This is a genomic window from Mariniphaga sp. (assembly GCF_041687215.1).
Classification (GTDB): Bacteria; Bacteroidota; Bacteroidia; order Bacteroidales; family Prolixibacteraceae; genus Mariniphaga.
The window spans coordinates 1-57,671 of sequence record NZ_JAWLCI010000027.1 but is presented as its reverse complement, the minus strand read 5'-3'; the positions used below and the strand labels follow the sequence as shown (position 1 = coordinate 57,671).

Genomic DNA, 57,671 nt, shown 5'->3' with positions numbered 1-57,671 from the left:
GTTCCTGTTTATTTTATACACTACTGTATATCCTTTGTAAATCAAATCGCGAATGTCATCCCTGTCAAAATAAATTGATTTCCTGTTTTTGTAAGGCATTTGAGGTATTTCCTTTATTCGCTGTAAAATATCCGTTTTGAATTTTCGGGCTGCACCAGGTTTATCCCGGGCAATGTAATCAATTTGATGATTTAGTTTCTCTTTAAAAAATTTGAGTACTTTAATCTTCATATTTCCGGATGGTGGCTTCAAGTTCCTGGTCGAGTTCATTGAAACTTATAAATTCTGCTTTTCCGTTTTCAATGTTTTCAAGTTCTTTTTTGAGGTATTCCTGAACTGAAAGGTACTCCTCATTTTCGTTAATGACTTCAATTTCATTTTTGCCGAAACGTTTGAGAAACCACATTAACGGCTGAAAAATACTATCATTTACCCTTAACCGAATTGTTTGCATGACAATTTTTTTTCAAATATAGGCATATTTGAATTCATTTTAAAACCGTTGTTGGGAACAAGTCATGCCATCGCCCAAAGCGTTAGCATGACGGAGAATTCAGTCAAATTTTTCGTTTTGAACATTGTTTTAAAAAGAATAAAACTTTACTTTTGTCGCTCTAAAAAAACTGAAAATTAACAATTTAAACATCATGAGTGACGAAAACAAATCCATCCATGAATTCGATTTCAATTTAATCTGCGAATATTTTTCTGCTATTGAAAGACAAGGCCCGGGGAGTCCGGAAGTTACCTTAAAAGCACTAAGTTTTATAGAAAATCTTACTTCTGAATCGCGCATTGCCGACATTGGCTGCGGTACCGGTGGGCAGACCATGGTGCTGGCACAACATGCACCGGGACAAATTACCGGGATTGACCTGTTTCCCAAATTCATCGATCTTTTTAACCAAAATGCAGCCAGACTGAACCTGCAGCATCGGGTGAAAGGCATTACGGGCTCGATGGAGAACCTTCCTTTTCCGGAAAACGAACTGGATGTAATCTGGTCGGAAGGCGCCATTTACAACATCGGTTTTGAACGTGGCCTGAACGAGTGGCGGAAATTCTTGAAAACCGGCGGCTACATTGCCGTTTCAGAAGCTTCGTGGTTTACCGAAAAACGACCGGACGAAATCCATAATTTCTGGATGGAAGCTTATCCGGAGATGGATACAATTCCCAACAAGGTAGCTCAATTGCAAAAAGCAGGTTACGTTCCGGTTGCCACGTTTATTTTACCCGAAAATTGCTGGACGGATCATTTTTATGTTCCGCAGGTGGCAGCGCAGGAAACCTTCCTGAAAAAATATCCCGGGAAGAAAACTGCCGAAGAACTGGTAACCAACATGCGCCGGGAAGCAGAGTTGTATGCCAGGTTTAAAGCCCACTACGGGTATGTTTTTTACATTGGGAAAAAGATATAAGAATTTATTCCGCAATCATTTCTGTTCTATTCCCACTCCGGAAACTGGGTAGTGTTCAAATCCAGTTTTGAGATGGTTTGCATATCCGATGCGCTCAGTTCAAAATCAAAAACATTCAGGTTCTCCGTCATGTGATCTTTTTGCGAAGTGCGCGGTATGGTTACAATGCCTCGTTGGTAATGCCACCGCAGGCTCACCTGCGCATTGGTTTTATTGTATTTTTTTCCTATTTCTGCCAGTGTTTCGTTTACAAACATTCCGTTGCGCCCCTGGGCAAACGGCGACCAGGCTTCCATTTGAATGCCGTTTTCTTTCAAAAATTTGTGATCTCCGGGTTGCTGGAAAAAAGCGTGTGCTTCAATCTGGTTTACAGCCGGTTTCACACTGAAATTATCCATTAAATCTTTAATCTGAGCCGGAGTGAAATTGCTCACACCAATGGCCTTGATTTTGCCTTCTTTGTAAAGTTCTTCCATGGCTTTCCACGAACCGTTTACATCGCCCCGCGGACGGTGAATGAGGTACAAGTCCAGGTAATCAAGTTGTAGTTTGTTCAGCGACGTTTCAAAGGCTTTTTTCGCATTTTCATAGCCCGAATCGTCCACCCACACTTTTGAAGTAACAAAAAGCTCTTTGCGGTCTATTCCGCTGCGTTTTATTCCGGCGCCAACTGCCTCTTCGTTTCCGTAAATTGTGGCCGTGTCGATGAGCCGGTAACCCAGAGAAATGGCGTCGGCAACACATCGTTCGCCCAGGTCGTCAGTAAGGTATAACGTACCAAAACCCAAAACCGGCATTTGAACGCCGTTGTTGAGAATAATTCGTTCAACAGGTGTTCCAAACGAATTGTTAAATGGAGCACCAAACAATTTTGATGTTCCCAGGCCAGCAAACATTGCTGCAGCTGTTACTTTTGCACCGGTTTGCAAAAATTCACGACGGTTTATTCCTTTTTTGTTCTTTTTTTCCATTTCGGTGATGTCTTTATTTGTTTTTCCTTATTATCCTTTCAAACAATTCTTCAGTTGAAATAAATCTGGACCAATTTTTCTTAATTAAACCTTTATGCAGTTCCTTATCTCCGCTCCACAATTTACCTTTAATCTGCTCTGTTAAGGCTACGAACTCTGTATCATCAATATCAACATCAAAAGTTAAAGATTCAGCAAATTCGTAAAATTCCCTTGAAATAAGTTTGACGTTAATAAACCTTATTCTACTGGTTATTAGAAGTAATACTCTGTTAAGTTCATAGTCCGAATAATTTGAAATATTTTGGATTTTGTCTTTATGTTCTTGAATCTCTCTCAATAATTGTTCAGTAGAATAAAAATTAAGGTTGCTTTTTGGCTGTAGCAATATCCTCGCTATTTTGCTTTTTGAATTTAAAATTGCACTAAAAACAATATTTGTGTCAACAACTATTCTCATTTATCCAGTTGTTGCTTTGTTCTCTCCCAGCGACCTTTTTTTATAGTTTTCACCAAATCATCAACATCTTTCTGAGCAACTTTTGTTTTTCGGGTTAACTCTTTATATTCAAACAAATCAGTAAGATCCTGCAGATCATCCAAACTGATATTTTTTGGAAACCTGAATATAATTTCGTCTGGTGTTCTTTCGATAATCATAACTCTTTTTCTTCAAATATACGCATTTCTGTCCAATCCGTTATTTTGAATAATGAAATGATGAGAGACTGTCTAAAAATTAAGGCAACAATCAATTTTGTCATGTTGAGCGAAGTCTAAACATCTGTTCTTCATACGTATAGATTCTTCGACTACGCTCAGAATGACAGGAACAATAACTTTTGAGACAGCCTCAGTTTTTAAACGAAATCTAAACATCCTTTGTCAGCTCCTCCAAAAATCCAAACAACTCTTTCCTTATCAGCGGCTTTAATTGCTGCCGGACCAAATTGTGATAACTGTTCAGCCATTCCCTCTCTTTTTCTGAAAGAATGCTGAAATCAATTAACCGGGTGTCGATGGGACAAAGTGTAAGCGTTTCGAAACCAAAAAAATGGCCAAACGTGGTAGTTTCTTTTTCCACACAAACGATCATATTTTCGGTGCGGATGCCGTATTCGCCTTCGCGGTACAACCCGGGTTCATTGGACATAACCATGCCTGGTAAAATTGAAATTTCGCTATATTCCTTACGGATGGACATGGGCCCTTCGTGCACATTCAAAAAATGCCCAACCCCGTGCCCTGTTCCGTGACCGTAATTCAGTCCGTTTTCCCACAAAGCTTTGCGTGCCAGAATATCCAAATGGCAACCTTTTGTTCCGGCAGGAAATTTTGTTATTGTCAGGGCAATCATTCCTTTCAGCACCAGGGTAAAATCGGTTTTCTGCTGTTGTGTAACTTCACCCAACGCCACCGTGCGGGTAATATCGGTTGTTCCCTGCAAATATTGCCCGCCCGAATCGAACAACAAAATTCCATCTGCTTCAAGTGGCAGCGCATTTTCGGCACCAACATTCAGGTGAACAATGGCTCCGTGCTCTTTGTACCCCACAATGGGAGCAAAGCTTTCGCCTTTAAAATCGTTCTGCCGCGAACGGAATTCAGCCAGTTTGCGGCCGGCAGTGTATTCGGTAACTGTACCTTTTCCCACATTTTCCCTGAGCCAGAAAAGAAACTCCAGCAAGGCCACCCCGTCTTTTTTCATGGCGTCGCGGAAACCGGCAAGCTCAGTTTTGTTTTTTTGGGCTTTCAGCAACGCAACCAACGATGTTCCCTCAACCAGTTTATTTTCAGAATGAAGCGCACCGTAAACAGCAAAACCGGCAGAACCTGAATCGATAAAAATTCTCTTTCCGCGCACAGATTTTAACCAAACCGGGAAATTACTGTAAGGTATCAGGGTAATTTTTTCCTTTTCAAAATGGGTTTTCAAATCGTGAGGAACTTTGGCTTCGTCAACAAACAAAATCCAGTCATTTTTCCCAACTATGCCATAGCCGGCAAATACCGGGTTGTAGGGAATGTCGGAACCTCTGAGGTTAAAAACCCAGGCTAGTTCGTCGAGGGTAGTGATTACCTGAAAATCAGCATCGTATTTTTTCAGTTCGGCAGTTAGCAAATCCTTTTTATCTTTTCTTGAAAGTCCAACATAATGATGTTTCAATTCGAAAACCAAATCAGTTGGCATTTCGGGGCGGTTTTCCCAGATTTTTTCAAACAAATCGGGTGTTTCCACCATGCTGATGCCGGCCTTGTTCAGGCAATTATCCAGATTTCTGAATGCTGAAACCGACAGGGTTTGCGGATCGAAACCCACTTTGCTTCCTGCCTGCAGCTTTTTAGCCAGCCATTTTTCCGGTGGAACAGCCTCCGCAATGCGCAGTTTATACATTTTTATTCCTGCACCTTTCAGTTGTTCTTCAGCCTGCAAAAAATAGCGCGAATCGGTCCAAAGCCCGGCTTCTTCCTGGGTTACCACCACCACGCCATAAGAACCGGTGAACCCGGAAATATAAGCGCGGGTTTGCCAGCGGTCGGGCAAATATTCACTGGCATGCGGGTCGGTGCCCGAAATGTACCAGGCATCGAGGTTGAGCCTGAGCAACTCCATTCGAAGGGCTTTTATTCTGTGGCGGATTTCATTCATTTTCTGAAAAATTGTTTTACAAAATAGTTTATTGACGGGGCCGGAATCTGGTTGAAATCAATTTCATTTTCAGCATAAAACCGGAAATCCAGAATATCGTCCTGGGCTTTTAACCCGGAAACAGTTTCGGGAATTACACGAAAAGCCATGTCGAGCGTAAACACGCTAATGCCTGAAAAAATATATTCATTGGGCGCTGAAGTAAAGTATTCCATTGATTTTACTTTCATTCCCAGCTCCTCAAAAAGTTCGCGTTCAACAGCTTCCTCGGCTGATTCACCCGGGTCGATAAATCCGCCGGGTAAATCCAGTTTTCCGTAATCCGGTTCCACAGCGCGCGTGGTGAGCAGCAATTTTCCTTCAGGATTAACCACCAAAGCAGCCACGGCAGCAGCCGAATTCACATAAAAATGAAACCCGCAATTGGTGCATTTTAACGACAAATCAGCATGAGAATTTAATTCAGGTGAACCACATTTCGGGCAAAATTTCAGCACATTCAGCGGATGGGTAGATTGCATCAGTTTATTACTTTAAAAGCTTTCAGCCAGTTGTAAAACAGTTCGGGCCAGTTATCAACGGGAAGGGTTTTTTTGTTCATTCCAAAACCGTGTCCTCCTTCGGCAAAAATGTGCATTTCGGCGGGCACATTATTTTTTTTCAGCGCCAGGTAAAATTCGACTGAATTTCGCGGAACCACACTTTTGTCATCGTCGGCCAGAACAAGAAAGGTGGGTGGCGTTTCGGGCGAAACATGCAGTTCGTTGGAATATTTTTCAACCAGTTCCCAGTTGTTGCCTTCGCCAATAAGGTTTTTACGCGAACCCATGTGGCCAAACTCTTCGCGGAACGTGATTACCGGATAAAGCAGCAACATAAAATCGGGGCGGCTACTTATTTTTTCAAGTGGCTCGCTGCTTTCCTTATTTCCATAATCGAAACGGGTTCCAACAGTTGAAGCCAGATGGCCGCCTGCCGAAGAACCGGCAATTCCTATTTTTTCAGGATGAATTCCCCACTCTTCGGCATTGCTGCGCACAATGCGCATGGCCTGCCGTGCATCGCCCGAAGGAATTTCGTGGTGACCATAAGGCAGCCGGTATTTCAGCACAATTCCGGCCACGCCTTTTTCCTGCAGCCATTCTGCCATTTGGTAGCCTTCGTGGTCCATGGCTTCAATCCAATAGCCGCCACCGGGACAAATGACCACAGCCGCGCCGGTATTTTTTTCCTTTTCCGGCAGGTAAACATACATTTCGGCTTCCGAAACATTACGTACCCGGACACCTTCGAACTTTTCTTCCGGTTCGTCCATACCATTGTGGTTTGGCGCTCCGTTGGGCCAAACTTTTAAGGTTATATCCTGTGCATTCAAACTAAAAGTGATTAAAAAAAGGGTTACAAAAAAAGCTATTTGTCTCATTTTATTTCGATTTAGCGCCAACAAAAAAGTGTTCCTTTTCGGCAAACAGTACGTTAAACGTTGTAAGTGAACCGTAAATTCGGGTAATATATTGCTGAAGGTTCACCTTTTCCTCGTCGGTGAGCACACTGTTGCTGTTTATGTTTTGCTCGAGTACACGGAGGCGGTCGCGCAACATTACTATTTTATGGAAAAATGCTTCGACGGGAATTTCCTTGGGTTTCAGTTCAGGATTTGCCGGCTGCAAAAGCAGTGTTCCGCCTTTCCATTTATCGCCCAAAGGCACAATTGCATTCAACGCTCCGTATTGATCGAGAACGTATTTGATGGCACTTTCCACTTCGGTGATGGTAATTCCTTTGTGTGGAGGCGCATCCACATTTTTTTCCAAAACAGTTAAATCGGTATTTCGTTTGGTCATTTCAATTTTACCACCTTTTTCGAAAAAAATTTCGTAAGCAGTAAGTTTGTTTTTACTTATGATTCCTTCTCCGTAGCGGGGATGTTCCACGCGGGTACCAACTGATAGTTCTTCCATTTTTTAATCTTCTCATTAAGTTAACGCAAAGGTAAAAGTAAAAATATTTTATTGCGGAACGGCGGGCAATTTTAAAAATCGATATTGTATTCAAAAAAAACTATTTTTGCCGCATGTTAATGTATCTTTTAGTTGAAGGAATTCTAATCGGTTTTTTGGCTTCAATACCACTCGGACCGGTGAATATTTTAGTTATACAGCGCACCATAAGCAACAGCCGGAAGGAAGGTTTTTATTCCGGGTTGGGCGTTGCTTTGTCTGATACTTTGTATGCCAGTTTTGCGGCATTCAGCGTGGGATTCATTCTTCAATTCATAAAAGAATATGACCTGGTTTTCAGAATCACTGTTTCGCTTTTACTGCTTTTGCTGGGCTTTTTCATTTTTTTTACCAACCCTGGAAAAAACAGAAGCACCGGCGAAACCGGAAAAGGCAACTACCTTAAACGGTTCGCTTCCACCTTTTTACTCACGGTATCAAATCCGCTGATTATTTTTCTGCACCTGGCTTTGTTTACCAGTTTTGGAATTGCCCTGAACGTGAATCATCCCTCAGAGGCGTTTGTCGTTTTACTGGGTTTTTTGGCGGGTGCCGTAACCTGGTGGTTTTCCATTACCGGAATTGTAAGCCGGTTCAGGAATTTTTTCAGCCTGAAAATATGCCTCTGGTTTAACCGGATTGCCGGAAGCTTAATCATTCTCCTGATTACCGGTTCGCTTATCTTTTTTTTCTTGCCATAAATAGCAACCTTAAGCTTTATTTAAAAGGCGAATCAGGCTCTCTGGCAAAAATTTTATACGACATTTTATCGATAAAACGTGGGAAAAATTTGGAAAGGAATACGGTCAGTTTTCCTTCGGCAAAAGTGAGTACCAATTCTCTTTTTTGTTTCTGAACAGCATTAAAAATATGGACTGCACATTCTTCTGCCGACATCATTTTATTTTCGTTCCGGGGAGTTTCGCCTTGTTGTTTCCCTTCACCGTTAAGGGCAGATTTTCGGATTTCGGAGGTAGTAAATCCCGGAGCAGCAATGAGCACATGCAGTCCGGTTTTCAGATTTTCAACCCTGACAGTTTCCAAAAAACCACGAACGGCAAATTTTGAGGCAGAATATCCGGTCCGCCCGGGTAATCCAATATAACCGCCAACAGAAATAACTCCTACCAGCGAACCTTTTGTTTTCAACAAATGCGGCAATGCAAACCTGGTACAATAAACTGTTCCCCAGTAGTTCACATCCATAACTTTACGCATCACCTCCATTTCGGTCTGGTTAAAAAGCGCGCGCATGGAAATGCCGGCATTGTTTATCAGCACATCAATCCTGCCAAATTTTTCTATCGTTCTATTTATTAGATTTTCGCAATCAGATTCTACAGTCACATCGGTTCTTACCGGGAAAATTTCAGTATTTTCAATGCGCTTCTGCAATTCTTTTAACCTGTCTTCGCGGCGGGCAGCCAGAACCACACTCCAGCCTTCTGCAGCATATTTTTCGGCCAGCGCCTTTCCAATTCCGGATGATGCTCCGGTGATTATGACTACTTTTTTTTGCATAAATAAACCCTTAACGGGTAATTCCACATTAGAAAATTTGATTGACGAAAGTATAAAATTTTAAGCTACTCAGGCAGAAAATCGACATCATTAAAATAAAAATATAAGTGTTAAACAGCAAGCCCGTTAAATTCTGACTGGAACAAATCGCATTTTTCAGCCTTTATTCGGCTGAATTGCAGAACGATTTTTTTAAAACTTCACGTAAACAAAACTTTCAGACAGGAAAATTTCGGCAGATATTTCCAATGCATTTTCAATATTTTTACAGGAAAAGTTATTGTTTAACCGAAAGTTTATAGATAGTGGTTGATTTATAAACTTCGCCCGCATTTAAAAGCGTTGAAGGGAAACCGGGTTGATTCGGACTGTCGGGAAAATGCTGGGTTTCCAAACAAAAACCGGTGCGGGCACCATACGGTTTTCCACTATTTCCAATTTCGGTTCCTTTCAGGTGATTTCCGGTGTAAAGCTGAACTCCGGGTTCGGTGGTAAAAACTTCCATATACCGTCCACTTTCGGGTTCAAAAGCACTTGCTGCAAAAGCCAGTTCGTCAGCCTCTTTATTAATAACATAATTGAAGTCGTAACCCGATGCAAATTTAAGTTGTGGATGGTCAGCATCAATTCTTTCACCAACGGAATGAGGCGAAGTAAAATCGAGCGCTGTTCCCCTGATGTCCACAATTTCTCCGGTCGGAATCATGCTGTTATCCACAACCGGAGTTGCTTTATCAGCATTAATTACCAGCACATGGTCCAGAATATCACCGTTTCCTTCACCCCTCAAATTAAAATAGCTGTGATTGGTCAGGTTAATATGTGTGGGTTTGTCGGTAGTAACTTCGTAATCAATTTTCAGCTCATTATCATCGGTAAGTGTGTAAGTTACTTTTGCTTTTTTGTTTCCCGGAAAACCATATTCCCCGTCTGCACTTTCGAGCATAAATGTGGTTACATTTCCGTTTTTTTCAAAATCCCAAACTTTTCGGTACCAACTGTCCGGACCGGAATGCAAACAGGCATCGCCATTATTCACCGGCAATTGAAAAGTTTCTTCGCCAATGGTAAATTGTGCATTGGCAATGCGGTTGGCAAACGGCCCAACAACAGCTCCATGACTTGCGCCATATTGCTGATATTCAGCCAATGAGTTGAATCCAAGCAAAATATCGGCTAAGTTCCTGTTTTTATCGGGTGCATAAATGGAAATTATTTTTGCACCATAATTGGTAAGGGTAACTACCATTCCATTTTCGTTTTCCATGGTAAACATCCGGGTGGTTTTCCCATCAATTAATCCCTCGAAATCTGATTTTGAGTAAGGCATTTCTATTTCATTTTTAGTTGTGGAAGTGCATGCTGCAAAAACAGCAATAAGCAGTAACAGGCTAATTCTTTTTTTCATTGTGAGTATTTTTTTCATCTCATTATAATTGTTAATTTTCAACTGTATTCGATGGAACTCCCATGAAAATTACAATGTCACTCGTTTGTTAATAATTTTATTCATGATCGTTTCATACAGAAATTTCGAAATTGATTTTTTACTGGGCTAAAATACAAATTCGTGTTGAAAACGCTGCTTTTTCGGTGAAAGATTCTAGCACGAAAACTTCAGCAGACGGGTCTGTCTTTTTTCATGTGCTTCCCAAATGCTGATTTAAACTTTTCTTTTCAGGTAATCGGGAAGGTTTTCATGCGGAAATTCAATTTCAATTACATCGCCTTCTTTCCATTTTTTGGCAATAATGCAATATTGGCCCGGCTGAGCAAAATATTTCACGCCTTTAACAGTAACTGAGGTTCCTTCAGCCCAAACTGGGATACGCACAAAAACTTCGATGTAACGTTTTATTTCCATATTGAAATTTATACGGATACTTCCACTTTCGGGGAAACTGGTTTTCTGGGCAATTTTAACTCCTCCGCCAAGCGTGTGTTGATAGCTGATTTCCTTTGGTAAAAAAAGATTTATATGAATATGATCCACATTTTTAGTGAAAATATAGGGCGAAACAAGGGAATCAAAAAGTTGAGATTCACCAGCGAAACTATTCCAGGCAATTTTTTCCATTTCTTCAGTAAAGCGGGCTTCACCTGTAAGCTGAAACAAAAATCCGGTAATTTGAAACCATTGGAGATTTTCTTCCTGAGTTAATTGATGCGATGATGTGTTGTTTTTAAATTTTTGCCAGGAAGCCAGAAATTTCTCCAATTCAAATCCTTCATTTTCCTGAAGGTACATTTTCTGAAAACCAGATAATTCATTCAGCGCAGCAAACATTTCACCAGTAGCGGCTTGAAGGTTTTTCTGTTCAGTTATAAATTCATTTTTTAAGGGCGATTCTTCTCCAGTTAAGACAATGGGATGAGTTGCCATTTCAGGAAACTTTTCGTGGCGACTGCAAGATATGATTAACTGAAAAAAAATACCGAGAAGAAAAATCCGTTTCATGTAAATTCAAGTTCAAAATTCAGAAATAGTAACATCAAACTCATTTCAGGGTTCAGCCAACACGTTAAATAATCAAATTCAAAAATACCTGACTGGCTTCAGTAAAATAAATCCATATATTTGTATCCTAATTTCAAGCATTTTTATTATGATTTAAACGCTCTTTTTCAATCAGTTTGAAATTCTTCAGACAAATCATTCAAAAAATATATTTATTGAATTCGGAATTATTTAAACAGTAACCATAAAAATGTTCGGGTACAAAATACAAAATTTTATTCCAGCCAGTGTTCGTTCAATCCAGCTAAAGCAACTCTGGAAAGATGTAAAAGAGGCCATTTCGGGAACCGAGCGGGATTTTACGGAAACCAGTCTGGGGCATGCCATTTTTATTCTGGCCGTACCCATGGTGCTTGAAATGATTATGGAATCGGTTTTTGCCGTGGTGGACATTTTTTTCGTTTCAAAACTGGGCTCGGGTGCCGTTGCAACGGTTGGCATTACTGAGTCGGTTATGACCATTGTTTATGCTGTTGGGGCCGGACTGAGCATGGCCACCACTGCCCTTGTGGCTCGCCGAATTGGAGAAAAGCGTAAAAAGGAAGCCGGAGAAGTGGCGTTTCAGGCCATATTGGTTGGTGTTTTTGTTTCACTTATAATTGGAATTCCCGGGGTGATTTTTGCCAAAGAATTTTTACTGCTGATGGGTGCCACCCCTGAGATGGCAGAAGAGGGTTGGCTTTACCCAGCTATTATTTTTGGCAGTAATTCGGTGGTTATGCTTTTATTTATCATTAACGCCGTTTTTCGCAGTTCGGGCGACGCAGCCATTTCGATGCGGGTGGTTTGGTTTGCCAACCTGATTAACCTTGTGCTGGATCCTCTGCTTATTTTCGGCATTGGTCCGTTTCCTGAACTGGGATTGGCAGGTGCTGCCGTTGCAACGGGCATTGGCCGCGGACTGGCGGTTATTTATCAGTTTTACCTGCTTTTCAAAGGTAATCACCGAATAAAATTATACCTGGCAAACATAAAAATCAAAGTTGCAGTGATGATGGAATTACTTCACATCTCCGGCGGCGGAATCATGCAAAACCTGATAGCCACTTCGAGCTGGATTTTTCTGGTACGAATTATTGCTGTAAGCGGTCCGGATGCTTTGGCAGGATATACCATTGCCATCCGGATAATTCTTTTTGCATTGCTTCCGGCCTGGGGGGTAAGTAATGCTGCTGCCACGCTGGTTGGGCAAAACCTGGGCGCAAAACACCCCGACCGGGCCGAAAAATCGGTTTGGATAACGGGTTATGTGAATATGGTCTTCATGGGCTTTATCGGATTAATTCTTGTTCTTTTTCCCGATTTTTTTATCCAATTGTTTATTCACGAACCTGCCGTGCTTGAAAACGGGGCAATGGCATTAAGAATAGTGAGTTTTGGATTTCTGTTCTATGCTTTAGGGATGGTGCTTATTCAGGGATTCAACGGAAGTGGCGACACATTTACCCCTACTAAAATCAACCTGGTTTGTTTTTGGCTGGTCGAAATTCCACTTGCATATTTACTTGCCATTGTTCTCGGTAAAGGATTGGCAGGAGCAAGTATTGCTATTGTTACCGCTGAAAGTTTACTCGCACTAATTGCATTTTTCCTTTTCAGAAAAGGAAAGTGGAAACTTCAAAAAGTGTGATAAATCCTTTTGCTCCAGAAATTATACCCTGTCAAATTACGGTCAGGAATAAACAATTTTTTTCGGAAAAGTAAAACTCAATTTTAGTTTTTAGTGTTGTACTTATTGTTATTTGCTGTCTGGGTTTTGCGATTTGATTACATTTAAATTTCTAATTTTTAATTGTCTATGAATTTAAATATTGAAGGAAAAGTATTTATGGTAGCCGCTTCCAGCAAGGGATTGGGGTTTGGCATTGCTCGCGAACTGGCCAAAAACGGCGCCACAGTTTGTTTAGCCAGCCGCACAAAAAATGAAGTGGAAGCGGCAGCTCAAAAATTGAGAACGGAAACAAATGCCACTGTTCATGCCTCGGTTTTTGATGCTTCGGAAGCAAAATCCATTGAAAACTGGGTGAACGAAGTGGTTCAGGCATTTGAACGCATTGACGGACTGGTAGTGAATGCCGGCGGACCGCCACCGGGAAATTTCGATGATTTTACTGACGACAACTGGCAGGCTGCCTTTAATCTGACATTGATGAGCGCGGTACGAATGATTCGCGGCGTTTTGCCCCACATGCGCTCCGGCGGCGGAGGTTCCGTTTTAACTATCACTTCGCTTTCGGTGAAGGAGCCGATTAACGGACTGCTGCTTTCCAACGTTTTCCGGTCGGGAGTTGCCAGCCTGGTAAAAAGTTTAGCCAACGAACTGGCCGGTGAAAATATTCGGGTAAACAATCTCATTCCCGGCCGTATCGACACCGACCGTGTAAAATCACTGGACAAAAACATTTCAGAAAAACAGGGCGTTCCGGTGGAAAAAATAAAAGAGCAACACGAAGCTTTAATTCCGCTGGGCCGTTACGGAACCACTGAAGAATTTGGCAAAGCCGGCGCATTTTTACTTTCCGATGCTGCCTCATATATTACCGGAGCAAGTTTGGTCGTGGATGGCGGGTTGCTGAAAGGAGTTTAACAGGAGTGGCGATTTTCAATCGTTAATTCTTTGCAAAATATTTTCAACGCGGAAAGTTTTGGAAAAACCCATTTTAAAAATTATAAACGAACAGGGAAACTCATTTTCACCCCGGCACTAATCCTTTCCCGAACCTCACCCATCCAGTTGTCTTTCAGTTTATATTTCACAAATGGAATAAACCGGATTGTAAGATTTTCTTTTATTGTCTAATTAAATCCTGTACCAAAATAAAGGTCGGCAGAAAATTTCGGACTTGAACTGTAATTCGTATTTTCCGTATTGTCTTTCCAGTCTCCAATATCGATGTTGTTTATATAAAGTTCTTTTCCTTTCACGAGCCATCCCGGATACAATCCAAATTCTGTAAAAAATTTCTGCTTGAATTCAATTCTCATAATAACAGGAAGATATAATTCATGTGCCGGCCTTTTAAAAAAACTTTTTCTACCAACAGAATATTTCCAAATACTGTAGAAATAACTTACGCCGGATGACAGGGATATTTTGCTGTTCAATCCAAACTCATAAAGAATTTCAGCACCGGGGTTGAGGGGAACAAAAGAATTATGTGAATATTTGTCTTTATAAAAACTAAATTGAGGGTTTATAATTAATGCTGAGGTTTTGTCTTGTGCAAAGCAAGAAATGGTTACAAGCAGAAGAATTACGGCAATAATAATGTACCTGCTTTTCATTTTACTGGTTTTTTATTCAGACAGATAAAGAAATAAAAAGGTTGAGTTAAAAACAAGGGTATTCTACGCGAGATTTTAATTAATAATTGGTTTGCCATGCAAATCAGATGTTTAGAAAGGTACTTCGGTATGTATAACAGATATATTGTTTGTGATGGTACCTCAAAATTTAAATGGTTCGTACGGTTGTAAAAATGCTTATATTTGGATTATGAAAACAAAAGATGATATTATAAATAAACTAAAAGAGTTGAAACCAGATCTTAAAAGAGATTACGCGGTTAAAGAAATTGGAATTTTCGGATCCTATTCTCTGGAAAATTACACTGATAACAGCGATATAGATATTTTGGTTGAACTCGAAAAACCGATTGGATGGAAATTCTTTTCTCTCGAAATATTCCTTGAAAAAATTTTTAACAGAAAAATTGATTTGGTTACTAAAAATGCTCTTAAAGACCAATTAAAGGAAAGAATTCTTAATCAAGTTACTTACATCTGATTGAAAAAAGACAGGTCATATATTATGTATTTTGAAGATATACTGCTTGCAATGAACCGTATAGCTGAATATATCGCTGATTACTCGTTTGCTGAATTTAAAAGGGATTATAAAACAGTTGATGCTGTTATTCGCAATTTTGAAATTTTAGGAGAAGCGGCTAAAAATCTTCCAAAAAATATTAAAGATAAATATTCAGAAATCCCTTGGTCGGAAATGTATTTACTTCGAAATAAAGTATCACATGAGTACTTTGGTGTCGATTATGAAATAATTTGGGATGTGGCTAAGAACTACCTCCCTGAAAACAAAATTCAAATAGAAGAAATATTGAATCGGGAAAGAAGAAAATCGGAGTAAGTAAGCTTCCAGTAAAAAACAACAAAATTATTGCACTTTTTGGGAATCTTGGTTTGTCCACAAGTCCTCAATAATCTTACACCGCGATTTTGAAATCGGCAATTGCAAATCGCCGGTCCCGGAAACAAAAAAACCCGGAAGAATCTCCCGGGCTTATTTCTATTTCACCTAAAATAAATACAGTCTGTTATTTTACTTTCTCAACGATTGCTTTGAACGCTTCAGGCTGGTTCATGGCCAAATCGGCCAGCACTTTCCTGTTGATTTCAATATCGTTTTTCTTCAACAATCCCATAAACTGCGAATACGACAATCCTTCAATACGGGCTGCGGCGTTAATACGCTGAATCCACAATGCACGGAAATTGCGTTTTTTGGTTTTCCTGTCGCGGTAGGCATATTGTTGCCCTTTTTCCCATGTATTTTTTGCGACGGTCCAAACATTTTTACGTGCTCCGAAATAACCTTTCGTCCTCTTCAGAATTTTTTTCCTTCGGGCACGTGATGCTGCATGATTTACACTTCTTGGCATACTTTTTACTTTTTTGGTTAAAGGCGATCCTGTACGCCGGTTGGCGGACAAAACACTTTAAAGCACAATAACCTGGTTAATTACTCTTTTTAATTTTTAAAAGGATTTTACTTCATGGCCAACATTTGCTTCACGTTATCCTCATTGGTCTTATCAATGATAGCCCAATAGGTAAGATTACGTTTACGCTTTGTACTTTTTTTAGTCAAAATGTGGCTTTTGTAGGCATGTTTCCTTTTAATTTTCCCTGTTCCGGTAAGCCTGAAACGTTTTTTGGCGCCGGAATTTGTTTTCATTTTTGGCATAATCCTACTTTGTTAAAATGTTATCAAAGAACTGTATTATTTCTTTTTAGGTGAAATCATCATTATCATTCGTTTTCCTTCCAGTTTGGGCATTTGCTCAACGGTGCCCAAATCCTCGAGTTCGGTGGCCAGTCTGAGCAGCAATATTTCGCCCTGCTCCTTAAACAAAATCGACCTGCCTTTAAAAAACACGTAGGCTTTAACCTTTGCTCCATCTTTCAGAAACTTTTCGGCGTGCCTCATTTTAAACTCGAAGTCGTGTTCGTCGGTTTGCGGTCCGAAGCGGATTTCTTTAACGACTACTTTAACCGCTTTGGCCTTCATTTCCTTTTGTTTCTTTTTCTGATGATAAAGAAACTTGGAATAGTCGGTAATTTTACAAACCGGCGGATCGGCTTTTGGCGAAATTTCCACCAAATCCAACTCCAACTCGTCGGCCATTCTTAACGCATCTCTTAATGGGTAAACACCTTGATTTTCGATGTTTTCGCCAACCAAACGTACCTGCGGTGAGGTAATATTCCTGTTAATTCTGTGTTGTGGCGCTGTATCCCTTCTCATGAAAGGACGGCCTCCTCCTCTTCTTTTAATAGCTATAGTTAAATCCTCCTATTATTTAGTTAGTTATACAATCCGGATAATTGACCTCTAACTTCATCTTCAACAAAACCGGCAAACTCACCAATTTGTTTTACTCCCATATCTCCTTCACCCTGTCGCCGAACTGAAACCGTTTCCGATTCTTGTTCTTTTTCGCCAACAATCAGTAAATAAGGTATTCTTTTCAGTTCGTTATCGCGTATCTTTCTACCAATCTTTTCATTACGATCGTCAACGAGGGTGCGAATATCGGAATTATTTAGCAAACTTGAAACTTTTTGAGCATATTCATTATACTTTTCACTGATTGGTAAAACAACCGCCTGTTCGGGAGCAAGCCACAGCGGGAATTTCCCGGCGGTGTGCTCAATCAGCACAGCCACAAAACGTTCCATCGATCCGAACGGGGCACGATGAATCATTACTGGCCGGTGCCGGTTATCATCAGCGCCAATATATTCGAGCTCAAACCGCTCAGGAAGATTATAATCCACCTGAATGGTGCCCAATTGCCAACTCCGTCCCAGTGCATCCTTAATCATAAAATCGAGCTTAGGGCCGTAAAAAGCAGCTTCTCCTTTTTCAGTAACGGTTTTCAATCCTTTTTCTTCACAAGCCTCAATAATTGCCTGCTCGGCCTTGTCCCAGTTTTCGGCTTTGCCAATGTATTTTTCCGGAGTTTCCGGGTCTCGCAGCGATATTTGGGCTGTGTAATCATCAAAACTCAGTGCTTTAAAAATGATAAAAATAATATCTATTACTTTTTTGAATTCATCTTTTAACTGGTCGGGACGGCAGAAAATATGCGCATCGTCTTGTGTAAAACCGCGCACGCGGGTCAGTCCGTGCAACTCGCCACTTTGTTCGTAACGATAAACCGTTCCGAATTCTGCCATCCGAATGGGCAGGTCTTTGTATGAATGTGGTTTTGCCTTGTAAATTTCACAATGATGCGGGCAGTTCATCGGTTTCAACAAATACTCTTCACCTTCAGCAGGCGTTTTTATAGGTTGAAACGAATCTTTCCCGTATTTTTCATAATGGCCTGAAATTTTATAAAGATTTACATCGCCAATATGTGGTGTAATCACCTGGTCGTAACCATACATTTTCTGAACCTTTTTCAGGAAATCTTCCAGTTGCATTCGCAACTGGGCACCTTTGGGCAACCATAACGGTAACCCCTGCCCTACTGCTTCGGAAAAGGTAAAAAGCTCCATCTCTTTGCCAATTTTGCGGTGGTCGCGTTTTTTGGCTTCTTCCAGCATCACCAGGTACTCTTCCAGCATTTTTTGTTTGGGGAAAGTGACCCCGTAAACACGGGTAAGCATCTGGTTTTTTTCGTTACCACGCCAGTAAGCGCCGGCAATAGAAGTGAGTTTTATGGCTTTTATGTAACCTGTGTTCGGCAAGTGCGGACCACGACATAAATCGGTAAAATTACCCTGATTGTACAAAGTAATGGTTCCGTCTTCCAATTCACCGATCAATTCCTGCTTTAATTCGTCATTTTTGGCGGTGAACATTTCCATCGCATCTTTTTTGGAAATTTCTTTACGCACGATTTCGTTTTTCTGACGAGCCAGTTCCAGCATTTTCTGCTCAATTTTCTGCAAATCTTTTTCAGTAAGTTGCTGTCCATTGGGCAGGGCAATATCGTAATAAAAACCAACATCAACAGTTGGCCCAATGCCGAATTTGGTGCCCGGGTAAAAATGTTCGATGGCTTCGGCCATAAGGTGTGCAGATGAGTGCCAGAATGCTTCCTGTCCTTGCCGATCGTCCCACGTGTGAAGTTTTATTGCTGCATCTTCAGTAATTTTCCGGGTCAAATCCCAAATTTCACCATTCACCGAAACCGACAAAACATCTTTTGCCAGCCGGGGCGAAATGGACTGTGCAATTTCCAAACCGGTAACCGGTTCCGGAAATTCTTTCACACTGTTATCAGGAAGCGTAATATTAATCATGTTTTACATTCTTTTTAAAAGAGGTGCAAAGATAATGAATCCATTAAAAACACAACTCTTTTGGGAAGGCAGATTTCAGAATGTTTAATTTAAAACCCGTTTTACGAAAAATGTACCTTCGGTAATGCTTATATCGGATTGGCCGGTGGCTTTTATTAAACCGCTGAAGGTGCCTTTTACTCCGGTTTCAGTTATTTCTGAAAGAGTAACCCTGGCATCGTAGTCAGCAGTTACTCCGGAACTGAAAACAGCTCCGGAATCTTTTTCTTTATGGGCTAAAAGCACTCCAACAGTTCCGTCAACAGAAACCGAATAACCGCTGAAGGTACTTTCGGTAATCGGAGCATTATTATACAATAACAATGAAAAATTGGAACTGGCGTCGTTCCATCCGCTGATTGTGGCTACATACTGATTACCGCTTTGAGCGAATCCGGCTGAAAGTCCTAACTGGTTTGTGTATTCCACAAGTGTTCCATTTGCTTTAAACCGCATGTAAAATTCTCCGGGCGTTTCATCGTCTTTTGAACAACTCACAAGCAAAATACCGGAAATAAGGATTGTAAGGGCTACAAAAAATCGTACTGCTTTTTTCATCGGTTATAAATTGAGGTGAATAAAATAATTAATGAAACAAAATCTTGATCGGAATTGTTCAATACTATTCAAAATCAACAATTTAAACCTATTTAAATATCAACAGAATCCTTTTTCGGAAAACCTAATCGTCCTTTTTCGCCTCTTCCCAAATCTCATCCATTTCGGCAAGCGACATATTGTGCAGATTTTTCCCTTCCATTAAAGTTTTACTTTCCAAATAGTTGAATCGTTTGATAAATTTCAGATTTGTGCGTTCCAAAGCAGCTTCGGGGTCAACTCCGTAAAGCCGGGCAGCATTTACCATGGCAAAAAACAGGTCGCCAAACTCGGCTTCAATTTTATCTTTGTCAACCTTGTCTATTTCATGGCTGAGTTCATTCACTTCTTCCTTCACTTTATCCCAAACCTGCTCTTTATATTCCCAATCGAAACCCACACCACTGGCTTTTTCCTGAATGCGGTTGGCTTTTACCAACGCAGGCATGGCGACAGGAACTCCTTCCAAAACCCTTTTGTTTCCACCTTTTTCTTTCAGTTTCAGTGCTTCCCAGTTTTCTTCCACTTTTTTAGACGAACCGTCAACATCAACATCGCCAAAAACATGTGGGTGCCGGTAAATCAGTTTTTTATTGATTCCTTCCAGCACATCACCCATATCGAAAGCTCCTTTTTCAGAACCGATTTTGGCATAAAATACAATGTGCAACATCAAATCGCCCAGTTCTTTTTTTATCTCCTGCAAATTGTTTTTCAAGATTGCATCCCCCAGTTCATATGTTTCTTCGATGGTCAGTTTCCTGAGCGATTCCAGCGTTTGTTCCCTGTCCCACGGGCATTTTTCCCGCAGTTCGTCCATAATATCGAGTAATTCCTTAAATGCCTTTACTTTTCGTTCCATACCAGTAAAATTTCAACGAAATTAACCATTCTGTAAAACTTCGGCCCGGTTTTTTCCGTTTAGTTTTCCACAATCAAATTTCGATTTAAATTTTGTAATTTTGAGCGGCAATTAACATTTTAAAAAGATATATTGGAGAAACAAATTCATTTGGAAGGGATTGACCCGCTGGAGTTTTTTGGGATAAACAACGTAAAAATGAACCTCATTAAGTCGTTGTTCCCAAAAATAAATCTTACCGCACGAGGTCATCTGCTTTACATTCAGGGAGAAGAAAAAGAGCTGAATAACTTTGAAAAAAAATTTGCGCAACTTCTCGATCACTATTACCAGTTTAATGTTATCACAGAAGAAACCATCCTTCAGATTTTTTCTTCGGGATTTTCGTCAATGGAAGAAAACGGAACTACCGAAAAAGACATTATTGTATTTGGGAACAGCGGAAAACCGGTGCGGGCACGAACTCCGAACCAGCGGGTTTTAGTTGATGAATGCAATAAAAACGATCTGATTTTTGCCATTGGTCCGGCAGGAACCGGAAAAACCTACACCGCAATTGCCTTGGCGGTTCGCGCCCTGAAAAACCGGGAAATCAAAAAAATTATTCTGAGCCGGCCAGCAGTTGAAGCGGGTGAAAACCTGGGTTTTTTGCCCGGCGATTTGAAAGAAAAAATCGACCCCTACCTGCAACCTTTGTACGATGCGTTGCAGGATATGATTCCACCGCGAAAACTGGAAGATTTCATGAAGGATGGCATCATAGAAATTGCCCCACTGGCCTTTATGCGTGGTCGAACCCTCAGCAATGCGTTTGTTATTCTGGATGAAGCACAAAACACCACCATCAACCAGTTGAAAATGTTTTTAACCCGAATGGGACTAAATGCCAAATTTATAGTCACCGGCGATGTAACCCAGATTGACTTGCCCAGACGGAGCAACTCAGGGTTAATTTTCGCTATGAAACTGCTTCAGAACATTGAATCCATTTCTGTTGTTCAATTCAATACAAACGATATTGTGCGCCACCGGCTGGTAAGGGATATTGTTGATGCGTATTCAAAATATTACGAGGATAAGGCTGAGGCAGAGGAGAATGCCAGGGAAAAGGCAAAAGAGAAGGCAAAAGATTAGGACTTAAAAGGAAAAATTAAAAACAATTTAAAATTAATAGCAATGAGTAACGCATTAACAAAAACTGATTTTCAATTTCCTGGACAAAGAAGTGTGTATCATGGGAAAGTACGCGATGTGTATAACATCAACAACGATTTGCTGGTGATGGTGGTTTCCGACCGCATTTCGGCTTTCGATGTGGTGTTGCCCGAAGGAATTCCATACAAAGGTCAGGTGCTGAACCAGATAGCAGAAAAATTTCTGGATGCCACTGCCGACATTGTACCCAACTGGAAAATTGCTTCGCCCGACCCCAATGTAACAGTGGGCCACATGTGCGAACCGTACAAAGTGGAGATGGTTATCCGCGGCTACTTAACCGGCCATGCGTGGCGCGAATACAAAGCAGGAAAACGCTCGCTGTGTGGCATTCCACTTCCCGAAGGAATGAAGGAAAATCAAAAGTTTGATGAGCCTATTCTTACACCAACTACCAAAGCAGAAACCGGCCACGATGAAGATATTTCGCGCGAAGAAATAATTGCACAGGGTTTGGTGGACAAGACTGAATACGAAATGCTTGAAGATTACACCCGCAAACTGTTTCAGCGCGGAACTGAAATTGCCGCCGAAAAAGGACTCATTCTGGTAGATACCAAATACGAATTCGGGAAAAAAGACGGCAAAATTTACCTCATCGATGAAATTCACACACCCGATTCATCACGTTATTTTTATGCCAAAGGTTACGAACAGCGACTTGCAGCCAATGAGCCGCAAAAACAGCTTTCGAAGGAATTTGTGCGTCAATGGCTCATTGCCAACGGGTTTCAGGGTAAAGAAGGCCAAACTGTTCCCGCAATGTCAGAAGAATTTGTGAACTCTGTTTCCGAAAGGTACATTGAACTTTTCGAAAACATTACCGGCGATACATTTGAAAAGTCGGACACTTCGAAAATCAAGCAGCGTATTGAAATTGCCGTAAACGAATTTTTGGTTTCACACTATTGATTCGATTTAATTCAAAATCCACAATAGTCATAGTATCACTTGAAGTGATGCTATGACTTTTTACCCATTCAAAAATGAAAACAAAACTTTCACTACTGATTTTAACATTCCTTTTTGGTATTGTTCAACTTTTTGCGCAGGACCAGTTTACCCTGGCAAAAGAAGGCCAGCCGGCGCCCGATTTTACTTACGAAATGAATGACGGGAAAACCCAAAAACTTTCCCAATTGAAAGGCAAAGTGGTCTGGATTACCTTTTTTGCCACCTGGTGCGGCCCCTGCCGGAAAGAGTTGCCACATCTGCAGAAAGACGTTTACGAAAAGTTTGGTAACCGAAATGACTTTGAACTGCTGGTCATTGGCCGGGAACATTCATGGGAAGAAATAAACAAATTCAAAAAAGAGCAAAATTTTAACCTGCCGTTTTATCCCGATCCGAAGAGGGAAATCTATTCGAAATATGCCGGTCAGAATATCCCCCGCAATTTTATTATCGATAAAACGGGAAAAATTGTGGTTTCTTCGGTGGGATTTAACGAGGAAGAATTTCAGAAATACATTGAAAAAACGGCAGAACTGCTTAAAAAGTAAGACCGGGTTTTATTTTTCAATCCGAATGCGCGCATCCACTGCCAGAATTTCCTTTTTGTTGCCAAGCAGGGGATTGATGTCGAGTTCCTTGATTTCTGTGGCTTGTCGCAATAAACTGGAAAGCCGGACGATAATTTCTTCGAAAAGCGGAATATTTACCCCTTCCTGCCGCCGGTACCCTTTCATCAGTTTGTACGATTTTAACTGTCTCAGCATCGATTTTGCCTCCTTTTTGGAAAGCGGAGCCAAACCTGATGCCACATCCTTTAAAACTTCCACATAAATTCCTCCCAGTCCGCAAAGTACCACATGCCCGAAATTCTGCTCGTAGGTTGCACCCAGAAAAAGTTCCAGTCCCGATGCCATTTGCGCCACCAAAACACTTTCCACCCCTTCAATTTCCTTCAGGTGGTGAAATTCTTTTCGAACACGGTCAATATTTCGAACATTCAGTATCACACCTCCAACATCGGTTTTATGCACCGGACCAACTACTTTCATTACCACCGGGAAACCAATATTCATAGCTGCCAGCACCGCTTCTGTTTCCGTTTTGGCTACAATTTCCTTTACCCTGGGAATTCCGGCTGCATCGAACAACCGGTGAATAATTTCAGGCGGCTGGTATCCGTTTTCTGCATTTTCAATGATGTTTCTGATGGCATCCACATCAATTCCCTTCAAAAAAACTTCGGATGTTGCCGGAGGGGGTGTATGAATCACTTTAGTGAGTGCACGACCAAGCAAAACCTCATCAGGAAAATTCACATTCCCATGCGAAAGAAAATAGGAAACATCTTCCTTCACATTAATAATAGATGGCAAAATCGGGTAAACCGGTTTTTTGCATTTTTTCATTTTTTTATCGAGCACCTCGTAAACATCGCGAATGGGGAAAAGTCCGGGGCTGCCAAAAATCACAGCCATGCCGTCCACATCGAAATCGTTTTCGCAGGCATCTACAATTTCACCCAGTTGTTCGGCTGTTCCGGTGGCCAAAAAATCAATCGGATTTTCCACCGACGAACCGGGAAACAATTTCTTTTTTAAAGCTTCTTTTTCAGGCGAATCTGAAATTTGCGGAATTTTCAGGCCACCGTCTTCCAGTGCATCGGTAAGCATCACACCCGGACCGCCGGCATGGGTAATAATGGCCAGTTTCCGACCTTTCAGCTCTTTACACATAAAAACATTGGCCACGGTGGTCAGCTCCTCGCGCCCAAAACAGCGAACAATACCAGCTTTTCTGAAAAGCGCTTCAACCGCAGCGTCCGAGCTGGTTAGCGCGCCGGTATGCGACGATGCCGCCCGGCTGCCGGCTTTTGAACTTCCGGCTTTAATGGCAGCAATTTTACAACCTTTACGGATAAGCGAAGAAGCATGAAAAAGCAATTTGTCGGGATTATCAATATTTTCGATATACAGCAATTTAACTCGTGAACTTACACCCGGTTTATAGTTTTCGTCCAGATAGGCCAAAACATCCTCCACTCCGGTTTGAGCGCTGTTACCCACCGAAAATACATTGGCAAACCGAAGCCCTTTGGGAATTCCCGATTCCATAATAAAAACGGCCGTAGCACCTGAGCCCGAAATGAAATCACAGCCGTGGGGAGTAAGCGGCGGAATGGGTGTGGTAAAAACACTGGCATGGTGAGGTGTCATCACACCAATGCAGTTGGGGCCAATCAGGCAGGCATTGTGCAAGTTAACCACATCCACAATCTGCTTCTCCAGCTTTTTACCATCCTCATTTGTTTCGCCAAAACCAGCCGAAATGATGATAAACGCTTTTGTATTTTTTTGGGATGCTAAAACTTTTACTGCCTGTAAACAAAACTGAGCTGGAATGGCCAGAATAGCCAAATCAACGTTCGGTAAATCTGCCACATCTGAAAAGGCAGGAATTCCCTGGATATCGGTTTCTTTGGGATTGACCACATAAATTTTCCCCTTATAGAAATGTTCAGTGAGATTTTTCACAATTTTTCCTCCGGGCTTCATAATGTTGTTTGAAGCACCTATTACCGCTATACTATCAGGTTTGAAAAGCTTTTCGTTTACCATGCCATACAGTTTATCCGGCATAAATGTACATATTTTGAATACACTGATTCCTGACATTATTCAATCTGTGGTTTTCTCCACTAAAAGGAAATCTCTATTTTTGGCCAAACATTTTCAATGAACGAAAAGAAAGAGCAGAAGATAATCGTTTTTATAACCTTTACACCTGCCGATAAAAGTCTCATTTTAAACGGCATAAAACTGGCTTCTGTTTTTAAAAAGGAACTTTGCCTGGTTTATCGGTTGAATTACAAAAATTCGAAACAGAGCGAAGCATTTAAAAATAAACTGGCTGAATATACAATTCCACTCAAAAAAGAAATTCCGGCTTTAAAAATTTCGATTTTACTCATACAAGAAAATCTGCGTGAAGTACCTGATATTTTGGCAGATGATTACGAAGCCATACTTTTTGTTGCCGACGCAGGGCAGTTCAAAAAATTCTCCAAAGCATTAACCGAAAGTCCGGTACCCTTTCTGTTTGTTCATTCCGAAAGTCCGGTATCTTCTTTCAAAAACATTATTTTTCCAATCGATTTACGCAAAGAAAACAGTGATTCTACGCTTTGGAGTTCGTGGTTCGGGCGGTTTAACCAATCAGAAATAATTGCCATTGCAGCAAACGAAAAGAATAAAGAATCACAAAAACAGATAGCCCGTAATGTATCCCTAGCAAAAAAACTTTACCTCAAGTTTAATATAAAACATAAAATGTTTAAAGGACAAAAGTCCAGTTTGCAAAACAGTTTCGAAGCCCTGGAATTTGCACTTTCAGAAAAAGCTGATTTACTGATTTTACTTGGAAGTTCTGTAATTACTCCCCTCGACTGGCTGATTGGTCTTCCTGAACGAAAAATAATCCGCAACTCAGGAAAATTGCCGGTTTTGCTGGTAAACCCGCGGCGCGACAACTACATATTGTGTGACTGAAATATTTAAAATGTAGTTTTTACTTTTAAAATATATTTCCTACTTTTAGCTAAAATTAAAAAGAAATAAACCATGACTGATTTTAACACGCTGGAAATCTGGTTTATAACCGGAAGCCAGCATTTATACGGAGAAGAAACATTAAAGCAGGTTGATGCCGATTCGGCAGAAATTGTAAAAGGTTTGAACGCCTCGGGGAAAATGCCCGTTCAGATTGTTTTCAAACCTGTCGTGAAAACGCCGGATGAAATTTTGGACATTTGTGTGCAGGCCAGTGCCGACAAAAAATGCATTGGCCTAATAACCTGGATGCACACTTTTTCGCCAGCCAAAATGTGGATTGGCGGACTGAAAGTACTTAACAAACCTTACATGCACCTTCATACACAGTTCAACCGCGATTTGCCCTGGAGCGAAATTGACATGGACTACATGAACCTGCATCAAAGCGCCCATGGCGACCGCGAATACGGATTCATTAACACCCGCATGCGCAAAAACCGCAAGGTGGTGGTTGGCCACTGGAAAGATGAAAAAGTACAAAACCAGGTTGCCGTTTGGTGCCGCACCGCCATTGGCTGGCACGATTCACAAGGCTTGAAAGTTGCCCGCTTTGGCGACAACATGCGCGAAGTGGCTGTTACCGAGGGCGACAAAGTGGAAGCCCAGATAAAATTTGGCTGGCAAATTTCGGCCTACGGTGTGGGCGATTTGGTGGAATATGTGGAAAAAGTAAATGATTCAGAAGTAGATGCACTTTATCAGAAATATGAATCGCTTTACGATGTGGCTGAAAATTGCAAACCGGGAGGCGAATTCCACGAAAATGTACGAGTTCAGGCGCGGTACGAAATTGCCATGAAGCGGTTTATGGAAGACGGCAACTTTAAGGCTTTCACCACCAACTTCGAAAACCTCACCGGCCTCGACCAGCTGCCTGGACTGGCCTCACAGCGACTAATGGCTGCCGGCTACGGTTTCGGCGCCGAAGGTGACTGGAAACAGGCGGCCATGCTGCGCATCATCAAAACCATGTCGGAAGGAATGCCGGGCGGTAGTTCATTTATGGAAGATTACACCTACCACCTCGACCCGGCAAACGAAGCGGTTCTGGGCGCCCACATGCTGGAAATTTGCCCAAGTATTGCAGCAAAAAAACCGCGACTGGAAGTTCAGCCTCTAGGAATTGGCGGAAAAGATGCTCCGGCACGCCTCATTTTCGAAAGCGCAACAGGCGATGCCATGAACGTAACGTTAATCGACATGGGCAACCGTTTCCGGCTCATTGTAAACACATTAGATGTGATTGAACCGTTGGAAAAAATGCCCAAACTTCCGGTAGCTTCCGCCTTCTGGAAGACGCATCCGAACCTGGCCGACGGCGCCGCTGCATGGATTTATGCCGGAGGAACGCACCACTCGGCTTTCACGCTGGCACTTACACCGGAATACATTGAAACGTTTGCTGAATATGCAGACGTTGAATTTATAGTCATCGATAAAAATACCGATTTAACCGCATTCAAAAAAGAATTGCGCTGGAACGAAATTTATTACATGCTGGCAAATGGGCTGAAATAAAATCGATTTCCTATTTTTTTGCCCGTGCCCGATAAAAAAACCACTGCACCTGATAAAATCAGAGACGGTGGTTTTCTTTTATGAATTAATTTTTTCTTCCTTAAAAATGAAAAAAACCTTTTCAATTTTCCTTCTGTTTTCAGTTCTTCTCTGGGGATGTAAACCTCTGGAAGATTCAATTAAACTCGCAAGTACTAAACCAATAGTTTTAAGAGAAGATATTACTTTTTCTTATTCGTCAGATCAAATCCGTTATGGTGAAAACAATATTAAAAAAGGCTGGGCTAAACGAAATAATGTCCAGGTTTTGCAGGTAAAAATAATCAACAATTCAGACCAAAATTTGCATGGAAGTCAGTTTGCATTTTTTGCAAATGGAAATAAACTGGAAATGGTAAACAATCAGTTGGCATCGAAAAAGTTAAAAAGCAAAAAGTTTCCAACTGCCGTTTACATTATCCCTGTTGCTATTGTGGCTATCGTGATTTATGCCGGCATTGTGAACCTGCTTGACGAATCATCTCAGGATTTTGATGGAGATGGATTCGATGATGACAAAGATGATCATATACGAAAAACAGACAAAGACCGGGATCCGCTTGATGGTTTAAATCTTATTCAAAAAGAACTTTATCTTTTCAATATTGCCGAAAAAATAATCCGGCCTGGCGACCAGGTTGCCGGTTTGATTGCTTTTCGCTCTGAAAAACCAATTAATGAACTTGATATCCGAATAGAAAAAGCAGATTTTAAAGTGATTGGTAATAATTAATTCGGTACAAATCATTCCTTGCTTACAGTAATTTATCAAACTGAATTTCAGGAATAACACTATTATTTTTGCGATTAAAAAAAGTATCAATGGCGCATTTTTCACTGAAAAACACACAGTTTCTCAGAATTTCTGAAGTTGAAAAATTTGAGCCTCAAGATCGGCCTTGTTATAATATTTTCCGTGAGAAAAATTCAGGAATTTCAAAATTTTAAAGGCATTGAACTTCTGAAAAAAACGATTTTGAAAGGTTTTCAGAGATGAACAGTTATTATTTAAATCGCTGATTTCAAGCCAAAAATTATCCTCTTTCAAAAATTCTGCAACGGAAACGGGTAATTTCTCCAGTAACTTTTGAAAGGTTGTTTCTGAACTATGGAAAAAATTGTTTTTAACCTTGAAAAACTGTTTCAAATCGGCAAATGCCTGAAAGTTGTAAGTTTTGGTCAGGTCTTCCTCTCCATTCATCCACTTTTGCAAAACTGGCCCGGTGCCAAATGGAACCCGGTCGGACAAACGGGCCGAGGGATATACTGTGGTTCCGGTAATTTCGCCAACAGGTCCAATCTGTACCAGATTTTGCAGAAAATAAAAATCTTCGCCAGCCTGTCTGCGGTTCATGCCGCCACGTTTCACATACGCTTCGGCTTTTACAGCAAAGGCCGAACCAACAGTGAACATTGGATACGGATAACCGGCAAATTCCAGCGCTTTTTTGTAATAATCCATATATTTTTCATAAAGCTGAGTTCCTTCCAAATGCTTCTTTTCAAGCCCTTCAGTTTGATGCGAAAAAGTTATGGTAGCTCCCACTTGATTAGGATTCTGCTTAAAATAGTTTTCAATTTCAACCAAATAATTTTCTTCCACCAGGGTGTCGGCATCCAGCGAAACGAGGATTCCTTCAGGTCTGTTTAAATGGTTAAAACGCCGGATGGCCTCATCCATCCCGCTTTTTCGGGCAAGTCCGGCGCCAGCCCATTTTTTGCGCAGTTCAACCGGGCCAACTACAAAAAATGCAATTCCTTCCTTTGGGTTTTCCGAAATCCACTTTTTAATCTCACTTTTTGTTTGCCGATTTTGGAGTTTTTCAACTTCAGAGGCAGTTTCAGAATGATTAATTAAAATGATAACTTCAACTCCTGAATCAGGTAAACGACATAATAAAAGTGATTTTAAGGTTTGGATAATTTCAGGTTCGCGATAACAGGGAATCACTACAGAAATTTCCGTATGGGTATTTGGGATTTCAGGAACCAAAACGGGGACTGCATTCTTTTTTAGGTAATTATTTGCAAACATGGCCGTTATTAAAACTTGCAAAAAGTGCAATTTAAGCAAAAAAAATCCGGGGCTGGCCCCGGATTTCAATAATATTTTTCGCTATTGCGTTTTGGAATAACGCTCATTCAAAGCCTTCAGAACTTCGGCAGTAATATTATGGGATTCATTCCCCACAAGAATTTCCCCTCCGTTTAAAATGTAATCGTACTTTTTATTTTTATTGTATTCCTCTAAATAATTTAACAAACTATCCAGAATTTGTTTATTGTTTGCTGCCTGTAATTCTGCCAGTTTTCCTGAAAGGTCCTGGTCGAGCTGCAAAATTTCCTGCTCTTTTCCTACCAAACGGTCACGTTCCTGAATGGCACGTTGTTCGGTAAGAAATCCGCCACGCTGCAGTTTCTCCTGAAAAGCAGCAGCTTCACGTTCAAACGACTGACGTTTTGTTCCGAACTCACTGTTGTAAGCTTCCTGCTTTTTGGTGAAGTCGTCGTGCAGGTCCTGGGCCAGTTCATAGTTCAGAATTACTGAATCAGCTTTCACGTAAGCAATTTTGAATGAACTACTTACATTGGAATTAATCTTACTTTCGTTAGGTGATTCACCCGTTTCATTGCTTTGTGTAAAATACAAAACATATAAAATTGCTACAGCTATTAAAGCTAAAACAGAAACAATTAATGATGATCCTTTCATTTTATACTACAAATTTAATTTCGTCTTTAGTGGCGCAAAGATAATTTTTTCAAAGTAATGCAACAGGGGTAAATGTCACTTTTTTTATCATTCTATCAATCAAAACTTTTCATAAAAAACCTGTGGAAAATCATAAGTAACCACTGATAAACATCATTGAAATAAAGCAGCCACACATTGTATTTTTACCTTATCCGAATTTTTATAAAAACGTTAAAATTTAGAATGTTGAACAAATTAATTGCAAATATATTGCCCTACATGCCTAAAAAACTGGTTTGGGTTTTCTCCAGGCGTTACATTGCAGGCGAATCCATTGATGAAGGTTTGCTTGCTTCGAAGCTTTTAAATCAGCAAAACATTGAAGTAACCATTGATTTGTTGGGCGAGTTTATAGAAACACTCGAAGAGGCAGAAGCAAATAAAATAGAGTATCTTCAAATTATTGAGCGTTTTACATCTGAAAATATCAGCGGTAACTTTTCATTAAAACCAACCATGTTTGGGTTGCTAATTGAAGAAGAAACCTGCTACCGTTATATTCGGGAAGTTGTTTCGCTTGCTGCCGGAAAGAATAGCTTTGTCCGAATAGATATGGAAGATTCGCAGTGTGTTGATCGTGAAATTAAACTGTTCCGGAAATTACACCGCGAATTTCCAAAAAATGTTGGCCTGGTGGTTCAGTCATATCTGCGCCGCACCCTTTCCGATCTGGAATCGCTTTTACCATTGCACACAGAAAATACCCCGTTAAATTTCAGGTTATGTAAGGGAATTTATATTGAACCTGAAAAGATTGCCTACAAAAAATACGACGAGGTTAGAGCACATTATTTGGAAGACCTGGAATTTATGTTTAAAAATAAAATATATGCAGGAATTGCCACGCACGACCAATACTTAGTAGAAAATGCTTACCAACTTATTGAGAAATACCAGGTTTCCAAAAGCATGTATGAATTTCAGATGCTTTATGGCGTAACGCCCGAATTGCGGCAATCAATTATTGACCGCGGCCATAAAATGCGGGTTTACGTACCGTTCGGAAAACAATGGTTCAATTATTCCACGCGCCGGTTAAAAGAAAATCCGAAAGTAGCGTCACATATTATAAAAGCGCTTTTTATAAGGGGTTAATTTTAAGGTTAAACAAAAGCAGAGGCTGTCAGATTTATTCTGCGGCCTCTTTCTTTTTATACTGATTTGAATATTAACTCCTCCAACGGACGTTTGGGAACGTGGTGTACTTCATTTTTATCGCGCCAGTATTTAATCTCACCGTTTTTAGCCGTTTCAAGTTCCACTTTTTCTGATGGTTTGCCCAGTGCCAGCATATATAAAATTTCGAGATTTTCCGGGAGATTCAAAATTTTAGCCACTTTACTTTTGTTTACTGAGCCAATAATGCACCCCCCAAAACCATCCTCAACTGCGCCCAACAAAATACTTTGAAGAGCAATTCCATCGTCGCAGTAATAATTTTCGGCAAGTTTTTTATCCAGGATAACCGCAACATAAGCCACCGGACGTTCATTTTCAGCAGGTCCGCTCCAGTCTTTTAAATAACCTGCCCAGCCCAAATTTGGAAATATCTGGCTGTTGATTTTTTCACTGGTAGAAATCACATATTTTAGTGGCTGCATATTCCGGCCACTCGGCGAAAGCCGGGCCAGGTCAATCCATTTTTCAATCTGTGCTTTTTCAATTTTAACCGAAGGATTGAACCTTCTGTAACTGCGGTTTTTAATGATTAAATCACGTATCATCTTTTTTTTTGGTTTTTGATTTGGCGAAAGTTAAAAATTGATTTTTGATTTTGGAAATTATCTTTTACCTTTAGGCAATTAAAAAAGGATAAGGAACAAGTTACTACAATTAATAAGAAGTAATGCTGACCAAACTTAACCACTCTGAGGTTGTAACTTTTCCCTTATCCTTTTCTATTAACGCAGCATTGTTACATCTATTGTTTTTTGTCATTCATTTTAATTTTTAGTTTTGTAGAACAGAACAGAACGGTTGCTGTTCTGGTAAAAAGAAACCCATGACTGAATTAAAATTTAGTGTTGATGACAATTCAAATTCCCTGAAATTCCAGCAACTGGTGGATGCCATTTTAGACGCCATCAGCCGGAACCAGTTGAAAGCCGGAGAAATGCTGCCCTCGGTAAACCAGATAATGAAAGAAAGCAACCTTTCGCGCGACACCGTTTTTAAAGCTTATGCAGAACTAAAAAAACGCGGCGTGGTGGAATCGGTTCCCAATCGCGGGTATTTTGTAACCCGGAAGATCACAAAGGTTCTTTTGTTTCTCGACACGTTTAAAGCATACAAAGAAGTACTTTACGGTTCGTTTTTAAAACATCTTCCGAAAAACATCGGCGTCGATTTGCATTTTCACCATTACAACATCAACCAGTTTGAAAAAATTGTGTTTGAGAGTCTCGGAAAATACAGCAAGTACATTATCATGAATTTCGACCACCCTAAAATCCCGGGAATTATTCAGAAAATTCCAGCAGAACAACTGCTGGTTATCGACTGGAATATTTATGCCACCGAAAAGCATTCAGCCGTTTTTCAAAATTTTGGTCAGCCGGTTTACGATTGCCTGGCAAAAAACCATGAAAAAATTTCACGGTATAAGGAGTTCATTTATTATTATCCGGCATTTACCTATCATCCCAAAGATTCGATTCACTATTTCGGAAAATTTTGTACCGATTTCGGATTAAAACATTCGGTCATTTTCGAAGAAGAAATGTTCAAAATCAAAAAAGGAGCGCTTTACTTTTTGGTGAGCGACCGCACCCTTGCCGGTTTCCTGGACCAGTGCTCCGAAAAAACATTTGAACCCGGCCGCGATGTGGGTGTCATTTCCTACAACGAAACCCCCATGAAAAAATATGTAAAAAACGGCATCACCGTCATTTCCACCGATTTTGAATTGATGGGCCGAAAAGCCGCCGAATTTGTGATAACCGGTGAGTTTATGCGGTTTGAAGTGCCAACTACTTTGAAATTAAGATCGTCGCTTTAAAAACATGTTATAAAACATTTTTTTCTATTTTGAAAGCAGGTAATTTGCAGTTATTTTTGAAAGCATACCAGAACAGAACAGTTCAATTGAATTTTAAAACGTAAAATATTTAATATCATGTATCTACTTGGATTCGACATCGGAAGTTCATCGGTTAAAGTTTCGCTGGTGAACGGAGAAAACGGCAATTGTGTGGCCTCTTCGTTTTATCCCAAAGAAGAAATGCAGATAACCGCCCACCAGGCTGGATGGGCCGAGCAGGAACCCGAATTGTGGTGGAAAAACCTGAAACTGGCCCTGGCCGATGTTTTGAAAGAATCGGGAGTAAATCCGGAGAGCATCGAATCCATCGGTATTTCGTACCAAATGCACGGATTAGTAATGGTGGACAAAAACCACAAAGTGATTCGTCCGTCCATTATCTGGTGCGACAGCCGGGCTGCGGCCATTGGCGACAAAGCATTTGAAGAAATTGGGGCACAGCGTTGCCTTTCCAGCCTGCTCAATTCGCCGGGCAATTTTACCGCCTCAAAACTAAAATGGGTAAAAGACAACGAGCCCGCGCTTTTCGAAAAGGTTTATAAAATCATGCTTCCTGGCGATTACATTGCTATGAAACTCTCCGGTGAAATTCAGACAACCGTCAGCGGACTTTCCGAAGGCATCATGTGGGATTTCAAAACAAACAGCCTTTCAGATTCGCTTTTTGAAAACTATGGTTTTACAAAAGATATTATTCCTGAAATTGTGCCCACGTTTGCGGTGCAGGCACAACTCAACCCGAAAGTAGCTGAAGAACTGGGACTTTCGCCCAAAACAAAAGTGAGCTACCGTGCCGGCGACCAACCTAATAATGCCCTTTCGCTGAATGTACTGAACCCGGGAGAAATTGCGGCAACAGCAGGTACGTCGGGCGTGGTTTACGGCGTGAGCGACGAGATTAAATACGACCCGCAATCGCGTGTGAATACTTTTGCCCATGTGAATCATTCAGCAGAAAATCCGCGACTTGGCGTATTACTCTGCATCAATGGAACCGGCATTCTCAACGCCTGGCTGAAACGGCTGGTGGGCGAAAACCTTTCATACGACGAAATGAACCAACTGGCAGCAGAAGTTCCCATCGGCTCGAAAGGAGTAACCATTTTGCCTTTTGGAAATGGTGCAGAACGTGTGCTGAACAACCGGAACATCGGCTCAGTTTTTAACGGAATCAACTTCAATATTCATAAAAAAGAGCATTTGCTAAGGGCAGCCCAGGAAGGCATTGTCTTTTCATTCAAATATGGAATGGACATTATGCAAAACACCGGAATCGATGCCAAAGTGATTCGCGCCGGAAAAGCCAACATGTTCCTGAGTCCGATATTCCGCAAAACGCTGGCCGGAGTTACCGGCGCCACAATTGAACTGTACAACACTGATGGCTCAGTGGGAGCAGCACGCGGTGCAGGAATCGGTTCGGGATATTACGCATCGGCAAAAGAAGCGTTTGCGAACCTTACCAAACTGGAAACCGTAGAACCGGATGCAGGTAAAAAAGCGGAATATCAGGATGCCTACAACAATTGGAAAAAAGAACTTGAAAAAGCACTAAAATAATCAATAATCATTCACAAATAATAAATTAAAAATGGAAGTATTAATTGGTAACAAAGAGTATTTCAAAGGCCTCGGACAGGTAAAATACGAAGGCCCGGAATCAAGAAATCCACTTGCATTTAAGTGGTACGACGAAAACAAAGTGGTTGCAGGCAAAACCATGAAAGACCACCTACGGTTTGCAGTAGCCTACTGGCACACCTTCTGCGGAACAGGCGAAGACCCGTTTGGGCCGGGAACCCAGATTTTCCCGTGGGATGGCGCCACCGATATAATGGATGCCGCCAAAGAGCGCATGGATGCCGCATTCGAGTTCATTACCAAAATGAATATTCCGTATTACTGTTTCCACGACACCGATGTTGTGGGCGACGGTTCGGTTTTCGAAATTGAAAAACGCCTTGAAAAAATGGTGGAAGTGGCCAAACAAAAACAGGAAGCTTCGGGCGTTAAACTGCTTTGGGGAACAGCCAACGTATTCAGCAACCCACGTTACATGAATGGCGCTGCAACGAACCCCGACTTCAACGTTGTTTCAAACGTGGCAGTTCAGATTAAAAACGCCATCGATGCAACCATTGCACTGGGCGGTTCAAACTACGTTTTCTGGGGCGGACGCGAAGGGTACATGACTTTGCACAACACCGATACCAAGCGCGAAATTGAACACCTGGCCCGTTTCCTGGGCATGGCCCGCGACTATGGCCGCAAACAGGGTTTTAACGGAACGTTCCTGATTGAGCCTAAACCGATGGAACCAACAAAACACCAGTACGATTTCGACGCACAAACCGTAATCGGGTTCCTCCGTAATTTCGGGCTCGACAAAGATTTCAAGCTGAATGTTGAGGTGAACCACGCCACCCTGGCCGGCCACACGTTCGCACATGATCTGCGCATGGCTGCCGATGCCGGTTTACTTGGTTCCATTGACGCCAACAAAGGCGATTACCAGAATGGCTGGGATACCGACGAATTCCCAACCAATATTTATGAAGTGACCGAAGCCATGCTTGAAATTATTCAGGCGGGAGGTTTTAAAACCGGCGGTATTAACTTCGATGCAAAAACACGCAGGAATTCTACCGACCTGGAAGATATTTTTATTGCCCACGTTTCGGGAATGGATGTTTTTGCACGGGCATTGCTGGTGGCCGATAAAATCCTGACGGAATCGGATTACCTGAAAATGCGCAAAAACCGCTACGCTTCATTCGATGCAGGAAAAGGCGCCGATTTTGAAGCCGGCAAACTTTCTCTGGAAGACCTGCGTGAAATTGCACGCGAAGTGGGCGAACCAAAACAAATCAGCGGTAAACAGGAAATGCTGGAACAGTTAATTAACTGGTATATTTAGTCTAAATTTACATAGTTTAGTTTCATTTTTACAACAAAGCCCGGCAACTATTTTTTATAGTCCGGGCTTTCCTTTTTCTCAACGGCTTTGTTGATTTTATCCTTTCGGTTGCCAGTAGCAAACTTTGGGCGATTCTATTTTACCCTCTTTTTTAAGCAATTTCATTGCTTTGTCCACCTCTTTTTTGTCAAGACCGGTAGCTTCGGCAATTTCACCTGCTTTCAAAGGTTTACCGGCAATTTTCATAGTCTCCAGAACTTTCTCCACACTCATACTTTTCAATTTTATAGTGTTAATAACATTCTGAAATTTAACCACTTTTTTATTATACACAAAAAATCATTGAAGTTATCACATTGTTTACTTACAGAAATGCAATGTTTCGTTTTTATTTTCATGATTTGAATATTGTAAAAAGGCAGAAAATAAAGGACTTTTTGCTTTGACCAATGTTTTGCAGAACTAACCAATTATTTCTCTTCCTCCAAAATGTATATTTTTTGTTTTTTCTGCGTATACAACAAGACTTTACAACTATAATCATGCATGAATATGACCCTGTAAAACAGGCTTTTTTGGATAATCTAAAAAAAATATCCTTGCCAACATCAGCGATGAAAATTTTGGTGTTAAAGAATTGGCAAAAGCTGCAGGGATGAATTATTTTCAATTGAACCGTAAATTACATTCCAATTTAAATAAAAACACAAGCCAGTATATTCGCGAAATACGGCTGGAAAGAGCAAAAGAGATACTCGAAAAGGAAGAGATTACCGCTGCCGAGGTTGCGTACAAAACCGGATTTGGCAGTCCGGCTTATTTTAGCAGGTGTTTTCATGAGTATTTTGGTTATCCGCCGGGAGAGACAAAAAGCAGGAAGAACATTGATTCAGAATTAAAAAACGAATTCAACAAACATAGTGTTGAAGCGGAAAATCCTGTACAAAAAAAACCAGCCCGGAAAATAGTCGTTTATGCTGCCGGTGGCATTCTATTTTTATTAATGGTTTACCTTTTATTCAATAACCTTTCGTTTCAAAATTTCAGTTTACTTCCCGCAAAACAGTTAACAAGTGAAGAAAAATCAATTGCAGTTCTTCCTTTTAAAAATCTCAGCAATGACCCAAATAATCAGTATTTTGCCGATGGAGTGATGGAAGATATTATGAATCATCTTTATCAGATCGGGGAAATCAGGCTGATTTCAAGGACTTCGGTTGAGCAATTCAGGAGAAATACAAATTCAACACCTGAAATTGCCAAAAAGCTTGGCGTTAATTTTATCCTTGAAGGAAGTGTGCTGCAATATGAGGGAAAGGTCAGAGTAATGGTCAAACTCATTGATGCCAGGCTCGACAAGTATATTCTTACCGAACAGTATGACAGGGATTTTGAAGATATTTTTAATATCCAAAGTGATATTGCCAAACTGGTGGCGTCACAATTACAAACGGTTCTATCAAATAAAGAAATTGAACGGATTGAAAAAATACCAACAAGAAATATGGAAGCCTATTCAAACTATTCAAAAGGCCGCTATTTACTTAACTTACGCCGGGAGGGTGATATTAAAATCATCGTGGATTGTTTTGAAAAGGCCATCGCTGCTGACCCTCATTTTGCTGAAGCATACGCGAATCTGGCTGAAACTTACTGGTTATATACAAATTGGAGATTTTACCCCAGACCTGAAGGATTTATTAAAGCAGAGGAATTTGCCTTAAAAGCACTTCAACTCGACAGTAACCTGGCAGAAACACATACCATAATGGGCTGCCTCCTTTGCACAGATTATAAATGGGAGGAAGCCAGAAAAGAGTTTGAGCATGCAATTCGGTTAAATCCTAACAGTGCAACAGCCAGGCAGTATTATTCTGATTTTCTGGAAATCATCAATCAAAGGCAAGAAGCAAGGGCTCAGATTGAAATTGCTAAAAACTTAAATCCTGTATCCCCCATGGCATATTACAGAAGTGCAAATCTCTATCTTCATGAAGAAAAATATAAAGATGCACTGGATGAATGTGATAAAGTTGTTGAACTTGACCCACGGAATACTTCGATTTATTGGCGATATTTTAATATTTATTTACAAATGGGTGACGAACCGAAAGCTGTTGAAGCCCTTCAAAAAGCTCATAGTCTGTATCCTGAAGATGAAAGTTATGTACCGTTAATAAAGGAAGTTTACAACAAGGATGGCATGAAAGGAGTACTTCAATTCGAAATTGAACTGAACTTAAAAGATCCTGTAAATGTATCCCAGGGAATAGCCATAAATTATATGAGACTTGGAGAAAAAGAAAAGGCTTTGGATTATCTTGAAATGACATATAAATTGCGCTATCTCCATTTACCATCAAACATGTATTCTCCAGTTTTTAAAAACCTGATAAACGAACCCCGGTTTCAGGCATTGCTCGATAGTATGAATTTAATACCTTACCAGGCAACAGAGATTAACTCAATTGTTTTAAAGAAATAATCAATCGTTTCAATCTAAAACTTTTAAGGTGAAATTAGCCTGATTAAAAAGGCATGATCCATTGCACAACTCCCAAATGTCAAAATAGTTCAATCCTGATCAATATTGTACAACAAACACAAGGATTTTAAAACTCTTTGCAAAAATATTACTATGTGTCAGGCTGCAATTTGCCCGAACTTTACTTCAGATAATGAAAGTCAAAAAAAATTACCAGAGAGTCTGAAGAAAGTAATAATCTTAAAAATTAAAACAATGAAAACAATTTCAATTTTTGCGTTACTCATGCTGGCAGCAGTTTTCGCATATGGTCAAAAACAAAAAATTGACGAAGTTAAAGTAACTCCGCCAAAATTCACAGGAGTTGCAAATGCATTTTCCACATCGAAAGATGGCCATTTCGAATCAATCAATGATTATCTGGCAAAGAACATTCAATATCCCGAAGAAGATGTAAAAAGCTTTAAACAGGGCACTGAAGTTGTTCAGTTTATTGTTTCACCAACCGGTGAATTAACTGATTTTACCATTGTAAATGGCGTTTCACAACAAATCAATGAAGAAGTAATCAGAGTTTTGCAAACCACAAATGGAATGTGGTTTCCGGGTTACAATAACGGTAATCCGGTTGCCATGGAAAAAGAGGTTTCTGTTGTATTTAAAATTGAAGGATTCCGGTTTTCTACTGATTTTAAAACGCTGGCAACAAATTACTTTTCAAAAGGTAGCGAACTGTTTCTAGAAAAGCAAAACCCTAAAAAAGCGCTGAAATATTATGACAAGGGTATTGTGCTGTTACCCAACGACAAAGGTCTTTTGTTGATGAGAGGATTTGCCAGGTATGAAACAGGAAATAAGGAAGGCGCAACTCGCGACTGGCAAAGAATAACCACTCTGGGTCATAGCTTCAACAGTGAATATCTTGGTAATTTAGCTGGTCTAAATGGTTTCGAAGAATTTGCAAATGTTTTATCCAAATAATAATCAGCTGAAAATATATCAGACCAGAAGGTATCTTATCATTTGCGAATTAATTGAAAATAAAAAGCCCTGATTAAAGGGCTTTATACTGCTAAGGTACTATTAACTGTTTGCAAACCGCTCCGAAACAACTTTCCATTCAATAACTTTCCAGAAATCTTCGATGTATTTTGGCCGGGCGTTTTGCTTGTCAAGGTAATAGGCATGCTCCCACACATCGCATGTGAGTAGCGGCGTTTTGCCATCACGTAGTGGATTGCCGGCATTACTGGTTTGCACAATTTCCAACTCGCCGTTTTCATTTTTCACCAGCCATGCCCAGCCCGACCCAAACAAGGTAGCAGCAGCTTTCGAAAATTCTTCCTTAAACGCTTCCACCGAGCCCCATTTGGCTTCCAGCGCAGCTTTCATTTCGTCTTTGGGCTCGTGGCAGCCAATCGGGTTAAACTGATAGAAGTAAAATGTGTGGTTCCAAACCTGAGCACCGTTGTTGAAAATACCTCCTTCGGCTTTTTTTACAATATCCTCAAGCGAAGCATTTTCAAACTCGGTTCCCGGAACCAGATTATTCAGGTTGTTCACATACGCCTGATGATGTTTTCCATGGTGAAACTCCAGCGTTTTTTCGCTGATAAACGGTTCCAGCGCATTTTTCCCGTAGGGTAATTTTGGTAATTCAAATGCCATAATCGTTCAATTTAAAGGTGAATAACTGATGTTGATTTTTGTTTAAAGTTAAGAAATTTCGTCCAAACAGACATATGCCGGAGCATTTGTTTGAAGTGCCATTTTAAAAAGAAAAACCTCTGCAAACTTTATTCACAGAGGCTTTTCAAAGGAAAAATAATTTTTCAGTACATCAATCGAGTCTGATTTGACCATAGCGACTTTCGACAAATACAGTTCCTCCGCTCCCATTGCCAACTTTACCCTTCACTTTCCGAAACTGGTTTTCACTGATGCGGTCTCCGGAAAAACTGGATTCCGGGTATGAAATTCCGCAATAATTGCAACTGGCATCGAGTGAGTAACTGGCGTTTCCTAGCCCAACCGAAATCTGTCCGTAGCTGCTGGTAATTGAAATAAACTCAAAATCGCTGTTAACTTTTCCAACTTTAATTCCTCCATAACCAGCGTCAACTTTCAAACTTTCTGAAAGTTCATCAATCTGAATACGCGTATATTTGGTTTCTGCAGAAAGTGAACCAAGTTCTCCAAAATTAAACGTATCATATTTTGAATCGGCCACCACCGAATTTGCCTGGTCGAGATTAATAACATTGTATTTGGAATTCAAATCCAAATCATTGAGTTGCCCAAAATTAATGGTTGAATACTGCACGGTTACAGAAATATCATTGGCATTTTCAATTCCACCCTTTCCGTAGGCCAGGTTCAAATTCAATTTCCCTGAAGAGGGAGTATTCAACTTATTGGCATTAAAATTTCCATACTGAACATCGAATGTTCCGCTTGCATTCAGTTCGTTTACAAAAACATTTCCGTATTTGTTGGCGATATTCAGATTTTTATCGGACGGAATATTCACCTCGTAGTCGATGCTGAACTGCAGATTCGTTTTAAAATTTCTGCTTAAATGGGTTTCAGCAGTAACGGTATTGCCGGTTTTGCTGAAACTTACGGTAATCTGGTCCAGTAAATCTTCAGCTCTCCGCTCGTTTGCAGATTCTATAGTAATCACCACATCAATAGTGACATTGTTTCCTCCTTTGTGGGTGACTTTTACATCCCCAAATCTATTGTTTATATCGAGTGTTTGCACACTGCTTGCAGGCCACGATTCGTGGTACTCTTTTGTTTTCTCAGCGGCTGTGGCTTTAATTCCGTAAACTGAAGCCACCAGGAGAAACAAAGCTGCAAAAATTCTAACTCTCTGTTTCATAATTTACATTGGTTTTTTGTTTCACTTCTTCTAATTTTTCAACAATCATATTTATTAAACTAAGCTTTGTCTGGTAATATTCCAGCATAGCATTAATTACCCTTTCATCATTCGGATTGGCAGACAAATCGGCCTGAAGATTTTTATACACCGTTTCAAATTCGTTCAGCTCATTATTCATCATTTGCTGTTCATCTTCAGAAATTAAACCTTCGGAAGCCAATTGTTCCCATTGGCTCAAGCCACCGTTAATTGCGCTTGTAAAGTAAAATTCCACTTCTTCGTACTCGGGCGAAAGTGAAGCCAAAGTCATACCTGTTGCCATTTTTTCAACACTTCCGTTTCCCTTTTCAGGCGAAAACCAAATAACAGCCTGGTTGACGATAAGGAAAGCAAAAACCGCTGCAGCAGCTACTTTCCATACCAGATTCAACGAAATAATCTTTTTCTTTTTATCTGAACCTTCCAGTTTTGCCTCAAACCGCTCGAAATGCCCGGCAGGAGGTTCGTCGTTATTCAACTCCTTCAGGTTTTTCAAAATCAGTTCTTCTATGTAATCTTTTTCTTTCATTATCAGTTGTATGAATATATTTCTTTTCCTTTTAACAATTCGCGTAATTTACTTTTTGCCCTTGAAAACTGGGTACGCGACGCCGAGTTGCTGATTCCCAGAATCTCGCTGATTTCATCGTGGTCGTACCCTTCAATCAGGTAAAGGCTGAGGACGGTGCGGTAACCATCGGGTAAACTCCGGATGGCTTGTTTAATCTGTTCCACATTCACTTCGCCAATTTCCTGATTTTCATCGGGAAGCCTCATGGTACGTTGGTTTACTTCCTCAAACTGCACCCGCTTTTTTTTCAGATGATCCAAAGAACGGTTTATCACAATTTTTTTCAGCCATGCGCCAAAACTCACTTCACCCTTGTAGGTGTTTATTTTTCTGAAAGCCTTCAGAAATGCCTCCTGCATAATGTCTTCGGCTTCCGCTTCATCGTTCACAATTCTCAGGCTCACGCAGTACATTGGTTTGTAGTACAATTTGTACAACTGGAACTGTGCTTTTTGATTCCCCTCCATGCACAAGTCGATGAGTTCCTGATGAATATTTTGATACTGCTTTTCCAATTTATTTCAGTTCTGGTTCAATGACGACAAGAAATTACGAATGTTGCACCGGAATCAGTTATTTTTTGTTTTGGAGCAACTTATTGCAAAAAGAATGGAGCAAATGAATATCTCCTTCCTCCAGGAAACTGGTTCGTTCCAGAAAACGGGGGAAAATGGCGGAATCTTCTTTAAATCCTGTTTCCAAAAGAATGGTGTGAATTTTTTGAAGAAGCGAGCGCAGACTTTCTTTATTTTCATTCTCTTCTTTCGGAATTTCTGAACCAAGCATTTTAGACAATTCCCAGGCATAGAGCATAATGGCCTGGGCAAGATTTAATGACGGGAAAGTAGTTTTCATGGGAATGGTGGTCACCAGATCGCACAATTTCAGTTCATCGTTTCGCAAGCCATATTCCTCGCGACCAAAAACAATGGCCACATTATTTACTGAAACTCCTTTCGAAATTAAAAAAGAAGAAAGTTTGGGTAGCGGATAGTAATCGAATTTTACGCTGCGTTTTTTTGCTGAAGTGCCAATAACAAAATCGAAACCAACTAGAGCTTCTTTTAAAGACGGGAAAACCTCTGCCTTTTCTATAATTTCGCCTGAACCGTGTGCCAGCCAGCGTGCCGGGTCGCTCAGGTAATCGCACGGCTTTACCAAAACGAGCTGCGAAAATCCCATTGTTTTTAGGGCACGTGCAGCAGCACCCACGTTTTCAGGAACAGCGGGTTCAATCAGTATGAATGAAATTTGCATGGCATTTCAGATTCAATGATTGTTTTTAATTTGCCGGTAAATCAAGCAAATATTCAATTTCAATCTGAATTAAAGTGAATTGTAAAACTGAACCAACTCTTTTAACAATTCCTGATCATTTGGTTTTACTTTGTTCTTTTTGATAAAACCTGATATTTCATCTTTATGATCAGGAAAAACCTCTTCCAAATCTTTCTTTTTAGCCATCAGCATAGCAGGTTCCTTTCCCACCCTGATGTAATATTCATCGGGACGTTTTAAAAACCGCGCGGGCACTGCATCCTGGTAGGCAGCCGGTTCTTTGGCATTTTCGAAAATAAGCTGTGGTTTCGAGTATAAAGTAGCATTACCTTTTTCTTCAATGATAAAAAATCCCCGCTTTATTTTTTTTGCGTTGGTAAAGGGAGCATACTCAAAAGTATATTCGCCATATTGTACCATTTCAATGGTTTCGGGGGCGGCCAATGCCTGAACAGGATTTTCACCCAATTGAAATTCAATTTGATCGTTGTAAATATTGTAGCGCAACGGAACACCAACAAATTGGGTTTTTGAAGTGGTAAACACCGAACCTTCAATAAACTCATCGTTTAAAAAAGGCGATCCGTTGATGTTAGCTTCGGTAAGAAATTTTGAAATGTCTCCACTATGCCTTCGGTTAAAATCGAGCAACTCAACTGCCTTTTTAATTTCGTAAGCTGAATGGAAAGTCATTTGAGCCATTGCACCCGTATATCCTAAAAAAGTAATTCCCAGAAAAACCAACAACTGTTTCATTTTTTTTTGTTTTAATTTCAGGATAAAATTGGCAATTAAAACAGAAAAAAACAAACAGCCACAAACATTTAACCTTTTGTGATTTGGCAAAATGAAAGCATACTATTTTTGTTTTATACCAAGCCAGAAAATCCCATAAAAGCCATGGCCAGAATACCGGCAGTGATTAATGCAATGGGAGTACCTTTTAATCCTTTGGGAACGCTTTGTAAATCGAGGTGTTCACGAATTCCGGCAAAAAGCAGCAAGGCTAAACCGAAACCAATAGCATTAGCTACGGCATAAATCACACCTTCCACCAAATTAAATTCTTTTTGAATGGTAAGAATGGCCACACCCAAAATAGCACAGTTGGTGGTAATAAGTGGAAGAAAAATACCCAGCGCCTGGTACAATGCCGGACTCACTTTTTTCAAAATAATTTCTACGAGCTGCACCAGTGAGGCAATAACCAGAATAAAGGCGATGGTTTGCAAAAATGCCAGTCCGAAAGCGTCGAGGATATACACCTGAATGAGATACGTTACAATGGTGGCTAAAACCATTACAAAAGCAACTGCTCCCGCCATCCCGACTGCAGTTGAAAGCCGTTTGGAAACACCCAAAAACGGGCAGATTCCCAGAAACTGCATTAAAACAATATTATTAACGAGTATGGCTCCGATTACAATAACCAGGTAATTCATAATTTATCCTCCTAATCTTTTTTAATACGATTGATAATGGCAATGAGGTAGCCCAGCACAATAAATGCGCCCGGTGCCAGCACAAACAAAAGGGTTACATAATTTTCAGAATAGATGGTGATGTCGAAAAGCTTTCCGCTGCCCAGCAACTCCCGTATTCCACCCAACAAAACCAGGGCGAATGTAAATCCCAGTCCAATACCCAGGCCATCAATAGCGGAAGTAACCAGATTGTTTTTTGAAGCAAAAGCTTCTGCCCGGCCAAGCACAATACAGTTTACCACAATAAGGGGTATGAATAGCCCCAGACTTTTATACAACTCAGGCACATAAGCCTGCATAACCAACTGAACCACTGTTACAAATGCAGCAATTATCACAATAAAACTGGGAATTCGAACTTTATCGGGAATCTGGCTTTTGATAAGCGAAACCACAATGTTCGACATCAGCAAAACAAAAGTAGTTGCCAGTCCCATGCCCAGCCCGTTTATGGCCGAAGAGGTTACCCCAAGCGTGGGGCACATTCCCAGCAGCAACACAAATACCGGGTTTTCTTTTATAAATCCTTTCGAAAAATTTTTCCACTGATTCATAAGCTTGTTTTTTTAGTCTCCAACTGCTGGTTTGTATTGTTATAAGCTTCAAAAGCCCTTGTTAAGGCATCGAGAAAAGCGCGTGAAGTGATGGTAGATGCTGTTATGGCATCAATATCGCCGCCATCTTTTGTTACCTCAAATTGATGGGTTTCCGGGTTTTTCCCAATAATGTTCTGAGTTGGTTTCTCTGCATTACGAAACCATTCATTCATTTTTGAACCCAAACCGGGGGTTTCGGCATGTTCGAGCACTTCGTAACCAAACAGGTTTCCAGTATTGTCTATCCCCGCCATAACCGAAATAAAACCGCTGAATCCATTGTTGGTAAATGTTTTTATTGCTACACCAACCAGTTCACCTGCTTTATAGGCCGGAAAAATCTCCAGGCTATCGTCCGTAGCAGGAAGCGCAACTTTTATTGATTCTCCCAGTTCATCAAATTCAGGAAGCACTTTTTCAATGGCTTCACTTTGTGCCTTCATTTTAGCTTCTTCGATGGCATCTTTGGTCAAATCATATACAAAACCCAATACAACAGCGACAATAAATGTCACCACAAAAAGGGTTAATACCATATTTATAAATGTCGATTCGCGTTTTGCCATAACTATTTCCCTCCAAAACGTTTAGGTTTAACATAGGTATTAATGAGCGGCGTAAACGCATTCATTATCAGAATGGCAAACGAAATACCTTCGGGGTAAGCACCAAACAACCTGATGCTTATTGTAATAACTCCGATTCCCACACCGTAAATTATTTGTCCTTTGGGTGTCATTGGAGAAGAAACCATGTCGGTGGCCATAAAAATAGCACCGAGCATTAACCCTCCGGTGAGCAAATGATAAACAGGATTTATATAACTCTGCGGATCGGCCAGCCAGAAAATGGCGGCAACAGCCCCAACACTGGCAATTATTGAAACCGGAATATGCCAGGTAATTACTTTTTTGAAAAGCATATAGAGTCCGCCCAGAATTAAAAACAGGGCAGATATTTCGCCCAGCGAACCTCCGATGTTACCCAGCAGCATGTCGCTTGTTGCAGGCAATTCAGGCAAAAGCTGGGAAACGGGAGTACCGTTGGTGAGCCCTTCCTTAATTACTCCAAGCGGGGTGGCAGAAGTAACTGTATCCACATCGCTCTGCCGGGTTGCCGGCCAGGAAGTCATTTGAACGGGGAAAGAAATGAGCAGAAAAACCCTTCCGACCAGGGCCGGGTTAAAAATGTTGCTACCAAGTCCTCCGAACGAAAGTTTTCCAATTCCAATGGCTGCCAAGGAACCAATTACAATAATCCACCAGGGAATGCCCGCCGGAACGTTGAATGCCAGCAGAATTCCTGTTACCAAAGCAGAACCGTCTGTAATTGTGGGAGTTGCCTTCATTAGATACTTCTGAATGAGGTATTCAAAGGCGAGGCAGGCTGCCACTGCAATCAGGGTAACGCGCAGTGCGTCAATCCCAAAAACAAAAACCGACCACAATAACGCCGGAATCATGGCGTAAACAACCCGGTACATAATTTTCCGGGTCGAATCGTCGGAATGGACGTGTGGTGATGGTGAAACCGTTAGTAAATTACTCATTATCAGTTTAAAGTTTCGCGTTTATAGTTTAAAGCAATAGTATTTACTTCTTTAAACAGTTTTTTATTATTTTTTTCGTGAACGTATAATTTGACCCACTTTCCCCTTCCCGAAACGAATATAATCGAGCAACGGCCGGTTCGACGGGCACGTGTAACTGCACGAACCACACTCAACACAATCCATAATTTTATCCTCCTCTGCGCGGTCAAATATTTGTTTTTCCGAAAGTGTCATTAACAGGTATGGTTCCAGGCCCATCGGACAAACCGAAACACAGCGCGAACAGCGAATGCAGGCAATATATTCAGTTCTTTTCGATTCTTCTTTTTTCATAAGAAGAATTCCTGAGGTACCTTTAGTTACCGGCACATCGAGTGACGCAATGGCGCGTCCCATCATTGGGCCGCCGCTAATTACCTTACCTGTATTTTCAGTCAAACCGCCAGCGGCTTCCACCAAAGCAGAAGTGGGCGTTCCGATGCGTACCAAAAAGTTTGAAGGTTTTTTAACCTCTTTTCCTGTTATGGTAACCACCCGTTCAAAAAGCGGTTTGTTTTTCTGAATAGCTTCGTAAACAGCAAAAGCAGTTCCCACATTGCTCACCACAGCACCAACAGCAATGGGAAGCCCCCCGGAGGGAACCTCGCTACCAGTAACCGCTTTTATCAGTTGTTTTTCACCTCCCTGCGGGTACTTTACTTTTAGAGCAGTTACACTGATTCCTTTGTATTCTTTTGATTTCTCCGTAAGCTTTTGAATAGCGTCGGGTTTGTTGTTTTCAATTCCGATAACTGCTTTTACCACATTCAAAGCTTTCATCAGAAGTTGTGTTCCCACCAGAATTTCGTCGGTTTTTTCCAGCATCAGACGGTGGTCTGAAGTCAGGTAGGGTTCACACTCCACACCGTTAATTAAAAGCACATCGGCTTTCATTCCTTTGGGTGGAACCAGTTTTACGTGAGTTGGAAATGTAGCACCTCCCAATCCCACAATGCCAGCCTCCTGGATCTTTTTGACAATCTCTTCACCGCTCAAGCCGAAATCTTTTTTCAATTCTTCAGAACGGTCAATTTCTTCTATCCATTCATCGCCAACCACATCAATAAAAATCCCTTGTTTTGGATAGCCGGAGCTATCGGCCTGAAAATCCACTTTTTTCACCTTCCCTGAAACGGATGAATGAATATTGGTGGACACAAAACTGCTGCTTTTGGCAATAACCTGACCCACTTTTACAGAGTCGCCACGGTTAACAACCGGAGTGGCAGGTGCGCCAATATGCTGTGCAACCGGTATAAAAACCGAGGCTGGGAGAGGCAAAACTTCGATGGGTTTGCCTGCTGATAGTTTGTTTTCGGGTGGATGAACTCCCCCTTTTTTGAACGTTTTTAGCATTCCTGTTTATTTAGCAGTACTACACTCTTCTTTTTCTTCAACCTTAATTTTCCGGGGAGGAAAATTCTCTTCGATGATGGCATTTGTGGGGCAAACCGGTACGCATTTCCGGCACAACTTACATTTGTCTGAATCGATAAATGCCAGGTTGTTTTCAATGGTTATGGCATCGAATTTACATTCTTTTTCACATTTTCCGCAACCAATACAGGCAACCGAACATGCTTTTCGTGCTACACCACCTTTATCCGTGTTCCGGCAGGCCACAACCACTTTGCGGTCTTTGGGGAATTTTTTGCGCAATTCAATCAGATCTTTCGGGCAGGCTTCCACACAAGCGCCGCATGCCACACACATATCATCAATAATTTTGGGAACACCCAAATCGGCACGTAATTCTATAGCATCAAAATCGCAGGAATCGTAGCAATCGCCATAACCCAAACATCCCCACTGGCAATCGGTTTCGCCACTGTAAACCGATGCGGCAATTGCACAGGTAGTTGCGCCGTCGTAAATATTTGTTTTTGGCCGGTGGTCGCAAGTTCCGTTACAACGGATAAAAGCCACACGGGCATCTTTTTTCACTGCCTCAAGTCCCAGGATTTCTGCCACCTTATTCATGGTATCATTCCCTCCAACCGGGCAGTTTAAATCGTTTAAATCTTTTGCTTTAACACAGGCTTCGGCAAATGCACGGCAGCCGGCATAACCGCAACCACCGCAATTGGCAGCAGGCAAATTCTGCTCCACCTCATCAATGCGCGGATCTTCATAAACCTTAAACTTTCGGGCAACAAAATAAAGAATAACCGCTGCAGATGTCCCGATAACACTCAGCGTGGCAACTGTATATATAACGGTGATACTCATAATTGATTAAATTTCTTCCAGTTCGAATTTGAAAACTTTTTTTAAATAATGACGAAAAAAATATAATGTTATATAATATGGAATCAGAATACCCAATGCCGATAAACCTGCCAAGGCTTCGTTACCAGTGGCTTCAAAAATCAGGATTAAAATAAACATTACAAGAATGAAAGGCAGAATATATCCGTAAAACAAGGCTTTGAAACCTGCTGATTCACGAAATAAAACAGTTACTTCCTGTCCCGGAGAATATTTTGAGTTCCAATAAGGAATTTCAATTTCTTTTTCCTGAAAGTCGGCAACAGAACAAGCTCCGTTTGCATGGCATGATGAGCATGCAGACTGGTTTACAATGCTAACAGTGAGAGAGTTGTTAGCAACACTCTTTACAAATCCTTTATGTTTTATTATAGAACCCGCCACAATTTTTGCTATTTACAGGTTGCAAATTTAGACTTTTATTTAAACTCCGATATGACAAAAAAACAGTTTTATTGATATTTATTCAATTTAGAAATGTTCTAATTTATTTCTGTTCGTTTGATTTTAAGGAAGCTTCTGCTTCTTCTCTTATTGATTCCACATCCCAGGCACAGTCGGCTTCATGAATGGAAAAACTTTTTTCGGCAATTAAGGTTTCAGAAAGCTGCTCAGAAAAACGGCGGGTTTCCTGAATAAAACGGGAATGGTCCTCCAGCCAGTGTTCATATAATTCCATGAAGACCTCCTCTTCGTGATGTTTGAAAAAACGCGCAGAACGGTAGGCTTCATAACGTGCAAAACCTAAATGTTCAAGCGCTTTGGTTCCCAGTTCAAGGCCAGAGTTGAACATTTCCCGCTGAACTGTTTTTACATTCAGTTTAATAAATTCAAAAGCATGGTAAATATCTTTGGCACGTGCCAGAATTTTGACTTCAGGATATTTGTTTCTCACATATTTAGATACTTCCAGGGCATTATCGTATTCTGCCATACTTAAAATCAGCAGTCGGGCATTGGCTATCCCGGCATTTTCAAGCACCTGCGACCGGGTTACATCTCCGTAATACAATTTAAATCCGAACTTCCGTAAAATTTCCACATTGGCCGGATTACTGTCGATAATGGTAACTTTGAACCCATTGGCCAAAAGTAACCGCCCAACTGCAAGCCCAAACCGCCCAAAACCTGCAAGAATAATAGGTTTATCCTGCGCCTCTACCTCATCGTATTCGAGTTTGTTTTGCCAGCGTGCTAAAATCGGGCTTACTGCTTTATCGTTAAACAGCAAAAGCAGTGGCGACAAAGCCATGGAAAGTGTAACCACCAATAAAAGTAATCCTCCGGTTTTTTCTTCGAAAAGCTGGCTTTGCCTTGAAAATGAAATTAAAACAAAAGCAAATTCGCTGGATTGGGCGAGCAAAAAAGCAAACAGAAATTCGTACCCCTTTTTTAATTTGAAAAACCTGCCAAGCAAAAGCAACACCAAGAATTTCAAAAAAACCAAAAGCAAAACATAACCTATAATTCGAAAGGGATCTTCAATAAACAGCAAAAAATTTATGCTGGCCCCCACAGAAATAAAAAACAATCCTAATAGCAACCCTTTAAACGGGTCGATGGTGGCTTCCAGTTCATGCCGGTATTCACTGTCGGCCAAAACCACTCCGGCAATAAAAGTACCCAAAGCGGGAGATAATCCGATGGCATCCATGGCCAAAGCAATGCCTATAACCAGTAAAAGAGCCATGGCAGTAAAAACCTCGTGCAGATTCGTTTCGGCAATAAACCGAAAAATGTGTTTGGAAACAAACCTTCCCAACAGAATAATAGCTGCAATTGCTGCAATAATAACCAGCAACTGTGCCCAACCCGGAAGCGCTGCCACTCCGGTAAGTTTATCCAGTTGCGTATCTGCAAGGTTTCCTGCGGCATTAAAAGTTGCAAGTACCGGAATAATGGCCAGAATTGGCACCACCATAATATCCTGAAAAAGTAAAACCGCAAAAGCAGATTTCCCGGCGGTGTTTCGGATTAGCCCTTTTTCGGTAAGGGTTTGCAAAACAATTGCTGTTGAGGAAAGCGCCAGAATAAGGCCAATACCAACGGCACGGTTTAATTGAAAGCCAAAAGCCAGGGCGACTGCTCCAATAACTATCGAGGTAATTAAAACCTGTAATCCGCCGAGCCCAAAAATTGACTTTCTCATTTTCCATAACAAGGAAGGTTCCAGTTCCAACCCAATAACAAACAGCATTAAAACCACGCCGAATTCGGCAAAGTGCATAACATCACTGGCTTCCTGACCTACCAACCCAAGCACAAACGGACCAATTATAATTCCGGCAAGCAAATAGCCCAACACAGAAACCATTCCCAGTTTTTTTGCCAGCGGCACCGAAACCACTGCTGCCAAAAGGTATATTAACGCCTGAAAGAAAAAATCCTGGTTGTACATATTATTCAATTAAATCGTTAAAATACGCTGCCTGCCTCATTTTCTGATTAAATTCTCCATTCCTAAGCATTAAGAGTACTTTCTTGTAATTTTCTGCAAATGTTGATATTTCATCATTATGAATTGTATGTGCACCATGAACTACGAATGGGGGCAAATATTCCATCCGGCAAAGGTTAGCCGATTGTTTAAAAGGAACCAAAAATTCATTTATGGTATAATGATTACGCCCCTCCTTGCTGTAAACTTCCTTTCGCCCACCTGTAGTAATTACCGAAAGTACCGATTTTCCATCCAGCATCAGTCCTTTATCGCCATAAGCCCAACCGTGTTCCAAAACAAGATCCATCCATTCTATTAGCAATGCCGGAGCACTATACCAGTAAAACGGATGATGCCAAATAATAATATCATGGTTAAGAAGAAGGTGCTGTTCCCTTTTTACATCTATAAAAAAATCAGGATAATTCTCATACAAATCATTTACTGTTACATGGTCCATTTCTTTAGCCACATTAATAAGTTGCCGGTTTATACGCGACTTTTGAATGGCAGGATGTGCAAATTCTATAAGTATTCTGTTCATTTACCTAAAAAGCTAAGTTGTGTTTTATTATAAATGACCGAATAACTTTCCTCACCGGAACTTTCATTTCAATCATCCAAGACGTTTTAAAAATAACAAATTTCAGGGGAAATTCAGATTCATTGGTATTTGTTTGCGATTAAACCCCGGATTAAAGAATTATTCCAAAGGAAAACTACACGCTGTTGTAATTAATTTAGGGGTTAAAAATTAAACAAATAAAAATTTAATGACTGAAATCCAACAAGTTGTAATTGAATTCAATTCAGAAGATCTGCAAAATTTAACCGTAATATATCTTTCAGAAATATACCGAATTAAACAAATCATTTCCAGCGTTTTACTTTTAAATCGAATCTAAACTGGTTAAAAAATTTGCAAATGCCAACCTTTAAACTTAAATTTGAGCTGTACAATACGAGTTCATTGAAAAGAAAAAGATACTATCCGCATCGATTCAGCAGTTGGTAAACTCAACAGAACTTATTAAACCGAGTTAGCTCAACGGTTGCAAAAACAGGCCTCGTAGTCCCGAGAAATCGGGATGAGTCGCAAGACCAGTGGACGTTTGACCGACCGGGCGCTCAAATCCTGTTAATCAGGGGTTTTACGCAAACGGAATTGGTGCGGATTTTTTTTATTCTTTTATGAACCGTTTCACTATAAGAAACAGCAAAATAAGTACTGCCATAAACATGGCCACACGGGCAATAAAATCGCCATACTTCACATAAAAAGTAATCTCATCATTCAAATTTACTGAGCCCTCAATAGCAGCTTCCTCCCACCATGCGGTTGGTTGTGAAACATCTCCCCGCTGATTAATAAAACAAGAAATTCCTGTATTGGCCGAACGTGCCACACTCCGACGTGTTTCAATGGCACGTAACCGCGAAAATGACAAATGCTGTTTGTAACCGGGTGTATTTCGCCACCAGCCGTCGTTGGTAATTACAACAATCAGTCCGGCTCCTTTATTCACAAAACGGGTAAGGTATTCACCAAAAACCGATTCGTAACATATTACAGGTGCAATTTTCACATTGTTTTTCAGAATAAAATTTGAAGGTTCTTCCTGAATACCCAAACTGCCAGTGGTTCCTCCCAGGTCAATCACAAAATCTTTTAAAAATCCCATGTATTTTCTGAATGGCATTTTTTCAACTCCCGGAACCAGAATTGATTTATGATACACATCGCCCGTACCATTTCGGTTTAAAAAAACGGCAGAATTATAAACATCATAGTAAACTCCATTTGAATGGCGAGAAGTTAACGAGGCACTTTCGGCATCGGGATAAATTTTGGAAGACGACGTACCAAAAATTAATTCTGCATTGGGATGGTTCCACATCCAATCGGTAAGCTGCCGGAAATGATAGTTGGATTCCAACCTGTTTACATTCCAGTCTGGATAACGCTCAAAAACGGTTTCCGGACCAATTACCAAATCGGTATTTTCTCTGATTTTTGAATCAGCCAGTCGGGTGAATTTTTGAAGTTTTCTGTTCTCAGCCTGCACGTCATAAGCTTCGTTGTACGGGTCGATATTGGGCTGAACAATAACCACATGCAACGGATTTTCTTTTTCCTGGTATGAACTATAAACCGATCTGGAAAATAACCACGGGCCCAATAAAACCAAAAGGAAACCACCGGTTGAATACAATATTTTTCGCCGGGGAACAGTATTTCGAACATTCACATAAATATTGAATAAAATTATATTCAAAGCCAGCACCCAAACCGTTCCTCCCAGTGTTCCGGTATATTCATACCACTGAATCATTTTTACATTGTTGGCAAAACCGTTTCCAAGGTTTAGCCACGGCCATTCAATATCCCAGTGAAAATGAAAATATTCGAATGAAATCCAGAAAACGGCTAGTGCCAAATAGCCCAGATTTGTCCTGAAGTATCTTCTGGCGGTGTGACCCAGCCACCAAACCAATGACATTAGAAACGCGTTGGCAACAATAGCCATTAAAGCACCTGCAACGGTAGCGTAGGCAATCCACCAGGTTGTAATGCCATTCCATATCAAAAAAGCCAAAAAAGCATGTCCCCAGAAAGACACTCCCCGAAATTCAGTTTTTTTCGAAATAAAAAAGTTTTCTAACAACAAAAGGGGGAAAAAGGCGATAAAAAGTAACCACCCCGGTAGTCCGAGCCAGGCAAGGCTTAAAAGCACACCTGTTGAACCAGCTAAAATATAACGGGAAAATCGTGACATATTACCAAATATTTTGGGCCAATACAGTTTCCTTTCTTTTCCGGGCCCTTTCAAAAACAAAATCAATTTGCCCCATCATTAATCCACCCCACCAGGCAATATTCACAATAACCGGGTTTCCTTGTTTATTTTTAAGGGTAAGAGGTTCTTCCAAATAAGTATGCGTATGTCCGCCAATTATTAAATCAGTAAATGAAGTTTCCGCAGCAATAATGGTGTCACTTACTTTTGGCTCCCTGTACCTTAACCCAAGATGTGACAAGCAAATCACCAAATCGCATTTTTTTTCATTTTTCAGGAAATTTTCCATCTCAACGGCAACTTCCAACGGATTGTTATAAACGGTATTACCATATTGCTTTTTGCCCACCAATCCGGCAAGCTCCACTCCCAAACCATAAACACCGATTTTAATTCCTGACTTGCGAAATATTTTCCAACGAGGAAATTTTCCTGCAAGAATGGTATCAGAAAAATCGTAATTGGAATTGATAATAGGGAATTTCGCATGGGGTAATGGTTCCAGCAATCCTTCCAGGCCATTGTCAAACTCGTGGTTTCCAATGGTTCCTGCATCGTATCCGGCTGCTGACATTAATTTCAGAATCAGTTCGCCTTTAAAATAGTTGAAATACGGCGTCCCCTGAAACATGTCGCCAGCATCGAGCAATAAAGTGTTTGGATTTATTTGCCTGATATTTTTCGTCAGGCCCGAAATCCTTGCCAGACCGCCTTTTCCAGCATAACGCGGGTCTGTTCCTTCAAACGGTTCAATATGCGAGTGAATATCGTTGGTATGCAGTATGGTAATGGTAACAAAATCGTCGGCTGAAAACGACTGAAAAGGCAGGGTTCCCAATGCAATTCCTGCAGTTCCTGTGCTCAAATTTTTAAGAAAATATCTTCTATTCATACGAAATCCTCCCATCTGGTTTTGACGAAATTTTCTGGCCTTTTTCCAACTTTTTTTCCAAATGAACCATAATCACATCGCGGATTTTAATATTGCCTGCCACGAAATTTTTTCGCTTTGTGAAAATTTCCAGTCCATCGCCACCTTCGGCAACATAGTCGTTCGTAACCAGCCAGTAATGTTCTTTGTCACTTAATGACTTTCCCGCAACTTCCACATTCTCTGCATTATTCTCTGAAATCTTAAAGCGAACCCCGCCCACACTGTCGCCTCCTTTTTCGGCAATAATATTTAAAAATTCCTGAACCTGTGTTCCTGAAAGTTCCAAAAAAACCAATTCATTTTCAAACGGCATCAGTTCGAAAATTTTCCCTATTGTAATTTCTCCTTCAGGCAGAAAAGTTCTAATTCCCCCGTAATTGTAATAGGAAATGGCAGGTTGAAAATTCTTCCCCATTTCTGTGGCAATTTTTTTTCCTTCAACTAAAAGTAAATCGGCCAAAAAATTAGTTAGGCTACTTTCCGGCCTGTTTTTTACCATTTCTTCGGCCGAAACCGCAATAACACGAGACATGTCTTTTTCGAGAATATTCTTATAGGGAAGATAAAGCGAAACAAGCTCGCTGTCAAGTTGTGTAATTGAATCGGACACAGGCAAATTCCTGTTTTCTGTTGTTGATATAACATACTGGGTTTTACAGTTCAAGAACAGAAAAAACCAAGTTATCAACAATATATAGCTGAAAGATCGTTGCATTATGGAAAGATTTTATAAAAAGTAACTGCTATTTTAGCCTCAAGTTTGTTGTACATCGATGAAACAGATAAAAAAAGAAATATGTTTGGTTCAAAACTACATATAATAAAATATACCGTAATTTTTTTAACATTTTTTTTAACAGGTCTTATCAATTCCTTTTCATTACATGCACAGCCAAACGAAGTGGTGGCTGAAAAAGGGGAAGGAATTTACCGGTTACTTACCCGAAACGGTTTGCCCGTTTCACAATATTTGGAAGTTTTTGTTGAACTGAATAAAGACAGGCTTGGACCAGGAAATTCACTTTACGCCGGGAGGAAATACAAACTTCCTGACAAAACAGCAGAAACTCCTTCCAAATCAACTGGAACCACGCGCCGTTTTGAGATTTTTGGTGAAAAATATGCCGATGTTGAAATTATTGACGAGCAACTGAAAGGTGCTGTTTACCATCTGGTTGCCGGCCATGGCGGGCCTGATCCGGGAGCTGTGGGAAGATATGGGGAATGGCAATTGTGTGAAGATGAGTACGCCTATGATGTAACGCTCAGGCTGGCTAGAAATCTGATTCAGCACGGCGCAACGGTTTACATGATTACCCGCGATAATAATGACGGAGTGCGCGATGATAGCTACCTGAAACCCGATAAGGATGAATTATGCTACCCAAACCTTAAAATTCCGTTAAACCAAACCCGCAGATTACGACAACGCACTGATGCAGTGAATACTTTATATCAAAAACATCGCGGAAATTTTCAACGCATGGTTGCTATTCATGTTGACTCGCGCAGCCACGGTGAAAATATTGATGTGTTTTTTTACCACGATAAACGTAGCAAAACCGGAAAAGATGCAGCCCATATTCTGAAGAACACCTTCCAGCGAAAATATGACCTGCACCAGCCCGGAAGAGGCTATAAGGGAACGGTTTCCGACAGAAATTTATACGTAGTTAGAAATACATATCCGGTAGCCATTTATATTGAGTTGGGAAACATCAACCACCGGCGCGACCAGCAAAGATTTATCATTCCAAGCAACCGGCAAGCTCTGGCAAACTGGTTATTTGAAGGATTAATGGAGGACTTTAAAACAAACAAATAATATCCGTTTGGTAATAAACTTCTTGTTTTCAGTTTGTTTCAATTTTGCTTGTCGTGAGAGAAAAAATCAGAAATAAAATTTAAAAAAATTTTGGAAAGTTTAATATTAGTTTTACATTTGTAAGGCAATACGTCCTGTATTGCTTGTGTGTTTGGGGGTTAACATTAATAAAGGGTGGCTGTTGAGCCGCCCTTTTCTTGGCTCAGTTTAAAAAGTTGTGGAGTAAGATAAAAAAACGAACTTTGAATTTTTTATTTTACAAATCTGATGGCACAATCAAACGATCATTATCAAGC

General features: G+C 40.7%; 61 protein-coding genes (1 of these 61 running past the window's edge). 19 read left to right on the top strand and 42 right to left on the bottom strand.

Going from position 1 to position 57,671, the window contains the following annotated elements; translation table 11 throughout:
• Positions 1-231, bottom strand: partial view of a type II toxin-antitoxin system RelE/ParE family toxin gene (locus ACESMA_RS11225; RefSeq protein WP_372948909.1) — the 5' portion only. It extends 60 nt beyond the left edge of the window; only the first 231 of its 291 coding nucleotides appear in the window; its start codon is at positions 229-231; the stop codon falls past the left edge of the window.
• Positions 221-454, bottom strand: a complete 234-nt coding sequence (locus ACESMA_RS11220) for a hypothetical protein (protein WP_372948908.1) — start codon at positions 452-454, stop codon at positions 221-223. The genes ACESMA_RS11225 and ACESMA_RS11220 overlap by 11 nt, the downstream gene beginning before the upstream one ends.
• 193 nt (positions 455-647) lie before the next feature.
• Here ACESMA_RS11220 and ACESMA_RS11215 point away from each other — a divergent pair, with 193 nt between their 5' ends.
• Entirely contained in the window at positions 648-1,421 is a 774-nt protein-coding gene (locus tag ACESMA_RS11215) for a class I SAM-dependent methyltransferase (protein ID WP_372948907.1), read from the top strand.
• A gap of 26 nt (positions 1,422-1,447) precedes the next feature.
• Here ACESMA_RS11215 and ACESMA_RS11210 read toward each other — a convergent pair whose 3' ends face one another.
• The 7 genes from ACESMA_RS11210 to ACESMA_RS11180 form a co-directional block, all read right to left on the bottom strand.
• A complete protein-coding gene (locus tag ACESMA_RS11210) occupies positions 1,448-2,392 on the bottom strand; it encodes an aldo/keto reductase (RefSeq protein WP_372948906.1) in 945 nt (314 codons plus the stop codon).
• 13 nt (positions 2,393-2,405) lie between these two features.
• Entirely contained in the window at positions 2,406-2,852 is a 447-nt protein-coding gene (locus ACESMA_RS11205) for a PIN domain-containing protein (RefSeq protein WP_372948905.1), read from the bottom strand.
• Positions 2,849-3,052: a hypothetical protein gene (locus tag ACESMA_RS11200; protein WP_372948904.1), complete on the bottom strand. Its 204-nt coding sequence runs from the start codon at positions 3,050-3,052 to the stop codon at positions 2,849-2,851. Before ACESMA_RS11200 ends, ACESMA_RS11205 begins: the two co-directional genes overlap by 4 nt.
• A gap of 211 nt (positions 3,053-3,263) precedes the next feature.
• Entirely contained in the window at positions 3,264-5,042 is a 1,779-nt protein-coding gene (locus tag ACESMA_RS11195; protein ID WP_372948903.1) for an aminopeptidase P family protein, read from the bottom strand.
• Positions 5,039-5,563, bottom strand: a complete 525-nt coding sequence (locus ACESMA_RS11190; RefSeq protein WP_372948902.1) for an NUDIX domain-containing protein — start codon at positions 5,561-5,563, stop codon at positions 5,039-5,041. The genes ACESMA_RS11195 and ACESMA_RS11190 overlap by 4 nt, the downstream gene beginning before the upstream one ends.
• A complete protein-coding gene (locus ACESMA_RS11185) occupies positions 5,563-6,465 on the bottom strand; it encodes an alpha/beta hydrolase (protein WP_372948901.1) in 903 nt (300 codons plus the stop codon). The genes ACESMA_RS11190 and ACESMA_RS11185 overlap by 1 nt, the downstream gene beginning before the upstream one ends.
• Position 6,466: 1 nt before the next feature.
• On the bottom strand, positions 6,467-7,003 hold the full coding sequence (locus ACESMA_RS11180) for a hypothetical protein (protein ID WP_372948900.1): 537 nt from the start codon (positions 7,001-7,003) through the stop codon (positions 6,467-6,469).
• 113 nt (positions 7,004-7,116) lie between these two features.
• On the opposite strand from ACESMA_RS11180, the gene ACESMA_RS11175 reads away from it, so the two are divergent.
• The gene (locus tag ACESMA_RS11175) at positions 7,117-7,743 is read left to right on the top strand and encodes a LysE family translocator (protein WP_372948899.1); all 627 of its coding nucleotides are present in this window, start codon (positions 7,117-7,119) and stop codon (positions 7,741-7,743) included.
• Positions 7,744-7,759: 16 nt separating this feature from the next.
• Here the strand turns inward: ACESMA_RS11175 and ACESMA_RS11170 are convergent, their stop codons facing one another.
• The 3 genes from ACESMA_RS11170 to ACESMA_RS11160 all read right to left on the bottom strand — a co-directional run bounded on the left by ACESMA_RS11170 (position 7,760) and on the right by ACESMA_RS11160 (position 11,021).
• Complete coding sequence (locus ACESMA_RS11170) at positions 7,760-8,563, bottom strand: SDR family oxidoreductase (RefSeq protein ID WP_372948898.1); 804 nt, start codon at positions 8,561-8,563, stop codon at positions 7,760-7,762.
• Between the two features lie 277 nt (positions 8,564-8,840).
• Positions 8,841-9,971 carry an aldose epimerase family protein gene (locus ACESMA_RS11165; protein WP_372948897.1) on the bottom strand — a complete coding sequence of 377 codons (1,131 nt, stop codon included), beginning with the start codon at positions 9,969-9,971 and terminating at the stop codon, positions 8,841-8,843.
• A gap of 255 nt (positions 9,972-10,226) precedes the next feature.
• Positions 10,227-11,021 (bottom strand): hypothetical protein, encoded by a 795-nt coding sequence (locus ACESMA_RS11160; protein WP_372948896.1) that lies wholly within the window; start codon positions 11,019-11,021, stop codon positions 10,227-10,229.
• Between the two features lie 250 nt (positions 11,022-11,271).
• Between ACESMA_RS11160 and ACESMA_RS11155 the strand changes: the two genes are divergently transcribed.
• Together ACESMA_RS11155 and ACESMA_RS11150 are read left to right on the top strand one after the other, a co-directional pair.
• Positions 11,272-12,711: an MATE family efflux transporter gene (locus ACESMA_RS11155; RefSeq protein WP_372948895.1), complete on the top strand. Its 1,440-nt coding sequence runs from the start codon at positions 11,272-11,274 to the stop codon at positions 12,709-12,711.
• A 168-nt stretch (positions 12,712-12,879) separates the two neighbouring features.
• Entirely contained in the window at positions 12,880-13,668 is a 789-nt protein-coding gene (locus ACESMA_RS11150) for an SDR family oxidoreductase (protein ID WP_372948894.1), read from the top strand.
• Positions 13,669-13,877: 209 nt separating this feature from the next.
• Here the strand turns inward: ACESMA_RS11150 and ACESMA_RS11145 are convergent, their stop codons facing one another.
• Positions 13,878-14,366, bottom strand: coding sequence for a hypothetical protein (locus ACESMA_RS11145; protein WP_372948893.1), 489 nt, complete (start codon positions 14,364-14,366; stop codon positions 13,878-13,880).
• A 211-nt stretch (positions 14,367-14,577) separates the two neighbouring features.
• On the opposite strand from ACESMA_RS11145, the gene ACESMA_RS11140 reads away from it, so the two are divergent.
• Both ACESMA_RS11140 and ACESMA_RS11135 read left to right on the top strand, forming a co-directional pair.
• Complete coding sequence (locus tag ACESMA_RS11140; protein WP_372948892.1) at positions 14,578-14,868, top strand: nucleotidyltransferase family protein; 291 nt, start codon at positions 14,578-14,580, stop codon at positions 14,866-14,868.
• Positions 14,869-15,228 (top strand): DUF86 domain-containing protein, encoded by a 360-nt coding sequence (locus ACESMA_RS11135; protein ID WP_372948891.1) that lies wholly within the window; start codon positions 14,869-14,871, stop codon positions 15,226-15,228.
• A 187-nt stretch (positions 15,229-15,415) separates the two neighbouring features.
• Here ACESMA_RS11135 and rplT read toward each other — a convergent pair whose 3' ends face one another.
• The 6 genes from rplT to mazG form a co-directional block, all read right to left on the bottom strand.
• On the bottom strand, positions 15,416-15,760 hold the full coding sequence (gene rplT / locus ACESMA_RS11130; RefSeq protein WP_372948890.1) for a 50S ribosomal protein L20: 345 nt from the start codon (positions 15,758-15,760) through the stop codon (positions 15,416-15,418).
• 107 nt (positions 15,761-15,867) lie between these two features.
• Positions 15,868-16,065 (bottom strand): 50S ribosomal protein L35, encoded by a 198-nt coding sequence (gene rpmI, locus ACESMA_RS11125; RefSeq protein ID WP_372948889.1) that lies wholly within the window; start codon positions 16,063-16,065, stop codon positions 15,868-15,870.
• Positions 16,066-16,101: 36 nt separating this feature from the next.
• Positions 16,102-16,626 (bottom strand): translation initiation factor IF-3, encoded by a 525-nt coding sequence (gene infC / locus ACESMA_RS11120; protein WP_372948888.1) that lies wholly within the window; start codon positions 16,624-16,626, stop codon positions 16,102-16,104.
• A gap of 59 nt (positions 16,627-16,685) precedes the next feature.
• Positions 16,686-18,635: a threonine--tRNA ligase gene (thrS, locus tag ACESMA_RS11115; protein ID WP_372948887.1), complete on the bottom strand. Its 1,950-nt coding sequence runs from the start codon at positions 18,633-18,635 to the stop codon at positions 16,686-16,688.
• A gap of 84 nt (positions 18,636-18,719) precedes the next feature.
• Positions 18,720-19,232, bottom strand: a complete 513-nt coding sequence (locus ACESMA_RS11110) for a hypothetical protein (RefSeq protein WP_372948886.1) — start codon at positions 19,230-19,232, stop codon at positions 18,720-18,722.
• A 124-nt stretch (positions 19,233-19,356) separates the two neighbouring features.
• Positions 19,357-20,133 (bottom strand): nucleoside triphosphate pyrophosphohydrolase, encoded by a 777-nt coding sequence (mazG, locus tag ACESMA_RS11105; RefSeq protein WP_372948885.1) that lies wholly within the window; start codon positions 20,131-20,133, stop codon positions 19,357-19,359.
• A 132-nt stretch (positions 20,134-20,265) separates the two neighbouring features.
• Here mazG and ACESMA_RS11100 point away from each other — a divergent pair, with 132 nt between their 5' ends.
• From ACESMA_RS11100 to ACESMA_RS11090, 3 genes are all read left to right on the top strand, one after another.
• Positions 20,266-21,267: a PhoH family protein gene (locus ACESMA_RS11100; RefSeq protein ID WP_372948884.1), complete on the top strand. Its 1,002-nt coding sequence runs from the start codon at positions 20,266-20,268 to the stop codon at positions 21,265-21,267.
• 42 nt (positions 21,268-21,309) lie between these two features.
• Positions 21,310-22,260: a phosphoribosylaminoimidazolesuccinocarboxamide synthase gene (locus ACESMA_RS11095; protein ID WP_372948883.1), complete on the top strand. Its 951-nt coding sequence runs from the start codon at positions 21,310-21,312 to the stop codon at positions 22,258-22,260.
• Positions 22,261-22,334: 74 nt separating this feature from the next.
• Entirely contained in the window at positions 22,335-22,850 is a 516-nt protein-coding gene (locus tag ACESMA_RS11090; RefSeq protein ID WP_372948882.1) for a TlpA family protein disulfide reductase, read from the top strand.
• A 9-nt stretch (positions 22,851-22,859) separates the two neighbouring features.
• Here the strand turns inward: ACESMA_RS11090 and ACESMA_RS11085 are convergent, their stop codons facing one another.
• A complete protein-coding gene (locus ACESMA_RS11085; protein WP_372948881.1) occupies positions 22,860-24,938 on the bottom strand; it encodes an acetate--CoA ligase family protein in 2,079 nt (692 codons plus the stop codon).
• A 96-nt stretch (positions 24,939-25,034) separates the two neighbouring features.
• Between ACESMA_RS11085 and ACESMA_RS11080 the strand changes: the two genes are divergently transcribed.
• From ACESMA_RS11080 to ACESMA_RS11070, 3 genes are all read left to right on the top strand, one after another.
• Positions 25,035-25,847, top strand: coding sequence for a hypothetical protein (locus ACESMA_RS11080; protein WP_372948880.1), 813 nt, complete (start codon positions 25,035-25,037; stop codon positions 25,845-25,847).
• A 72-nt stretch (positions 25,848-25,919) separates the two neighbouring features.
• Positions 25,920-27,428 (top strand): L-arabinose isomerase, encoded by a 1,509-nt coding sequence (araA, locus tag ACESMA_RS11075; RefSeq protein WP_372948879.1) that lies wholly within the window; start codon positions 25,920-25,922, stop codon positions 27,426-27,428.
• A gap of 106 nt (positions 27,429-27,534) precedes the next feature.
• On the top strand, positions 27,535-28,200 hold the full coding sequence (locus tag ACESMA_RS11070) for a hypothetical protein (RefSeq protein ID WP_372948878.1): 666 nt from the start codon (positions 27,535-27,537) through the stop codon (positions 28,198-28,200).
• Positions 28,201-28,323: 123 nt separating this feature from the next.
• On the opposite strand, the gene ACESMA_RS11065 is transcribed toward ACESMA_RS11070, so the two are convergent.
• Both ACESMA_RS11065 and ACESMA_RS11060 read right to left on the bottom strand, forming a co-directional pair.
• A complete protein-coding gene (locus ACESMA_RS11065) occupies positions 28,324-29,523 on the bottom strand; it encodes a glycosyltransferase (RefSeq protein WP_372948877.1) in 1,200 nt (399 codons plus the stop codon).
• A 60-nt stretch (positions 29,524-29,583) separates the two neighbouring features.
• The gene (locus ACESMA_RS11060) at positions 29,584-30,180 is read right to left on the bottom strand and encodes an OmpH family outer membrane protein (RefSeq protein WP_372948876.1); all 597 of its coding nucleotides are present in this window, start codon (positions 30,178-30,180) and stop codon (positions 29,584-29,586) included.
• Positions 30,181-30,405: 225 nt separating this feature from the next.
• On the opposite strand from ACESMA_RS11060, the gene ACESMA_RS11055 reads away from it, so the two are divergent.
• Positions 30,406-31,317 (top strand): proline dehydrogenase family protein, encoded by a 912-nt coding sequence (locus tag ACESMA_RS11055; RefSeq protein ID WP_372948875.1) that lies wholly within the window; start codon positions 30,406-30,408, stop codon positions 31,315-31,317.
• Positions 31,318-31,373: 56 nt separating this feature from the next.
• On the opposite strand, the gene ACESMA_RS11050 is transcribed toward ACESMA_RS11055, so the two are convergent.
• The gene (locus ACESMA_RS11050) at positions 31,374-31,946 is read right to left on the bottom strand and encodes a nitroreductase family protein (RefSeq protein WP_372948874.1); all 573 of its coding nucleotides are present in this window, start codon (positions 31,944-31,946) and stop codon (positions 31,374-31,376) included.
• Positions 31,947-32,224: 278 nt separating this feature from the next.
• On the opposite strand from ACESMA_RS11050, the gene ACESMA_RS11045 reads away from it, so the two are divergent.
• The 3 genes from ACESMA_RS11045 to xylA all read left to right on the top strand — a co-directional run bounded on the left by ACESMA_RS11045 (position 32,225) and on the right by xylA (position 36,179).
• On the top strand, positions 32,225-33,220 hold the full coding sequence (locus ACESMA_RS11045; protein ID WP_372948873.1) for a GntR family transcriptional regulator: 996 nt from the start codon (positions 32,225-32,227) through the stop codon (positions 33,218-33,220).
• Positions 33,221-33,337: 117 nt separating this feature from the next.
• On the top strand, positions 33,338-34,822 hold the full coding sequence (locus ACESMA_RS11040; protein ID WP_372948872.1) for a xylulokinase: 1,485 nt from the start codon (positions 33,338-33,340) through the stop codon (positions 34,820-34,822).
• Positions 34,823-34,853: 31 nt separating this feature from the next.
• A complete protein-coding gene (gene xylA / locus ACESMA_RS11035; protein WP_372948871.1) occupies positions 34,854-36,179 on the top strand; it encodes a xylose isomerase in 1,326 nt (441 codons plus the stop codon).
• 96 nt (positions 36,180-36,275) lie between these two features.
• Here the strand turns inward: xylA and ACESMA_RS11030 are convergent, their stop codons facing one another.
• Positions 36,276-36,452, bottom strand: coding sequence for a hypothetical protein (locus ACESMA_RS11030; protein ID WP_372948870.1), 177 nt, complete (start codon positions 36,450-36,452; stop codon positions 36,276-36,278).
• 364 nt (positions 36,453-36,816) lie between these two features.
• Between ACESMA_RS11030 and ACESMA_RS11025 the strand changes: the two genes are divergently transcribed.
• Positions 36,817-38,664, top strand: coding sequence for a helix-turn-helix domain-containing protein (locus ACESMA_RS11025; RefSeq protein WP_372948869.1), 1,848 nt, complete (start codon positions 36,817-36,819; stop codon positions 38,662-38,664).
• Between the two features lie 255 nt (positions 38,665-38,919).
• Positions 38,920-39,645 (top strand): energy transducer TonB, encoded by a 726-nt coding sequence (locus tag ACESMA_RS11020; RefSeq protein WP_372948868.1) that lies wholly within the window; start codon positions 38,920-38,922, stop codon positions 39,643-39,645.
• A gap of 102 nt (positions 39,646-39,747) precedes the next feature.
• Here the strand turns inward: ACESMA_RS11020 and ACESMA_RS11015 are convergent, their stop codons facing one another.
• The 18 genes from ACESMA_RS11015 to ACESMA_RS10930 form a co-directional block, all read right to left on the bottom strand.
• Entirely contained in the window at positions 39,748-40,332 is a 585-nt protein-coding gene (locus tag ACESMA_RS11015; protein ID WP_372948867.1) for a superoxide dismutase, read from the bottom strand.
• Between the two features lie 172 nt (positions 40,333-40,504).
• Positions 40,505-41,548 (bottom strand): hypothetical protein, encoded by a 1,044-nt coding sequence (locus ACESMA_RS11010; RefSeq protein WP_372948866.1) that lies wholly within the window; start codon positions 41,546-41,548, stop codon positions 40,505-40,507.
• Positions 41,532-42,119 (bottom strand): hypothetical protein, encoded by a 588-nt coding sequence (locus ACESMA_RS11005; RefSeq protein ID WP_372948865.1) that lies wholly within the window; start codon positions 42,117-42,119, stop codon positions 41,532-41,534. Before ACESMA_RS11005 ends, ACESMA_RS11010 begins: the two co-directional genes overlap by 17 nt.
• Before the next feature lie 2 nt (positions 42,120-42,121).
• The gene (locus ACESMA_RS11000; protein WP_372948864.1) at positions 42,122-42,676 is read right to left on the bottom strand and encodes an RNA polymerase sigma factor; all 555 of its coding nucleotides are present in this window, start codon (positions 42,674-42,676) and stop codon (positions 42,122-42,124) included.
• A gap of 58 nt (positions 42,677-42,734) precedes the next feature.
• Positions 42,735-43,418: a tRNA/rRNA methyltransferase gene (locus ACESMA_RS10995; protein ID WP_372948863.1), complete on the bottom strand. Its 684-nt coding sequence runs from the start codon at positions 43,416-43,418 to the stop codon at positions 42,735-42,737.
• 69 nt (positions 43,419-43,487) lie between these two features.
• Positions 43,488-44,195 (bottom strand): hypothetical protein, encoded by a 708-nt coding sequence (locus ACESMA_RS10990; protein ID WP_372948862.1) that lies wholly within the window; start codon positions 44,193-44,195, stop codon positions 43,488-43,490.
• Between the two features lie 113 nt (positions 44,196-44,308).
• Positions 44,309-44,881 (bottom strand): electron transport complex subunit RsxA, encoded by a 573-nt coding sequence (gene rsxA, locus ACESMA_RS10985; protein ID WP_372948861.1) that lies wholly within the window; start codon positions 44,879-44,881, stop codon positions 44,309-44,311.
• Between the two features lie 11 nt (positions 44,882-44,892).
• Positions 44,893-45,477 carry an electron transport complex subunit RsxE gene (rsxE, locus tag ACESMA_RS10980; protein ID WP_372948860.1) on the bottom strand — a complete coding sequence of 195 codons (585 nt, stop codon included), beginning with the start codon at positions 45,475-45,477 and terminating at the stop codon, positions 44,893-44,895.
• Positions 45,474-46,085: an RnfABCDGE type electron transport complex subunit G gene (locus ACESMA_RS10975; protein WP_372948859.1), complete on the bottom strand. Its 612-nt coding sequence runs from the start codon at positions 46,083-46,085 to the stop codon at positions 45,474-45,476. The genes rsxE and ACESMA_RS10975 overlap by 4 nt, the downstream gene beginning before the upstream one ends.
• Positions 46,086-46,087: 2 nt before the next feature.
• Entirely contained in the window at positions 46,088-47,068 is a 981-nt protein-coding gene (locus tag ACESMA_RS10970) for an RnfABCDGE type electron transport complex subunit D (RefSeq protein ID WP_372948858.1), read from the bottom strand.
• 66 nt (positions 47,069-47,134) lie between these two features.
• A complete protein-coding gene (rsxC, locus tag ACESMA_RS10965) occupies positions 47,135-48,466 on the bottom strand; it encodes an electron transport complex subunit RsxC (RefSeq protein ID WP_372948857.1) in 1,332 nt (443 codons plus the stop codon).
• A 6-nt stretch (positions 48,467-48,472) separates the two neighbouring features.
• Positions 48,473-49,339 carry a Fe-S cluster domain-containing protein gene (locus ACESMA_RS10960; RefSeq protein ID WP_372948856.1) on the bottom strand — a complete coding sequence of 289 codons (867 nt, stop codon included), beginning with the start codon at positions 49,337-49,339 and terminating at the stop codon, positions 48,473-48,475.
• 6 nt (positions 49,340-49,345) lie between these two features.
• Positions 49,346-49,762 carry a SoxR reducing system RseC family protein gene (locus tag ACESMA_RS10955; protein ID WP_372948855.1) on the bottom strand — a complete coding sequence of 139 codons (417 nt, stop codon included), beginning with the start codon at positions 49,760-49,762 and terminating at the stop codon, positions 49,346-49,348.
• Between the two features lie 103 nt (positions 49,763-49,865).
• Positions 49,866-51,776, bottom strand: coding sequence for a monovalent cation:proton antiporter-2 (CPA2) family protein (locus ACESMA_RS10950; protein WP_372948854.1), 1,911 nt, complete (start codon positions 51,774-51,776; stop codon positions 49,866-49,868).
• 1 nt (position 51,777) lies between these two features.
• Positions 51,778-52,362 carry an NAD(P)H-dependent oxidoreductase gene (locus tag ACESMA_RS10945; RefSeq protein WP_372948853.1) on the bottom strand — a complete coding sequence of 195 codons (585 nt, stop codon included), beginning with the start codon at positions 52,360-52,362 and terminating at the stop codon, positions 51,778-51,780.
• 637 nt (positions 52,363-52,999) lie between these two features.
• Entirely contained in the window at positions 53,000-54,595 is a 1,596-nt protein-coding gene (lnt, locus tag ACESMA_RS10940) for an apolipoprotein N-acyltransferase (RefSeq protein ID WP_372948852.1), read from the bottom strand.
• Position 54,596: 1 nt separating this feature from the next.
• Positions 54,597-55,481 (bottom strand): bifunctional metallophosphatase/5'-nucleotidase, encoded by an 885-nt coding sequence (locus ACESMA_RS10935; protein ID WP_372948851.1) that lies wholly within the window; start codon positions 55,479-55,481, stop codon positions 54,597-54,599.
• 19 nt (positions 55,482-55,500) lie between these two features.
• Positions 55,501-56,160, bottom strand: coding sequence for a 5'-nucleotidase C-terminal domain-containing protein (locus ACESMA_RS10930; RefSeq protein WP_372948850.1), 660 nt, complete (start codon positions 56,158-56,160; stop codon positions 55,501-55,503).
• A gap of 186 nt (positions 56,161-56,346) precedes the next feature.
• On the opposite strand from ACESMA_RS10930, the gene ACESMA_RS10925 reads away from it, so the two are divergent.
• Positions 56,347-57,375, top strand: a complete 1,029-nt coding sequence (locus ACESMA_RS10925) for an N-acetylmuramoyl-L-alanine amidase (protein WP_372948849.1) — start codon at positions 56,347-56,349, stop codon at positions 57,373-57,375.
• Positions 57,376-57,671: the final 296 nt, after the last annotated feature.

Coding starts and splice junctions, on each gene's coding strand:
- ACESMA_RS11010 (WP_372948866.1), bottom strand. CDS start 41,548: ATGAAACAGAGAGTTAGAATTTTTGCAGCTTTGTTTCTCCTGGTGGCT.
- rplT (WP_372948890.1), bottom strand. CDS start 15,760: ATGCCAAGAAGTGTAAATCATGCAGCATCACGTGCCCGAAGGAAAAAA.
- ACESMA_RS10995 (WP_372948863.1), bottom strand. CDS start 43,418: ATGCAAATTTCATTCATACTGATTGAACCCGCTGTTCCTGAAAACGTG.
- ACESMA_RS11185 (WP_372948901.1), bottom strand. CDS start 6,465: ATGAGACAAATAGCTTTTTTTGTAACCCTTTTTTTAATCACTTTTAGT.
- ACESMA_RS11160 (WP_372948896.1), bottom strand. CDS start 11,021: ATGAAACGGATTTTTCTTCTCGGTATTTTTTTTCAGTTAATCATATCT.
- lnt (WP_372948852.1), bottom strand. CDS start 54,595: ATGTCACGATTTTCCCGTTATATTTTAGCTGGTTCAACAGGTGTGCTT.
- mazG (WP_372948885.1), bottom strand. CDS start 20,133: ATGGAACGAAAAGTAAAGGCATTTAAGGAATTACTCGATATTATGGAC.
- ACESMA_RS11005 (WP_372948865.1), bottom strand. CDS start 42,119: ATGAAAGAAAAAGATTACATAGAAGAACTGATTTTGAAAAACCTGAAG.
- ACESMA_RS11110 (WP_372948886.1), bottom strand. CDS start 19,232: ATGAAAAAAGCAGTACGATTTTTTGTAGCCCTTACAATCCTTATTTCC.
- ACESMA_RS11165 (WP_372948897.1), bottom strand. CDS start 9,971: ATGAAAAAAAGAATTAGCCTGTTACTGCTTATTGCTGTTTTTGCAGCA.
- ACESMA_RS11090 (WP_372948882.1), top strand. CDS start 22,335: ATGAAAACAAAACTTTCACTACTGATTTTAACATTCCTTTTTGGTATT.
- xylA (WP_372948871.1), top strand. CDS start 34,854: ATGGAAGTATTAATTGGTAACAAAGAGTATTTCAAAGGCCTCGGACAG.
- ACESMA_RS11045 (WP_372948873.1), top strand. CDS start 32,225: ATGACTGAATTAAAATTTAGTGTTGATGACAATTCAAATTCCCTGAAA.
- araA (WP_372948879.1), top strand. CDS start 25,920: ATGACTGATTTTAACACGCTGGAAATCTGGTTTATAACCGGAAGCCAG.
- ACESMA_RS10960 (WP_372948856.1), bottom strand. CDS start 49,339: ATGAGTATCACCGTTATATATACAGTTGCCACGCTGAGTGTTATCGGG.
- rpmI (WP_372948889.1), bottom strand. CDS start 16,065: ATGCCAAAAATGAAAACAAATTCCGGCGCCAAAAAACGTTTCAGGCTT.
- ACESMA_RS10950 (WP_372948854.1), bottom strand. CDS start 51,776: ATGTACAACCAGGATTTTTTCTTTCAGGCGTTAATATACCTTTTGGCA.
- ACESMA_RS11210 (WP_372948906.1), bottom strand. CDS start 2,392: ATGGAAAAAAAGAACAAAAAAGGAATAAACCGTCGTGAATTTTTGCAA.
- ACESMA_RS11040 (WP_372948872.1), top strand. CDS start 33,338: ATGTATCTACTTGGATTCGACATCGGAAGTTCATCGGTTAAAGTTTCG.
- ACESMA_RS11095 (WP_372948883.1), top strand. CDS start 21,310: ATGAGTAACGCATTAACAAAAACTGATTTTCAATTTCCTGGACAAAGA.
- ACESMA_RS11080 (WP_372948880.1), top strand. CDS start 25,035: ATGAACGAAAAGAAAGAGCAGAAGATAATCGTTTTTATAACCTTTACA.
- ACESMA_RS10970 (WP_372948858.1), bottom strand. CDS start 47,068: ATGAGTAATTTACTAACGGTTTCACCATCACCACACGTCCATTCCGAC.
- ACESMA_RS11085 (WP_372948881.1), bottom strand. CDS start 24,938: ATGCCGGATAAACTGTATGGCATGGTAAACGAAAAGCTTTTCAAACCT.
- ACESMA_RS11175 (WP_372948899.1), top strand. CDS start 7,117: ATGTTAATGTATCTTTTAGTTGAAGGAATTCTAATCGGTTTTTTGGCT.
- ACESMA_RS11060 (WP_372948876.1), bottom strand. CDS start 30,180: ATGAAAGGATCATCATTAATTGTTTCTGTTTTAGCTTTAATAGCTGTA.
- ACESMA_RS11200 (WP_372948904.1), bottom strand. CDS start 3,052: ATGATTATCGAAAGAACACCAGACGAAATTATATTCAGGTTTCCAAAA.
- ACESMA_RS11215 (WP_372948907.1), top strand. CDS start 648: ATGAGTGACGAAAACAAATCCATCCATGAATTCGATTTCAATTTAATC.
- ACESMA_RS11150 (WP_372948894.1), top strand. CDS start 12,880: ATGAATTTAAATATTGAAGGAAAAGTATTTATGGTAGCCGCTTCCAGC.
- ACESMA_RS11180 (WP_372948900.1), bottom strand. CDS start 7,003: ATGGAAGAACTATCAGTTGGTACCCGCGTGGAACATCCCCGCTACGGA.
- rsxE (WP_372948860.1), bottom strand. CDS start 45,477: ATGAATCAGTGGAAAAATTTTTCGAAAGGATTTATAAAAGAAAACCCG.
- ACESMA_RS11220 (WP_372948908.1), bottom strand. CDS start 454: ATGCAAACAATTCGGTTAAGGGTAAATGATAGTATTTTTCAGCCGTTA.
- ACESMA_RS11155 (WP_372948895.1), top strand. CDS start 11,272: ATGTTCGGGTACAAAATACAAAATTTTATTCCAGCCAGTGTTCGTTCA.
- ACESMA_RS10925 (WP_372948849.1), top strand. CDS start 56,347: ATGTTTGGTTCAAAACTACATATAATAAAATATACCGTAATTTTTTTA.
- thrS (WP_372948887.1), bottom strand. CDS start 18,635: ATGATTAATATTACGCTTCCTGATAACAGTGTGAAAGAATTTCCGGAA.
- ACESMA_RS11055 (WP_372948875.1), top strand. CDS start 30,406: ATGTTGAACAAATTAATTGCAAATATATTGCCCTACATGCCTAAAAAA.
- ACESMA_RS10975 (WP_372948859.1), bottom strand. CDS start 46,085: ATGGCAAAACGCGAATCGACATTTATAAATATGGTATTAACCCTTTTT.
- ACESMA_RS10990 (WP_372948862.1), bottom strand. CDS start 44,195: ATGAAACAGTTGTTGGTTTTTCTGGGAATTACTTTTTTAGGATATACG.
- ACESMA_RS11140 (WP_372948892.1), top strand. CDS start 14,578: ATGAAAACAAAAGATGATATTATAAATAAACTAAAAGAGTTGAAACCA.
- ACESMA_RS11170 (WP_372948898.1), bottom strand. CDS start 8,563: ATGCAAAAAAAAGTAGTCATAATCACCGGAGCATCATCCGGAATTGGA.
- ACESMA_RS11030 (WP_372948870.1), bottom strand. CDS start 36,452: ATGAGTGTGGAGAAAGTTCTGGAGACTATGAAAATTGCCGGTAAACCT.
- ACESMA_RS11070 (WP_372948878.1), top strand. CDS start 27,535: ATGAAAAAAACCTTTTCAATTTTCCTTCTGTTTTCAGTTCTTCTCTGG.
- ACESMA_RS11195 (WP_372948903.1), bottom strand. CDS start 5,042: ATGAATGAAATCCGCCACAGAATAAAAGCCCTTCGAATGGAGTTGCTC.
- ACESMA_RS10945 (WP_372948853.1), bottom strand. CDS start 52,362: ATGAACAGAATACTTATAGAATTTGCACATCCTGCCATTCAAAAGTCG.
- ACESMA_RS11190 (WP_372948902.1), bottom strand. CDS start 5,563: ATGCAATCTACCCATCCGCTGAATGTGCTGAAATTTTGCCCGAAATGT.
- rsxC (WP_372948857.1), bottom strand. CDS start 48,466: ATGCTAAAAACGTTCAAAAAAGGGGGAGTTCATCCACCCGAAAACAAA.
- rsxA (WP_372948861.1), bottom strand. CDS start 44,881: ATGAATTACCTGGTTATTGTAATCGGAGCCATACTCGTTAATAATATT.
- ACESMA_RS11145 (WP_372948893.1), bottom strand. CDS start 14,366: ATGAAAAGCAGGTACATTATTATTGCCGTAATTCTTCTGCTTGTAACC.
- ACESMA_RS11050 (WP_372948874.1), bottom strand. CDS start 31,946: ATGATACGTGATTTAATCATTAAAAACCGCAGTTACAGAAGGTTCAAT.
- infC (WP_372948888.1), bottom strand. CDS start 16,626: ATGAGAAGGGATACAGCGCCACAACACAGAATTAACAGGAATATTACC.
- ACESMA_RS11205 (WP_372948905.1), bottom strand. CDS start 2,852: ATGAGAATAGTTGTTGACACAAATATTGTTTTTAGTGCAATTTTAAAT.
- ACESMA_RS11020 (WP_372948868.1), top strand. CDS start 38,920: ATGAAAACAATTTCAATTTTTGCGTTACTCATGCTGGCAGCAGTTTTC.
- ACESMA_RS11015 (WP_372948867.1), bottom strand. CDS start 40,332: ATGGCATTTGAATTACCAAAATTACCCTACGGGAAAAATGCGCTGGAA.